The 57537-nt window shown below is 64.2% G+C and carries 51 protein-coding genes (1 of these 51 running past the window's edge); 13 read left to right on the top strand and 38 right to left on the bottom strand.

Annotated elements, in window-relative coordinates; translation table 11 throughout:
- Positions 1-470: 470 nt before the first annotated feature.
- From BTHE68_RS14040 to BTHE68_RS13970, 15 genes are all read right to left on the bottom strand, one after another.
- Positions 471-2264 carry an FAD-dependent oxidoreductase gene (locus tag BTHE68_RS14040; protein WP_162066977.1) on the bottom strand — a complete coding sequence of 598 codons (1794 nt, stop codon included), beginning with the start codon at positions 2262-2264 and terminating at the stop codon, positions 471-473.
- Entirely contained in the window at positions 2261-3355 is a 1095-nt protein-coding gene (locus tag BTHE68_RS14035; protein ID WP_502710597.1) for a DedA family protein/thiosulfate sulfurtransferase GlpE, read from the bottom strand. The genes BTHE68_RS14040 and BTHE68_RS14035 overlap by 4 nt, the downstream gene beginning before the upstream one ends.
- Before the next feature lie 278 nt (positions 3356-3633).
- Positions 3634-4599, bottom strand: coding sequence for a D-erythronate dehydrogenase (gene denD / locus BTHE68_RS14030; RefSeq protein WP_162066975.1), 966 nt, complete (start codon positions 4597-4599; stop codon positions 3634-3636).
- Between the two features lie 22 nt (positions 4600-4621).
- A complete protein-coding gene (otnI, locus tag BTHE68_RS14025) occupies positions 4622-5410 on the bottom strand; it encodes a 2-oxo-tetronate isomerase (RefSeq protein WP_162066974.1) in 789 nt (262 codons plus the stop codon).
- A gap of 42 nt (positions 5411-5452) precedes the next feature.
- The gene (gene otnC / locus BTHE68_RS14020; protein ID WP_162066973.1) at positions 5453-6094 is read right to left on the bottom strand and encodes a 3-oxo-tetronate 4-phosphate decarboxylase; all 642 of its coding nucleotides are present in this window, start codon (positions 6092-6094) and stop codon (positions 5453-5455) included.
- Positions 6094-7362 carry a 3-oxo-tetronate kinase gene (gene otnK, locus BTHE68_RS14015; RefSeq protein WP_162066972.1) on the bottom strand — a complete coding sequence of 423 codons (1269 nt, stop codon included), beginning with the start codon at positions 7360-7362 and terminating at the stop codon, positions 6094-6096. The genes otnC and otnK overlap by 1 nt, the downstream gene beginning before the upstream one ends.
- Entirely contained in the window at positions 7359-8255 is an 897-nt protein-coding gene (ltnD, locus tag BTHE68_RS14010; RefSeq protein WP_162066971.1) for an L-threonate dehydrogenase, read from the bottom strand. Before ltnD ends, otnK begins: the two co-directional genes overlap by 4 nt.
- Positions 8256-8274: 19 nt before the next feature.
- A complete protein-coding gene (locus BTHE68_RS14005) occupies positions 8275-8979 on the bottom strand; it encodes a FadR/GntR family transcriptional regulator (protein WP_162066970.1) in 705 nt (234 codons plus the stop codon).
- 90 nt (positions 8980-9069) lie between these two features.
- Positions 9070-9405: a thioredoxin family protein gene (locus BTHE68_RS14000; protein ID WP_162066969.1), complete on the bottom strand. Its 336-nt coding sequence runs from the start codon at positions 9403-9405 to the stop codon at positions 9070-9072.
- Positions 9406-9490: 85 nt separating this feature from the next.
- A complete protein-coding gene (locus tag BTHE68_RS13995) occupies positions 9491-10051 on the bottom strand; it encodes a hypothetical protein (RefSeq protein ID WP_162066968.1) in 561 nt (186 codons plus the stop codon).
- A gap of 95 nt (positions 10052-10146) precedes the next feature.
- On the bottom strand, positions 10147-10446 hold the full coding sequence (locus BTHE68_RS13990) for a hypothetical protein (protein WP_162066967.1): 300 nt from the start codon (positions 10444-10446) through the stop codon (positions 10147-10149).
- A gap of 485 nt (positions 10447-10931) precedes the next feature.
- Positions 10932-11459 carry a chromate transporter gene (locus BTHE68_RS13985; RefSeq protein ID WP_162066966.1) on the bottom strand — a complete coding sequence of 176 codons (528 nt, stop codon included), beginning with the start codon at positions 11457-11459 and terminating at the stop codon, positions 10932-10934.
- Positions 11456-12004 carry a chromate transporter gene (locus BTHE68_RS13980; protein WP_162066965.1) on the bottom strand — a complete coding sequence of 183 codons (549 nt, stop codon included), beginning with the start codon at positions 12002-12004 and terminating at the stop codon, positions 11456-11458. The genes BTHE68_RS13985 and BTHE68_RS13980 overlap by 4 nt, the downstream gene beginning before the upstream one ends.
- 3 nt (positions 12005-12007) lie before the next feature.
- A complete protein-coding gene (gene panE / locus BTHE68_RS13975) occupies positions 12008-12946 on the bottom strand; it encodes a 2-dehydropantoate 2-reductase (protein WP_162066964.1) in 939 nt (312 codons plus the stop codon).
- A gap of 30 nt (positions 12947-12976) precedes the next feature.
- Positions 12977-13318: a hypothetical protein gene (locus tag BTHE68_RS13970; RefSeq protein WP_162066963.1), complete on the bottom strand. Its 342-nt coding sequence runs from the start codon at positions 13316-13318 to the stop codon at positions 12977-12979.
- Between the two features lie 283 nt (positions 13319-13601).
- Between BTHE68_RS13970 and gnd the strand changes: the two genes are divergently transcribed.
- Together gnd and BTHE68_RS13960 are read left to right on the top strand one after the other, a co-directional pair.
- Complete coding sequence (gene gnd, locus BTHE68_RS13965; protein WP_162066962.1) at positions 13602-15008, top strand: NADP-dependent phosphogluconate dehydrogenase; 1407 nt, start codon at positions 13602-13604, stop codon at positions 15006-15008.
- A 174-nt stretch (positions 15009-15182) separates the two neighbouring features.
- Complete coding sequence (locus BTHE68_RS13960; RefSeq protein ID WP_162066961.1) at positions 15183-15527, top strand: DUF1493 family protein; 345 nt, start codon at positions 15183-15185, stop codon at positions 15525-15527.
- Between the two features lie 13 nt (positions 15528-15540).
- Here the strand turns inward: BTHE68_RS13960 and BTHE68_RS13955 are convergent, their stop codons facing one another.
- The 6 genes from BTHE68_RS13955 to BTHE68_RS13930 are packed head-to-tail and all read right to left on the bottom strand — an operon-like array spanning position 15541 to position 22264.
- A complete protein-coding gene (locus BTHE68_RS13955; protein WP_162066960.1) occupies positions 15541-16662 on the bottom strand; it encodes a Gfo/Idh/MocA family protein in 1122 nt (373 codons plus the stop codon).
- On the bottom strand, positions 16659-17720 hold the full coding sequence (locus BTHE68_RS13950) for a sugar phosphate isomerase/epimerase family protein (RefSeq protein WP_162066959.1): 1062 nt from the start codon (positions 17718-17720) through the stop codon (positions 16659-16661). Before BTHE68_RS13950 ends, BTHE68_RS13955 begins: the two co-directional genes overlap by 4 nt.
- A 46-nt stretch (positions 17721-17766) precedes the next feature.
- The gene (locus tag BTHE68_RS13945) at positions 17767-18732 is read right to left on the bottom strand and encodes a substrate-binding domain-containing protein (RefSeq protein ID WP_061175184.1); all 966 of its coding nucleotides are present in this window, start codon (positions 18730-18732) and stop codon (positions 17767-17769) included.
- Between the two features lie 25 nt (positions 18733-18757).
- Positions 18758-19774 carry an ABC transporter permease gene (locus BTHE68_RS13940; RefSeq protein ID WP_162066958.1) on the bottom strand — a complete coding sequence of 339 codons (1017 nt, stop codon included), beginning with the start codon at positions 19772-19774 and terminating at the stop codon, positions 18758-18760.
- Positions 19755-21242, bottom strand: a complete 1488-nt coding sequence (locus BTHE68_RS13935; RefSeq protein WP_162066957.1) for a sugar ABC transporter ATP-binding protein — start codon at positions 21240-21242, stop codon at positions 19755-19757. Before BTHE68_RS13935 ends, BTHE68_RS13940 begins: the two co-directional genes overlap by 20 nt.
- A 2-nt stretch (positions 21243-21244) precedes the next feature.
- Positions 21245-22264 (bottom strand): LacI family DNA-binding transcriptional regulator, encoded by a 1020-nt coding sequence (locus BTHE68_RS13930; RefSeq protein ID WP_162066956.1) that lies wholly within the window; start codon positions 22262-22264, stop codon positions 21245-21247.
- Between the two features lie 195 nt (positions 22265-22459).
- Between BTHE68_RS13930 and BTHE68_RS13925 the strand changes: the two genes are divergently transcribed.
- Positions 22460-22876 carry a YciI family protein gene (locus BTHE68_RS13925; protein ID WP_061175180.1) on the top strand — a complete coding sequence of 139 codons (417 nt, stop codon included), beginning with the start codon at positions 22460-22462 and terminating at the stop codon, positions 22874-22876.
- A gap of 9 nt (positions 22877-22885) precedes the next feature.
- Here the strand turns inward: BTHE68_RS13925 and BTHE68_RS13920 are convergent, their stop codons facing one another.
- The 3 genes from BTHE68_RS13920 to BTHE68_RS13910 all read right to left on the bottom strand — a co-directional run bounded on the left by BTHE68_RS13920 (position 22886) and on the right by BTHE68_RS13910 (position 25308).
- Complete coding sequence (locus tag BTHE68_RS13920; RefSeq protein ID WP_162066955.1) at positions 22886-24079, bottom strand: thiolase family protein; 1194 nt, start codon at positions 24077-24079, stop codon at positions 22886-22888.
- 15 nt (positions 24080-24094) lie between these two features.
- A complete protein-coding gene (locus BTHE68_RS13915; protein ID WP_061175178.1) occupies positions 24095-24802 on the bottom strand; it encodes an SDR family oxidoreductase in 708 nt (235 codons plus the stop codon).
- A 77-nt stretch (positions 24803-24879) separates the two neighbouring features.
- Entirely contained in the window at positions 24880-25308 is a 429-nt protein-coding gene (locus tag BTHE68_RS13910; protein ID WP_162066954.1) for a MarR family winged helix-turn-helix transcriptional regulator, read from the bottom strand.
- Between the two features lie 368 nt (positions 25309-25676).
- Here BTHE68_RS13910 and BTHE68_RS13905 point away from each other — a divergent pair, with 368 nt between their 5' ends.
- A complete protein-coding gene (locus tag BTHE68_RS13905; RefSeq protein WP_162066953.1) occupies positions 25677-26831 on the top strand; it encodes a branched-chain amino acid ABC transporter substrate-binding protein in 1155 nt (384 codons plus the stop codon).
- A 7-nt stretch (positions 26832-26838) separates the two neighbouring features.
- Here BTHE68_RS13905 and BTHE68_RS13900 read toward each other — a convergent pair whose 3' ends face one another.
- Positions 26839-27765: a LysR substrate-binding domain-containing protein gene (locus BTHE68_RS13900; protein WP_162066952.1), complete on the bottom strand. Its 927-nt coding sequence runs from the start codon at positions 27763-27765 to the stop codon at positions 26839-26841.
- 128 nt (positions 27766-27893) lie between these two features.
- On the opposite strand from BTHE68_RS13900, the gene BTHE68_RS13895 reads away from it, so the two are divergent.
- Complete coding sequence (locus BTHE68_RS13895) at positions 27894-29048, top strand: methionine aminotransferase (protein WP_162066951.1); 1155 nt, start codon at positions 27894-27896, stop codon at positions 29046-29048.
- A gap of 23 nt (positions 29049-29071) precedes the next feature.
- Positions 29072-29854: an ABC transporter substrate-binding protein gene (locus tag BTHE68_RS13890; protein ID WP_061175255.1), complete on the top strand. Its 783-nt coding sequence runs from the start codon at positions 29072-29074 to the stop codon at positions 29852-29854.
- A 44-nt stretch (positions 29855-29898) separates the two neighbouring features.
- Here BTHE68_RS13890 and BTHE68_RS13885 read toward each other — a convergent pair whose 3' ends face one another.
- Both BTHE68_RS13885 and BTHE68_RS36840 read right to left on the bottom strand, forming a co-directional pair.
- Entirely contained in the window at positions 29899-30237 is a 339-nt protein-coding gene (locus tag BTHE68_RS13885; RefSeq protein ID WP_162066950.1) for a type II toxin-antitoxin system PemK/MazF family toxin, read from the bottom strand.
- Positions 30234-30704: an AbrB/MazE/SpoVT family DNA-binding domain-containing protein gene (locus tag BTHE68_RS36840; protein WP_232077994.1), complete on the bottom strand. Its 471-nt coding sequence runs from the start codon at positions 30702-30704 to the stop codon at positions 30234-30236. Before BTHE68_RS36840 ends, BTHE68_RS13885 begins: the two co-directional genes overlap by 4 nt.
- Between BTHE68_RS36840 and BTHE68_RS13875 the strand changes: the two genes are divergently transcribed.
- Positions 30703-32271 carry a DHA2 family efflux MFS transporter permease subunit gene (locus BTHE68_RS13875; RefSeq protein ID WP_162066948.1) on the top strand — a complete coding sequence of 523 codons (1569 nt, stop codon included), beginning with the start codon at positions 30703-30705 and terminating at the stop codon, positions 32269-32271. The genes BTHE68_RS36840 and BTHE68_RS13875 overlap by 2 nt on opposite strands.
- A 19-nt stretch (positions 32272-32290) precedes the next feature.
- Here BTHE68_RS13875 and BTHE68_RS13870 read toward each other — a convergent pair whose 3' ends face one another.
- The 3 genes from BTHE68_RS13870 to BTHE68_RS13860 all read right to left on the bottom strand — a co-directional run bounded on the left by BTHE68_RS13870 (position 32291) and on the right by BTHE68_RS13860 (position 38168).
- The gene (locus BTHE68_RS13870; RefSeq protein WP_162068189.1) at positions 32291-32728 is read right to left on the bottom strand and encodes a DUF29 domain-containing protein; all 438 of its coding nucleotides are present in this window, start codon (positions 32726-32728) and stop codon (positions 32291-32293) included.
- Positions 32729-32821: 93 nt separating this feature from the next.
- Positions 32822-36523, bottom strand: a complete 3702-nt coding sequence (locus BTHE68_RS13865) for a DUF748 domain-containing protein (protein WP_162066946.1) — start codon at positions 36521-36523, stop codon at positions 32822-32824.
- A 184-nt stretch (positions 36524-36707) separates the two neighbouring features.
- Positions 36708-38168 (bottom strand): DUF1254 domain-containing protein, encoded by a 1461-nt coding sequence (locus BTHE68_RS13860; protein WP_162066945.1) that lies wholly within the window; start codon positions 38166-38168, stop codon positions 36708-36710.
- A gap of 403 nt (positions 38169-38571) precedes the next feature.
- Between BTHE68_RS13860 and BTHE68_RS13855 the strand changes: the two genes are divergently transcribed.
- Positions 38572-40761: a heavy metal translocating P-type ATPase gene (locus tag BTHE68_RS13855; RefSeq protein ID WP_162068188.1), complete on the top strand. Its 2190-nt coding sequence runs from the start codon at positions 38572-38574 to the stop codon at positions 40759-40761.
- Here the strand turns inward: BTHE68_RS13855 and BTHE68_RS13850 are convergent.
- The 4 genes from BTHE68_RS13850 to BTHE68_RS13835 form a co-directional block, all read right to left on the bottom strand.
- A complete protein-coding gene (locus tag BTHE68_RS13850) occupies positions 40701-41183 on the bottom strand; it encodes a thioesterase family protein (protein ID WP_162066944.1) in 483 nt (160 codons plus the stop codon). The two genes, BTHE68_RS13855 and BTHE68_RS13850, sit on opposite strands and share 61 nt — an antisense overlap.
- A gap of 10 nt (positions 41184-41193) precedes the next feature.
- Positions 41194-42141: an L-carnitine dehydrogenase gene (locus BTHE68_RS13845; protein WP_162066943.1), complete on the bottom strand. Its 948-nt coding sequence runs from the start codon at positions 42139-42141 to the stop codon at positions 41194-41196.
- 20 nt (positions 42142-42161) lie between these two features.
- Positions 42162-43091 (bottom strand): 3-dehydrocarnitine:acetyl-CoA trimethylamine transferase CdhC, encoded by a 930-nt coding sequence (gene cdhC, locus BTHE68_RS13840; RefSeq protein WP_162066942.1) that lies wholly within the window; start codon positions 43089-43091, stop codon positions 42162-42164.
- Between the two features lie 249 nt (positions 43092-43340).
- Complete coding sequence (locus BTHE68_RS13835) at positions 43341-44288, bottom strand: choline ABC transporter substrate-binding protein (RefSeq protein ID WP_162066941.1); 948 nt, start codon at positions 44286-44288, stop codon at positions 43341-43343.
- Between the two features lie 492 nt (positions 44289-44780).
- Between BTHE68_RS13835 and BTHE68_RS13830 the strand changes: the two genes are divergently transcribed.
- Complete coding sequence (locus BTHE68_RS13830) at positions 44781-47849, top strand: acetoacetate--CoA ligase (RefSeq protein ID WP_162066940.1); 3069 nt, start codon at positions 44781-44783, stop codon at positions 47847-47849.
- 119 nt (positions 47850-47968) lie between these two features.
- Positions 47969-48946, top strand: a complete 978-nt coding sequence (locus BTHE68_RS13825) for a GlxA family transcriptional regulator (RefSeq protein ID WP_162066939.1) — start codon at positions 47969-47971, stop codon at positions 48944-48946.
- A gap of 693 nt (positions 48947-49639) precedes the next feature.
- Here the strand turns inward: BTHE68_RS13825 and BTHE68_RS13820 are convergent.
- Positions 49640-50788: a porin gene (locus tag BTHE68_RS13820; RefSeq protein ID WP_162066938.1), complete on the bottom strand. Its 1149-nt coding sequence runs from the start codon at positions 50786-50788 to the stop codon at positions 49640-49642.
- Between the two features lie 345 nt (positions 50789-51133).
- Between BTHE68_RS13820 and BTHE68_RS13815 the strand changes: the two genes are divergently transcribed.
- The gene (locus tag BTHE68_RS13815) at positions 51134-52156 is read left to right on the top strand and encodes a glycosyltransferase family 2 protein (RefSeq protein ID WP_232077992.1); all 1023 of its coding nucleotides are present in this window, start codon (positions 51134-51136) and stop codon (positions 52154-52156) included.
- 4 nt (positions 52157-52160) lie between these two features.
- Here BTHE68_RS13815 and BTHE68_RS13810 read toward each other — a convergent pair whose 3' ends face one another.
- Together BTHE68_RS13810 and betC are read right to left on the bottom strand one after the other, a co-directional pair.
- The gene (locus BTHE68_RS13810) at positions 52161-53108 is read right to left on the bottom strand and encodes a choline ABC transporter substrate-binding protein (protein ID WP_162066937.1); all 948 of its coding nucleotides are present in this window, start codon (positions 53106-53108) and stop codon (positions 52161-52163) included.
- Positions 53109-53152: 44 nt separating this feature from the next.
- Positions 53153-54688 carry a choline-sulfatase gene (gene betC / locus BTHE68_RS13805; protein ID WP_162066936.1) on the bottom strand — a complete coding sequence of 512 codons (1536 nt, stop codon included), beginning with the start codon at positions 54686-54688 and terminating at the stop codon, positions 53153-53155.
- A 108-nt stretch (positions 54689-54796) separates the two neighbouring features.
- On the opposite strand from betC, the gene BTHE68_RS13800 reads away from it, so the two are divergent.
- Positions 54797-55708 carry a choline sulfate utilization transcriptional regulator gene (locus BTHE68_RS13800; RefSeq protein ID WP_162066935.1) on the top strand — a complete coding sequence of 304 codons (912 nt, stop codon included), beginning with the start codon at positions 54797-54799 and terminating at the stop codon, positions 55706-55708.
- 119 nt (positions 55709-55827) lie between these two features.
- Positions 55828-56703 (top strand): formyltetrahydrofolate deformylase, encoded by an 876-nt coding sequence (gene purU / locus BTHE68_RS13795; protein ID WP_162066934.1) that lies wholly within the window; start codon positions 55828-55830, stop codon positions 56701-56703.
- Positions 56704-57421: 718 nt separating this feature from the next.
- Here purU and BTHE68_RS13790 read toward each other — a convergent pair.
- Positions 57422-57537, bottom strand: the end of a protein-coding gene (locus BTHE68_RS13790) for a glycine betaine ABC transporter substrate-binding protein (RefSeq protein WP_162066933.1). Its footprint extends 739 nt past the window's final position; 116 of the gene's 855 nt are visible here — the last part of the coding sequence; the start codon falls outside the window, past its right edge — the gene reads right to left on this strand; its stop codon occupies positions 57422-57424.

Raw genomic sequence — 57537 nt, 5'->3', positions numbered from 1 at the left:
CCCTCGTAGGCCACATCGGGCTTGGACCGCGCACGGTCTGACAAGCTAGTACCCAAAGGACGCTGGTTCAGCACGAAAGAGTTCCGGCACAGCGCTGCGCGCTGCCGTTGGGTCTGCAAGGGAAAACGACGAGAAAAAGGATACGCAGAAGCACACGCAGACCCGATTGACCCATCGGCCGCGTAGCGGGCCGGAGCCATTTTGTGCTGAACCAGTTTGTCCTGTGGTGCGATGTGGCAGACCGTGCGCGGTCCAAGCCCGGTTAGACCTACGAGGGCACTCGCTACAGAGGCCACGATCAACGAGAAGAACACCCAAATTGCGTGTGACCGCGGGCGGCTCGAGCTGCTTTCTTTGGTTACTTTCTTTGCAGCAGCAAAGAAAGTGACTGCCGCCCCGCACAGGGGCAACACCAATAGACCGACGCGAATACGGGATCCGGCGAAAACAACAACCCCAAACAAATCCCCCTACGCCCCCACCAACGCCTCCCGCTTCGCCAACAACCCGTGAATCTGCGAAACGACCGCCGCCCCCTCGCCCACCGCAGCGGCAACCCGCTTGGTCGAACTGGACCGCACATCGCCGATCGCGAACACACCCGGCACGCTGGTCTCGAGCGCAGGCACACCTACCGTGCGCCCTTCATGCGCCTCCGGCCCGGTCAGCACAAACCCCTTCCCATCGACATTCACATTGCAGTTGCGCAACCAGTCGGTATTGGGATCCGCGCCGGTAAAAAGGAACAGATGCCGCGACTCGATCGTGAGCGGCCCATCGGGCGTCTGGCAGTGCACCGTGGTGAGCGCGCGGCCGTCGCCATCGAGCGAGGTGATCTGCGTATGCGTGCGTACCGTCACGTTCGGCAGCGAGCCGATTCGCTCCACCAGATAGTGCGACATGCTCGCCGAAAGCCCCGCGCCGCGAATCAGCACATGTACGTGCTTCGCATGCGTCGCGAGATACACCACCGCCTGCCCCGCCGAATTCCCGCCGCCGACGAGCACGACCTCCGAGTTCTTGCACAGCTTGGCCTCGACCGGCGACGCCCAGTAGTACGTGCCGTGCCCTTCGTAGCGCTCCAGGCCGGCGATGTCCGGCCGCCGATATGCCGCGCCCGACGCGATCACCACCGTCTGCGTCGTGACGCGCGTGCCGTTCGCCAGTTCGATCTGGATCGGATTGCAATCGCAATGCAGCGCCTTGATCTTCGTCGGTATCGCGATGTGCGCGCCGAACTTCTGCGCCTGCACGAACGCGCGCCCGGCGAGCGCCTGGCCGGAAATGCCGGTCGGAAAGCCGAGATAGTTTTCGATGCGCGAACTCGCGCCCGCCTGCCCGCCCGGCGCGCGGCAATCGAACACCGCCACCGACAAGCCCTCCGACGCCGCATACACCGCCGTCGCGAGACCCGCCGGCCCGGCGCCGACGATAGCGACATCGTAGATATGCGCCGGATCGAACTCGGGCAGCCAGCCGAGTTGCGTCGCCACCTGATTCTCGTCGGGCGCGCGCAGCACGGTGCCGTCCGGGCAGATCACGAGCGGGAAATCGGACGTCGATGCCGAAATGCGTTCGAGCAAGGAGATCGCGTCGGGATCGGTGCACGCGTCGATCACCGTGTGCGGATAACCGTTGCGGCGAAAAAAGCCCTGCAGCGACACGAGGCGGCCATCGTCCGACTGGCCGAGCAGCACCGGCCCGCTGCCTTTCTCGATCAGCCCGACGCGCCGCAGGATCAGCGCGCGCATGATGCGTTCGCCCAGCTCCGCTTCCGCGACGAGCAACGCGCGCAGCCGTTCCGGCGGAATCACGATGCCGTGCACATCCTCGGCGGCGATGCCATCGACGAGACACGGCTTGCCCGACAGTTGCGCCACTTCCGCCAGAAAATGCCCCGGCCCGTGCTCGACGACCAGATGCTCCTGCCCGAGCGCGTTGCGCCGCGTCACGCGCACGAGCCCCGAAAGCACGATCACCATGCCGCGCCCGGTCTCGCCCATGCGGAACATCCACTCGCCCCGGCGCCAGTGCGAGGCGGTGCCGAAGCGGCTCATGCGCTCGATCTCGTTGTCCGTCAGGCGCGGGAACATCTGGTGCGCGCGCGTTTCGAGCGGTGAGAAAGGCGCGCTGTCATCGGCTGCCGCTGCGGCGGCGGGCGACGCCACCACGTTCGGATTCGAAGTTTCAATAGGCTCGCGCGCGCTCCACGCGACGACATTCGGCACGCCTTCACCCGGCTCGTTGAACGGCGTTGTACTCATGCGCGATCTCCGTGTGGAAAACCAGCTTCATGCAGGGATGCCGAGCCCGCGGATGACGCCGCGGCCGATTTCACCGGCCACGGGCACATCGCCGCCATTTCCGCGACCTCCTCGGGCGTGGTCGCCACGAGCTCGCCGAATTCGGTCAGCGTAGCGACATCGAAACCGGCGAGCCGCCACGCGTCCAGTCCGCCCGTGAGCGGCACCACGTCGCGGAAACCCGCGTTGCGCATGGTTTTCGCCATCCACGCGGCCGACACTTCGTTCGGACACGAGCAATAGATGACGACCTTGCGCGACTTGTCGTAGTTCTCGATGATCTTCGCGAGATCGCGCTCGTCGGCGAACAGCGAGCCGGGAATCGTGAACGGATCGAGCATGCGCTTTTCCGGCGAACGGATATCGAAGATCACCGGCAGCGGTTGGTCGTTCATCATCGCGTAGAGCTCGTCGACGCTGATACGCGCCTTCTCCAGCGTCGCCATCAGCGCGCGGCGGCGCCACCAGCGGTAGGTGACGTAGATCGCGAGCAGCACGGCGAGGACCATCACCGCCTGTCGGCCGAGCTGCGAGATCATCGCGAAGACCATTTCCAGTTGCGCCGCGAATATGACGCCGATGGTCAGCCCGACCGCGCTCCAGAGCGCGATGCCCGCGCCGTCGTGCGCGATGAAGCTGCGCAGCTTCACGCCCATCGCGCCCGCGAGCGGCACCGAGACGAGCGACAGCCCCGGAATGAACTTCGCGACGAGCAGCACGCGCACGCCCCAGCGGCCGAAAAAGCGCTCGGTCTTCTTCACGCAGGTATCGCGCGACAGGGACAGCTTGCAGATGGTCTTGAGCGTCTTGTCGCCGTATCTGCGCCCGCCCTGGAACCAGACGAGGTCGCCGAGCACGCCGCCCGCCACCGCGACACACAGCACGCCCAGAAGCGGCGGCCAGAACGCGCCGCCGTTCACCGCCATCAGCGCGACGGACGCGCCGACGATGATCATCGTCGGCATGGCGGGCACGGGCAGCCCGAGCGCCGAGCCCATCACGTTGATGAAAACGATCGCCGGGCCGAATCGATCGACTAGCTGATGCAACAGCATGGGAATCTCCCGCGAGGGAAAGGTGCGAGTTCACGGGACGGAACGACGGAACGCGCGCCGCGTTACCGGCGCAGCGAAGGCGCAAGAAGCACGAAAGCGAGCGAGATACGAGCCTGCAAGCGCTCGTGGTTCAACGCGGTGCACGCGGCGCCGGGCCGACGTCCGTCACATTTAAGGGATAAGTGTAGCCCGGAAATGCAAATGTCAGCATGACCGGCGCGCGGGACGCGGGCATCGCGCCCGCGATGCCCGGTGGATGGGTCAGAGAGTGGGATTCAGCCGCGTTCGTCGGCGATATAGGCGCGGATCACGTCGGCGAAATTCCTGTCGCCCGACAGGCCGAGCTGCTCGGCGCGCGACGTGTTCCACGCGCCCGGCCAGCTGCCGACGATCTTCTCGATGCGCTCGTCGCGCTGCCAGTCGATGCGCTGCACGGCTTCCTCGCCCGCCACTTCGCGCAGTGCCGCAACCATCTCGTTCACGCTCACCGACAAACCCGGCAGGTTGATGACCGGCCGCAGTCCGAGCTTCTCACGCTCGATCTCGCAGCCTGCGATCAGCGCTTCGACCGCGCTTTTCGGCGACAGCAGCCAGACGCGGGTGTCACCATCGACGGGGCAGGTCGAGCGCTCGCCGTTCAGCGGCTCGCGGATGATGCCGCTCGCGAACGACGACGCCGCCGCGTTCGGCTTGCCCGGCCGCACGCTGATGGTCGGCAGGCGCAGCACGCGGCCATCGACGAAACCGCGCCGCGCGTAGTCGGAGAGCAGCAGTTCGGCGATCGCCTTCTGCGTTCCGTATGACGATTGCGGGTTGAGCGCGGTGTCGTCCTGCACGACATCGGGTAACGCGCCGCCGTACACCGCGACCGAACTCGTGAACACGACGCGCGGCTTGTGGCCCGCCGCGCGGCACACTTCGAGCAGCGCGCGCGATGCGTCGAGGTTGATCTTCATGCCGAGATCGAAATCCGCTTCGGCTTGGCCGCTCACGATCGCGGCGAGGTGGAAGATGGCTTCGGTCTGAGTATCGATGTGGCGTTGCAGCACCGCCGGATCGGAGATATCGCCGGTTTCGGCGCGCACGCGCTGGTCGGCGAGCAGGCGTTCGTCGTTCGGACGCGCGACGTCGAGCAGCACGAGTTCCGTGACGGGTTTGCCGTCGAGCTCGTTGCGTTCGAGCAGGCGCTTCGCGAGACGCTGGCCGAGAAAACCCGCGCCGCCGGTAATGAGAATCTTCATGTGGGTCGCTTCCTTGCTTTTTTCACAGATAGGGTTTGAGCCAGCCGAGGCCTTCGGACGTGCCCGCCTTCGGTTTATATTCGCAGCCGATCCAGCCTTCGTAGCCCAGCGAATCGATCAGCTCGAACAGATACGGATAGTTCAGTTCGCCGATGCTCGGCTCGTAACGCTCCGGCACGCCCGCGATCTGGATATGGCCGACGCCCGCGTTTGGGCGCTTCATGTCGCGCTTGAGCTTCATCGCGATGTCGCCTTCCACGATCTGGCAGTGGTAGATGTCGAACTGCACTTGCAGGTTCGGTGCGCCGATTTCATCGCAGATGGCCTGGGCTTCGTCCTGGCGGTTCAGGAAGAAGCCGGGAATGTCGCGGGTGTTGATCGGCTCGATCACGATGCCTATGCCTGCGTTCTGCGCTTCCTTTGCCGCGTATTCCAGGTTCTTCAGATACACCGCGCGATGTTTCTCTCTCGGCTGATCCGGGGCGATCAGGCCCGCCATCACGTGCAGCTTCCTGTTGCCGAGCACGGCGGCGTATTCGAGGCCCTTTGCGACGCTTTGTTTGAACTCTTCCTCGCGCCCGGGTAATGACGCGATGCCGCGCTCACCCTTTGCCCAAACTCCCGGTGGTGCGTTGAAAAGCGCTTGCGTCAGGGCGTTGTCGGTCAGGCGCTGTTTGATGTCGTTCGCGGCGAAGTCATAAGGGAACAGGAATTCAACCGCCTTGAAGCCGTCTTTTGCTGCTGCGGCGAAGCGGTCCAGGAACGCGTGTTCCGTGTACATCATCGTTAGGTTTGCGGCGAATTTCGGCATTTTTGATTGCTCCTGATTTGTCGTGGAAACCTGACGCAAGCCCTACCATCGGGCGTTGAACGTCGCTCTCAAGTCCTCGATCGCTTCTTCCGGTAGTGGCTCCGGGCGCGGGTGCGTCGACAGATACAGGCGCGCCGTCTCTTCCAGTTCCTCCAGCGCGTACGATGCGTGCGACACCGACTTCTCCCAGACCACCGGGCCAAGCCGCTCCAGCAACACCGCACGCACCTTCGACGCCAATGCCGCCACTTCCTCCGCCACCGCCGCATCGCCCGGACGCCGGTACGCGATCAGCGGCACGTGGCCCACCTTCATCACGTAGTACGGCGTGATCGGCGGCAAGACATCATCCGGTTTCCAGACGCCCGCCAGCGTCAGCGCCACAAGATGCGTCGAGTGCGTATGCACGACGCCGCGGGCCTCTGCGTTGTTCTCGTAGATGCGGCGATGCAGCGCCAGCGTCTTCGACGGCCGTCCGCCCGATACGTGATTGCCCCGCACATCCACCTTCGCGATCTCGGCGGGATCGAGGCGGCCAAGGCACGCGTCGGTCGGAGTGATCAGCCAGCCGTCTTCCAGGCGCGCGCTGATGTTGCCCGCGCTGCCCACCGTATAGCGACGCTCATAGAGGCTCTTGCCGGTCAGGCAGATCTCTTCGCGAATGGAATTTTCGGTCGATGCCATCACAGTGCCTTCAGCGCTTTCTCGAAGAAATCGGTCGCGCCGAAATTGCCGGACTTGAGCGCGAGACCCAGCGCTTCGCCCGCATTCGCACCGATCGATTGCGTCGCCGGCACGCCCGGATCGATCTGCGGTCCGATGCGCAAGGAACGCACGTCGAGCGCCTGCACGACCGCGCCCGACGTCTCGCCGCCCGCGACCACGAACCTCGTGTAGCCGTCGTCGCGCAACGCGCGCGCGATGGAGGCGAGCGCGTCCTCGACCAGATGCCCCGCCTTTTCGACGCCCAGTTCCTTCTGCACCGCCTTCACTTCATCGGGCGATGAAGTCGCGTAGATGAGCACCGGCTCGTCGTGTTCGCGCGCGAATTCGACGGCGCTCTGCACCACCGGCTCGCCGCGCGAAAGCGCCATCGGATCGATACGGAAGCTCGGCTTCGATTCACGCCAGTGCGCGACCTGCGCGTTCGTCGCCTTCGATGCGCTGCCCGCCAGCACGACCGACTTGCCCTCGAGCTTCGGCAGATCGGCGGCGTGTTCCGCATGCGCGAGCAGATTCGCCGCGCGGAAGTTCTGCGGCAGACCCAGCGCGATGCCCGAGCCGCCCGTGATCAGCGTGAGATCGCGGCACGCATCGCCGAGCACGTGGAGATCGGCGTCGGACACGGCGTCGGCGATCGCGAGGCGCACGCCGTCCTGCTTCAACTCGCCGATACGCGCGCGGATCGCGTCGGCGCCTTTGGCGATCGTGTCGTAACGGATCAGGCCCACTTTCGATTTCGTCTGGCGCTGCAACACGCGCACGAGGTTCGGATCGGTCATCGGCGTGAGCGGATGATTCTCCATGCCCGATTCGTTCAGCAGCACGTCGCCGACGAACAGGTTGCCGCGAAAGATCGTGCGGCCGTTCTCGGGGAATGCGGGGCAGGCGATCGTGAAATCGTCCTTCAGCGCGTCCAGCAGCGCATCCGCGACCGGGCCGATGTTGCCCTCGTCGGTCGAATCGAAGGTCGAGCAATACTTGAAGAAGAACTGGCGGCAGCCCTGCGCGCGCAGCCATGCGAGCGCGTCGAGCGACTGGCGCACGGCGTCATCGGCGGAAATGGTGCGCGACTTCAGCGCGACGACGAGCGCGTCCGCCTCGATGCGCGCGTCCGCCGCCGGCACGCCGATGGTCTGCACCGTACGCATGCCGCCGCGCACGAGCATGTTGGCGAGATCGGTCGCGCCGGTGAAATCGTCGGCGATACAGCCGAGCAGTGCCTGCGTCATGCCTTCGCTCCCTTCGGGACATCGATGCCCGGAAAAATCTTGATGACCGCGGAATCGTCCTCGCCGCCGTGTCCGGCGGTGGACGCCATCATGAACATCTGGTGCGCCGCCGCCGACAGCGGCAGCGGGAATTTCGACGTGCGGGCCGTGTCGAGCACGAGGCCGAGGTCCTTCACGAAGATATCGACGGCGGACAGCGGCGTGTAATCGCCCGTGAGAATGTGCGGCACGCGGTTCTCGAACATCCACGAGTTGCCGGCGCTGTGGGTGATGACTTCGTAAAGCGCGTCGGGATCGACGCCCTCGCGCAGGCCGAGCGCCATCGCTTCGGCCGCCGCCGCGATATGCACGCCCGCGAGCAGCTGATTGATGATCTTGACCTTCGAGCCCGCGCCGTGCGCGTCGCCGAGACGATAGACCTTGCCCGCGATCGCATCGAGCACGTCCTCGCAGGCGGCGTAGGCATCGGCGGGGCCGGAGGTCATCATCGTCATGTCGCCTGAATTGGCCTTCGCCGCGCCGCCGGACAAGGGCGCGTCGAGCAGCAGCACGCCCTTTTCGCCGATGCGTCTGCCTAGCTCGGCGGCGAATTGCGGCGACACCGTCGCGCACGCAAGCACGACGCTGCCAGGTTTCATCGCGTCGACGGCGCCACTCTCGCCGAACAACACGGCCTCGGTCTGCGCCGCATTGACGACGACCGTCAACACGACCTCGCACTTGCCGCCCAGCTCGGCGGGCGACGCGCACGCGATGCCGCCCTCGGCCGCGAACGCGTCGAGCGCGGCCTTTTTCACGTCGCAGGCGTGAACGGCGAAGCCCGCGCGCAACAGCGAGCGTGCGACGCCCATGCCCATTGCGCCCAGACCGATGACTCCCACGTTTCTCGTCATAGCGTTTTTTCCCGATGAATTAGCAGATGCCCGCTTCCGACAGGCGGCGCGCGGCGTTGATGAGATGCGTCTGCGCGGCGTTGCGCGCGGCGGCGGCGTTGCTGGCGCGGATCGCCTCGACGATCGCCGCGTGTTCCTCGCGCACCTGCCGCATGAAATCCTCGCGCAGCGCTTCGTTGCCGCGCGTGACGATCGTGCCGGCTTCGAGATACTGGTTCAGAAAGGTGAGGGTTTTCAGGAAGTACGGATTGCCGGTCGCATTGGCGATTTCGCGATGAAACGCGACGTCCTCGGCGACGCCGTCCCTTCCTTCGCGCACCGCGGCATCGATACGCGCGAGGGCGTCGTCGATGGCGGCGAGCTGGGCGTCGGTGCGGCGCAGCGCGGCTTCGGACGCCACTTCGGCCTCGATCGCCCGGCGCAGCGCGAGAATCTGCACGACCGCGCCCGGCTCGGCGGCCTGCGCGTAGTCGATCCGCAGCGGCCGGATGCCCGCGCGCTCGACAATGAACACGCCGCTGCCTTGCCGCGGCTCGACCATGCCTTCGTTCTTCAGCCGCGAGACCGCTTCTCGGATCACCGTGCGGCTCACGCCGAACTCCTGCGCGAGCACGGCTTCAGTCGGCAGCTTGCCGGTGCTGGCGAAGCTGCCCTTCTCGATCAGCTTTTGCAGTTGCTGCGCGACCGAATCGGACAGGGCGCGCTGCGGAATCTTTTCGAACATGCGAATCGATGACGATCGTAAAGTTGTCGGGTCATCATACAAGTTTACGGGCCAGACGTTGACCAAGGCAAAACCCTTAGTCGCGTGCGATTATGCGAGCGGCTTGTCGATGAGCGCGAGCGCGTCGCGGATTTCGGCGACGTCGCCGGGACGCACCAGGCGCGCGACCTCCTTGCCGCCCAGCATGAAGACGAGCGTCGGCCAGAGCTTCACGCGAAACGAGCGGCCGAGCGGCCGGCCGCTGCCGTCCTCGATTTTCAGGTGCCTGATGGCGCCATGTCCCTGAAACGCCTGCGCGATCAGCGGCTGCGCGGCGCGGCAGAAGCCGCACCAGTCGGTGCCGAACTCGACGACCAGCGGGCCGCTCAGCGCGTCGAGTTCCGCGCGTTCGGGCGCGCTTTTCGCGTATTCGATATTCATGGTCATGGCGCTCGTCCTTGCTCCTTCGTCTTATTGGGCGTTCAGCAGAAACTCTGCCCGCCGCCCGCAAAGTCGAGATCTACGGGGGGCGTCACGATCCGATCGCAATCGCCGTCACCTCGTGATGCGGGCTTCCGGTGACGGTCACGGCCATATTCGTTCTCAGCGCCATCATAAAGAGATTATTTCGATTGTCGTAGCTTTCCCCGTTCGGCCACATGTGCATGCAATAGCGCGAGCCGTCGTTCGTTTGCAGCACGTAATGGACGGCGGCGCCCTGGTCCTTGTCGACGATCCGGACCACGATTCCCGTGCGCGTGTCCTGCAGTTTGAGAAACGTGGAATTCAATGACGGGATCGGCGAATCACTGGGCCCAATGGCCATCCCGATGATATAGCCGCGTTGATCGCCGGCCAGCGTAATGGGCAGACCATAATCGAGCGCCATCATCAGGAGATTGTTGCGATTGTCGTGAGCGGAGATATTCAACTGACCGCAGTATGACGCGCCGTCTTCGGATCGGAGTATGTAATTGACATTTTCAAGGTCGTTTGAATCGATAATGCGGATTAAATATCCGCCTCTCACGTCCCGGAGGGGAACGCCACCTCGAACCAGCAGCAGGCTGGCATTGCTATCGATGTTTCTCAACGAATCACCCTATATATCTGAATTACGGCCCACTGTGAGCCGATATGGCTGAACGGCGCTTCTGCGATTCAAGCGCGCCGTTCGCACGCGCTCGCCTAATGCAAGCCGTCATTACCCGCAAACGCATGGCTTTCGGTCCCGACGACCGCCGATCGCACATAACTGTTGATGCCGCCGACGAGCATGACGGAGCGCCCGGATTCGACCGCGAGGCGGATCAGGGCGTCCCGGTTGCGCCGCCGCCGGGTGTCCATCTGCGCGGCGTACTGGGTTCCGTCGGCGGCCTGGATCAGGTAGTTGATATACGCGGACGTGTCGGAGTCGACGATCCGGACGACGACGCCGATCCGCACGCCGTCAAGCGGAATACCGGGGCATATCAGCGACGGAATCACCGGGGAACTTCTTATTTTCATTTGATTTCTCCTGTTACGACGTGAGGCATTTTGGTAGATACCAACTGTCAATCTGGCAAGCTATTCGACATCGACTGAAAGCTGTTTCTCATTTTCGAGTCAGATATATCATATTTTGTTATGCAATCTCTTAATCGAATCTAATTCGACGATGCACATTCCCTGTTCCAATAGGAAATTCGAGCGACGGTTCGCGTATCGTTCCGTAGGGTAAAAGATTCCTCCCGCGCGTCGCCGGAGGGCTGCGCGCGCTTTCGTGGCCGAATAAAGTGGCCCTGACAAAGTCAGGAAAACGATTAATTGACTTGGATATTTCTAAATGGCAGGAGCGTAATCTACGGAATCAATATTCGATCCGTCAAACTGGAATTTGTCATTTTTTGAGAAGCCAGTGAGACGAATGAAAGTCGCGTGATACACGCAAATGATTATTGCGGCGATTGCAATGAATCAAACCAGCGGCGTCATTGTCCAAAACCGGTCAGCCCGATGAGCGCGCCGCCCGCGAGCAGCCAGAGCGGATGCAGCCGCGTGCGGTACGAAACCGTCGCCACGACGACGGTGATCGCCGTCAATAGCCACGTCCGGTCCGATGCCTGAGCGATCAGCAGCGCGCTCGCCGCGACGAGCCCCGCCGTGATCGGCACGAGGCCGAGCTGGATGAAGCGCCGCCACGGCCGGTCCTTGAATCGCTCCCACGCGTGCAGCGCGGCGACTGTCACGAGCGACGAAGGACCGAACTTCGCGATCGAGGTGACGAGCACGCCCGGCCATCCCGCGACGTGCCAGCCGATCAGCGTGACGACCATCATGTTGGGGCCGGGCGCGGCCTGCGCGAGCGCGAATAGCGCGGAGAAATCGGCGCTCGACATCCAGTCGTGGACCTGCACCACCTGACGCTGCATTTCCGGCAGGATCGAGTTGCCGCCGCCGAACGCGAGCAGCGACAACTGACTGAAGATCGCGGCGAGCGACAGCAGGTTGTCCATCATCGGCGCAGCTTCCACGCGATCAGCACCGAGAGCGGCGTGAAGACCAGCATCGTCGGCAGGAGAGGCGTGCGCAGGAACGCGATCGCCGCGAACATCAGGAGCGCGACGACGGCCGCTTCCGGCTTGCGGCGCAATGGCCACATGATCTTCACCGCCATCGCGACGAGCAGGCCCGCCGCGGCCGCCGCGAGCCCCGCGAACAGATGCGCGATGCGCGGGTCCTGATGCGTGCGCTGATAGATCACGCCGAGCGCGATCACGATGAGCGAAGGCCCGGCGAGCAGACCGAGCAGGCCCGCGAGCGCGCCCGGCACGCCGCGAAAGCGCATGCCGATGGCCACCGACAGATTGATCACGTTGCCGCCCGGAAGGAACTGGCAAAGGCCGAGGAGATCGGTGAACGCGTCGGCGTCGAGCCACTTGCGGCGTTCGACGATCTCGCGACGCGCAAGCGGCAGCGCGCCGCCGAAGGCCGTCAGCCCGAGCGTGAGAAAGCCGGTGAAAATCTCCGCGACGCTGGGCCGCGGCGGTTCTTCGCGATCCATCGCTCAGCGCGACGCGGCCGAGCGCGCCCGGCGCGCCTCGTAGGCTTTCAGATGCGCGTACGCCACCGCGAGCGCCGACACGCCGTCGATCGCCGTGCGCCGCCGCGCCAGCAAATCCCCGACGATGTGATCGGCCTCGATCGGCGCGCCGTTCTCCAGATCGCGCAGCATCGACGCGGTCATCAGCGAGCCGCGCTCGGAGAAGAACGCACGGGCGCGCGCGACGACCGGCTCGCCCGGCGCATGCGCGTTGTCGCCGGCGATGCCGCAGCATTCGTCGAAGAGCCGGAACAGCAGCGCCTCGCCGCCCGGCGCCGCGAGAATATCGCCGATGGGCGCGCGCATCAGGCAGGTGCCGGTCGCGAGCGTGGCGAGGAACACCCACTTGTCCCACATCGACTGCAGGATGTCTTCGCTCACGGACAGATCGAAGCCCGCGCCGCCGAGTTGCGCGGCGATCGCGTCGATGCGCGCGCTGCGCCCGCCCGCGCGCTCGCCAATGGTCATCGAATGCAGGTTGTTCAGATGCAGGATTTCGCCTTCGGCATCGAGCGTCGCGGCGATCACGCATTGGCCGCCGAGCACGTTCGCCGGGTTGAAGCGCGCATCGAGCGCGTCGAGATGGCCCATGCCGTTCAGGAGCGGCAGAATCGCGGTGTCGGGACCGACGGCGGCCGCGAAGGAATCGATCGCGCCTTGCAGGTCGTAGGCCTTGCAGCTCAGCAGCACGAGATCGAAAGGACGGTCGATGTCCTTCGCGAGCACCATCGGCGGACAGGCGAAAGCCAGATCGCCCTCGGGGCTTTTCACTTTCAGGCCGCACTGCCGCAACCGCTCGGCGCGCCGTTCGCGCACGAGGAAGGTCACGTCCCTGCCCGCTTCGAGCAACCGCGCGCCGAAATATCCGCCGATGGCCCCCGCGCCCACTACCAGAATCCGCATGTCTCGCTCCTTTTGATCATTGACACCGCTTCACGCCTGCCACACGCCATAGCCCGCTTCCCGCAAGCCGATCGCCAGTTCCACTTCCATGTCGCACGCGCCGTCGTAGGGCATCGGGTTGTACATCTCGTACAGTTGCGGCAAAAGCCGCAGCCCGAATTCGCGGACGAAGCGGTTCGACTGGATGCCCGCCTTGTGCTTGTCGAAACGCACGTCCGGATCGACGCCCGTCATGCCCACATAGACGAACGGCATGCCGGTCACGTAATCCGGATTCGCGCGGCGAAAGCGCGCTTCGTTCCAGACCGAGCCGGACAGTTCGACCACATAGACGGAGTAATGATGGCGGCGCGTGCGCCGCGACGACGGCATCTTCGGCGGGCCTTCGCGGCGTGCTCGTTGCGGGCGTTCATTCTAAGACGGCGGCGCGCAAAGCGCTCGTGCGGGCGGCATGCCCCCTGCCGGATGCGCCTCAAAGTGGTAAATTCGGGGCGGTCCGCGTTCGCGCAACGTTCGGTTCGCCGCACGGCCCGTCGAGCCGCCGATCGAACCTGGAGACGATCTCTCACGCGCGGGCGCCGCTCCCATCGACACGTTTTCATCCCGAAGCCGCGCGCCACGAGCCGCGTCGGCTTCGGTTATCCGGAGATCAAGCATGAGCAAACAAGCTATCGGCGTGGTGGGCCTCGCCGTCATGGGCCGAAATCTGGCCTTGAACATCGAGAGCCGCGGTCACGCCGTTTCGGTCTACAACCGCAGCCGCGCCAAAACCGACGAACTGATTGCCGAACATCCCGACAAAAAGCTCGTGCCCACTTACACGCTCGAAGAGTTCGTCGAGTCGCTCGAAAAGCCGCGCCGCATCCTGATGATGGTGAAGGCCGGCGCGGGCACCGACGACACCATCGCGTCGCTGCGTCCGCTGCTGGAAAAGGGCGACATTCTCATCGACGGCGGCAACACGCATTTCACCGACACCATCCGCCGCAACCAGGATCTCGCGAAGTCCGGGCTGCATTTCATCGGCACGGGCGTGTCGGGCGGCGAGGAAGGCGCGCTGAAGGGCCCGTCGATCATGCCGGGCGGACAGAAGGAAGCCTACGAACTGGTCGCGCCGATCCTCACCGAGATCGCCGCGAAAGCGCCGGACGGCGAGCCGTGCGTCGCGTACATGGGTCCGGATGGCGCGGGCCACTTCGTGAAGATGGTGCACAACGGCATCGAGTATGGCGACATGCAACTGATCGCCGAGAGCTATGACGTGCTGAAACGCGTCGCGGGCTTGTCGAACGAAGAACTGGGCAAGGTCTATGTGGAATGGAATCAGGGCGAGCTGGACAGTTACCTGATCGAGATCACGTCGAAGATCTTCTCGAAGAAGGACGATGAAACCGGCAAGGATCTCGTCGATGTGATTCTCGACCGCGCCGCGCAAAAGGGCACGGGCAAGTGGACGAGCCAGAATGCGCTCGATCTCGGCGCGCCGCTGCCGCTGATCACCGAAGCGGTGTTCGCGCGCGTGCTGTCGTCGCTGAAGGATCAGCGCGTGGCGGCGAGCAAGGTTTTGAGCGGTCCGGCGCCGAAGTTCGATGGCGATCGTGCGGCGTTCGTCGAGTCGGTGCGGCGCGCGTTGTATCTCAGCAAGATCGTCTCGTATGCGCAGGGGTTTGCGCAGTTGCGCGCGGCGTCGGAAGAGTACAAGTGGGATCTGCAGTATGGCGAGATCGCGAAGATCTTCCGGGCCGGCTGCATCATCCGCGCGCGCTTCCTGCAGAAGATCACGGATGCTTATGCGAAGGATTCGCAGCTCGCGAATCTGCTGCTCGATCCGTATTTCAGCGATATCGCGGCGAAGTATCAGGATGCCTTGCGTGATGTCATCGTCGCGGCGGTGAAGGCAGGGATTCCGGCGCCGGCGTTCTCGTCGGCGATCGCGTATTTCGATGCGTATCGCTCGGAGCGGCTGCCCGCGAATCTCGTGCAGGCGCAGCGCGATTTCTTCGGCGCGCATACGTTCGAGCGGGTGGATAAGGCGGGGAGTTTTCACGCGAACTGGGCGTGAGGTCGAAACGATTCGGTTTTGAGTTTTGAGGTGAGAAACGCGGCTCTTTCGGGAGTCGCGTTTTTTTTGGCGATATGGCGTGTGGGATTGCTGCTGTTGCGCAAGCGTTGATTAATTAGATATACGGAACTATTATCGCCCAACCCGTTCCGCTCAGAAGCCCGAAGATTGAAAATGATTGCCCAATCGAAAGCCTGGGAGCTGCTCATCGAATATCTCGAAGTGAAGCTGGGCAAGCGCAAACTCTCGCCCGAGACCGATCTGTATCACGACCTCGACTTGAATCCGCCCGCGATTTCAGTGCTGCTCAACGATTGGGGAACGAAATTCGGCGTCGACATGAGCGGATTCGAGCTGGACCACTATTACCCATTCATCAAGTTAAGCAAGCCAGCATTTTTCTGGACACTGCTCAAATCGCCCTTCAGCCAGCAGGCTCGGGAAACGCTTGGCGGATGGCAACTCACCCTCGGCATGCTGGAGGAAGCGATGATTCGAGGAAAATGGGTGATCGACTGAGGCATGCGCATCATCAGGCAAGCGCCACCCACTCCCCATTCCCCTCGCTGCTCCTCAACACCGCATCCACGAACCTCAACCCGGCGACCCCATCCTCGACCGTGGTAAGCCACTCATCCCCCTGCGTCGTTCCGCTCGCGATACACGCCGCCGCATCCGTATAAACCTGCGCGAACGCCTCCAGATACCCTTCCGGATGCCCGGCCGGCACACGCGTCGCGTGCAGCGCTTCCGGACTCTGCACGCGCCCGCGCGTCAGACGCTCCGACGCACCCCCAATCGGCGTGAACCACAACTCATTCGGCTTCTGCTGATCGAACGCGATGCCCGCCTTCGTGCCATACACACGCAAGCGCAGCGCGTTCTCCTCGCCCGCCGCGACCTGGCTCGCCCACAGCATCCCGCGCGCGCCGCCCGCATAACGGAACATCGCCTGAACGTGATCGTCCACGCGCCGGTTCGGCACGAACGTCGTCACATCCGCCGATAACTCCATCGGCCGCATCCCCGTCACGTACTCCGCGAGCTGATACGCATGCGTGCCGATATCGCCGAGACAGCCCGCCGGTCCTGCCAACGCGGGATCGGTGCGCCACAGGGCCTGTCGATTCGATTGCGTCTCGACCGGCAACGACAGCCAGTCCTGCGCATACTCGACCTGCACGACGCGAATGTCGCCGAGCAGGCCGCGCCGCACCATCCCGCGCGCGTGCCGCACGAGCGGATAACCCGTGTAGGTATAAGTCACCGCGAACAGGCGATCCTTCTCGCGCGCGAGCTTCGCGAGCGCCTCGCCTTCATCGAGCGAAACGGCGAGCGGCTTGTCGCAGATCACGTGGATGCCCGCTTCCAGAAAAGCGGTGGCGATCGGCGCATGCAGATGATTCGGCGTGACGATGGCCACCGCCTCGATGCCGTCCGAGCGCCCCGCTTCGGTGCGCGCCATCTCGCGATAATCGTCGTAACTGCGCGCAAGGCCGATCGCCGCCGCGCTCGACGCCGCCCTTCGCGCATCCGACGACAACGCGCCCGCGACAAGCTCATAACGATCATCGAGCCGTGCCGCGATCCGATGCACCGCGCCGATGAACGCGCCCTCGCCGCCGCCGACCATCCCCAGTCTCACGCGATTCATCGCCTGTCTCCGATACCGAGCACGCCGCGCATCTGCTCGCGGCTCGCGCCGCTGCCGGCGAAGTCGTCGAACGCGCGCTCGGCCACGCGGATGATGTGATCCCGGATGAACACCGCGCCCTCGCGCGCGCCGTCCTCGGGATGCTTCAACGCGCATTCCCATTCGAGCACGGCCCAGCCGGAAAAGTCGTATTGCGCCATCTTCGAGAAGATCGCCTTGAAGTCGATCTGGCCATCGCCCAGCGAACGAAACCGTCCCGCGCGATCGGCCCAGCCGGAATAGCCGCCATACACGCCCTGTCTGCCGTTCGGCCGAAACTCCGCGTCCTTCACATGAAACGCCTTGATGCGCGCGTGATAGATATCGATGAACGCGAGGTAATCGAGTTGCTGCAACACGAAGTGACTCGGATCGAACAGGATGTTCGCGCGCGGATGATCGTCCACCGCCGCGAGAAAACGCTCGAACGTGACGCCGTCGTGCAGATCCTCGCCGGGATGCAGCTCGTAACACACATCGACGCCCGCGCGATCGAACTCGTCGAGAATCGGCCGCCATCGTGTGGCGAGTTCATCGAACGCGGCTTCGACGAGACCCGCCGGACGCTGTGGCCACGGATACACATACGGCCACGCGAGCGCACCCGAAAACGTCACGTGCGCGCTTAAGCCCAAACGCTTCGACGCCGCCGCCGCGAGCTTCAGTTGCGAAATCGCCCATTGCGTGCGCGCCGCGGGATCGCCGCGCACGTGCGGCGCGGCGAAGCCATCGAACAAGGTGTCGTAAGCGGGATGCACGGCGATCAACTGGCCTTGCAGATGCGTGGACAACTCGGTGATCGACACGCCGGCATCGTCGACAATGCGGCGGATGTCGTCGCAATATGCATCGCTCGATGCGGCCTTCTCCAGATCGATCAGACGCGGATCGGCGGGAACCTGTATGCCTTCATAGCCGAGCGAAGCCGCCCAAGACGCCAGGTTATCCAGCGTATCGAACGGCGGCTGATCGCCCATGAACTGCGCGAGAAATATCGCCGGGCCTTTGATGGTTTTCATCTTGCGCCTCTAGGAGAAAGAAGGCCGAATGACCGGCCTTCGCACATCAGAACGGCGAGTTCGGGAAATAGAACTGCTTGGCGTTGTCCTTCGTGATGAGCACCGACGGGATGATCGTCGTCGGCGGCAGCTTGTCGCCCTTCAGGCGCGCTTCGGCGGTCAGCTTGATCGCGTCGTAGATGAACTTCGGCGAGTACGAGACATCGGCCGGCACGCGCTTGTCGCCGTCCATGATGCGCTTCACCGCTTCCTTCGAGCCCGCGCCGCCGAACACGATCTTCACGTCGGTGCGCTTGGCCTGATCGATCGCCTTCAGCACGCCGACCATCATGTCGTCGTCGGCGGCCCACACGGCGTCGATATGCTTGAAGCGCGTGAGGTAATCCTGCATCACCTTGAAGGCGTCGTCGCGATTCCAGTTGGCGTATTTCGCATCGAGAATCTTGATGCCCGGATACTGCTTCATCACGCCTTCGAACGCGTTCCAGCGTTCGTTGTCGAGCGTCGTCGGAATGCCGCGCAGCGCGACGACGTCGCCCTTGCCGTCGAGCGCCTTCGCCAGATATTCGGCGGGCACCTTGCCGAACGCGGTGTTGTCGCCGGCGACGTAGGCGTCCTGCGCGCTGGTGTCAGTGAGACCACGATCGACCACCGTCACGTACACGCCCTTCTTTTTCACCTGCGCGACCGGCTGCGTGAGCGATGCCGATTCCTGCGGGAAGATCACGAGCGCATTGATCTTGTTGACGGTCACGAGATCCTGCAACTGGTTCGCCTGTTCGGGCGCGGTGGCCGCCGTCTTCACGATGACCTTGAGGTCAGGATGCGCCTTCTCCAGCTCCTTTTTCGCCTCGTTGGCCCACCACACGATGCCACCCGTGAAGCCGTGATCCGCGGTCGGAATGGCGACGCCGAGCACGACTTTTTCGTCGGCGAACGCGGACGACGAAGCAGCGGCGAACGCGCTCGCCGCGAACGTGAGCGCGCCGAGCGCGCGAAGCATTTTCTTCATGACGATGTCTCCGGATTTATGAGCTTTAACGACGACCACGCTGCAAAAACGCTACGAGGATGATCACGGCGCCCTGCACCGCCGCGTTCAGATACACGCTGATGATGCTCGTCAGGTTCAGGATGTTGTTGATGACCGAAAGCAGAATCGCGCCGATGACCGTGCCGATCACGCGTCCTTCACCGCCCTTGAGCGCGGTCCCGCCCACCACGACGGACGCGATCGCCTCCAGCTCCCACAAAAGGCCGGTCGTCGGCGTGGCGGAGCCCAGGCGCGGCACATACAGAATCGTCGCGACGGCCACGCACAGCCCGAGCAGCATGTACGTGACGATCTTCACGCGATCCACGCGAATCGCCGCATAGCGCGCGACCTGCTCGCTCGATCCGATCGCCTGCACGTGGCGTCCGTACACCGTGCGATTGAGCACGAGCGCGCCGCCCGCCGCGACGATCAGGAAGATCCAGATCGGCACCGGCACGCCGAAGAGACTCGCGTAGTAGACCGGCCCGTACAGATCGACGAGCGAGTTGTCGAGCGTGAGCGCGCCGCCGTCCGCGAGCCACGTGAGCAGCGCGCGAAACATGCCCAGCGTGCCGAGCGTGACGATGAACGGCTCGATGCGCCCCTTCGTCACCAGCACGCCATGCGCGAAGCCGAACAGCGCGCCGAGCACGAGCGCGAGCACGACGCCCAGCGCGATGATCAGGAGCGGCGGCACCGCGTGCCCATGAAAGCCCTGCATCAGCGCGTTCATCATGTAGATCATGCTGCCCGCGATCAGCGCGGCCATCGAGCCGACCGACAGGTCGATGCCGCCCGAGATGATCACGAAGGTCATCCCCACCGCGATGATGCCGATGAACGACGTGCGCGTGAGCACGTTCATCGCGTTGTCGAGGGTGGCGAAGTCGCGATTGAGCAGCGTGCCGCCGATGCACAGCGCGACCAGCCCGATCAGCGGCCCGACGCCGAACAGAAAACGCGCGACAGTGGAGAGGCGGCTCTCGCTTTCGATGTCTTCAGTGTGTGCCGGTCGCATGCGCGATCAACCTCTCTTCGGTCAAAAGATCCATGCCGAGCGTCGCGACGAGTTCGCCCGCGCGCATCACCGCGACGCGATGACACAAGCCGATCAGCTCGATCAGTTCGGATGAAATCACGATCACCGCGCGGCCTTCGGCGGCGAGGCGATGAATCAGAAAATAGATGTCGCGTTTCGCGCCGACATCGACGCCGCGCGTGGGTTCGTCGAGCACGATCACGCGCGGGTCGGGATTCAGGAATTTCGCGAGCGCGAGCTTCTGCTGATTGCCGCCCGATAGCATGCGCGCGCGAATCGACGGGTTTCCCGTGCGGATGCCGAAGTCCTTCACCGCCTTGTTCAAAGCATCCCGTTCGGCGTGCATATCGATGAACGGATGCGCGTAACGCTCCAGCGTCATCATCGTGAGATTGTCTTTCAGCGCCATGTCCACATGCAGGCCGCGTCCCTTGCGATCCTCGCTCAGATACGTGAGGCCGTGCTTCATCGCATCGCGCGGATTCTTCAGCTTGACCGCCTCTCCGTTGATGACGACGCGCCCCGCGGCGAGCGTCCGCAAGCCGACGAGCGCCTCGAACAACTCCGTGCGACCGGCGCCGACGAGTCCCGCGAAGCCGAACACCTCGCCTTCGCGCACCGCAAAGCCGATGCCGTTTGCCCAGCCGGGCACCGATGCGCCTTCGACCTCGAAGGCGACCGGCGCGTCGGCGCGCAATGCGGGCTTGTCCGGAAACATGTCGGAGACTTCGCGGCCGACCATCAGATTCGCCATCTGCCGGCGCGTGAGCGTACTGGTCGGCGCGCGCTCGACGAAGCGGCCGTCGCGCATCACGATCACGTCGTCGGTCACGCGCTCCACTTCGTCGAGCTTGTGCGAGATATAGACGATGGTCGTTCCCGCATCCTTCAGGCGCGCCATCAGGCCGAACAGACGCTGCGTCTCGGAGGGCGTGAGCGTCGCGGTCGGCTCGTCCATGATCAGCAGGCGCGCGTCGCGCAACATCGCCTTCGCGATCTCGACCAGTTGCTTCTCCGCGACGATCAGGTCGCGCACCTTCGTATCCGGATTCTTGTGCAGGCCGACTTCGGTCAGGCGCGCACGCGCGGCTTCGCGCATTGCGGGTTCGTCGAGAAAGTAGCCTTTCTTCAGCTCATGCCCGAGGAACATGTTCTGCGTGATGCTCAGATGATCCGCGAGATTCAATTCCTGGTGAATCAGCACGATTCCAGCGCGCTCGGCATCGCGCGAACTCGTGAAGCTGCGCGCGCGTTCATCGACGTAAAGCTCGCCCGCGTTCGCGCGCTCATAGCCCGCGAGAATCTTCATCAAGGTCGACTTGCCCGCGCCGTTTTCGCCGAGCAATCCGTAGATGCGGCCCGGCGCGAGATCGAAGCTGACGCCGTGCAGCACGCGCACCGGTCCGAACTGTTTTTCGATGCCTTCGAAACGCACGGCGAGGCTCATCGTCACGCGCTCCTTCTCTGGATCAGCCGATGCGGCAGCAGCACGCCCGGCACTTCCGCGCGCGGATCGCGCAGACGTTTGAGCAGCAGTTCGGCGGCGGTTTCGCCGAGCAGTTGCATCGGCTGCGAGACGGTCGTGAGCGGCGGATCGACGTGCGCGGCAACGGCGATATCGTCGAAGCCGACGACGGCGACATCGTCCGGCACGGCGAAGCCCGCGCCGCGAAAGCCGTTCATCACGCCGATGGCGAGCGTATCGGAGACGGCGAAGGCGGCGGTCGGTCGCGCATCGCCGAGTGCGGCGAGTTGCGCGGCCGCGCGTTCGCCCGCGTCGTAGTCGAGACTGTCCAGCTCGATCAGCCATTCCGCGCGCGGCTCGATGCCCGCGCCCATCAGCGCATCGCGATAGCCAGCGAGCCGCTGGCGTCCATACAGATAACCCTGCCCCGAGTTGATGAGCGCGATGCGCCGATGTCCCTTGGCGGTCAGGTAACGCACGACATCGCCCGCCGCGAGATGATTGTCGATGCCGACATACGGCACGCCCGCCGCCGGATCGAACTCGCAGCACGCGACCCACGGCAGCGTCGAGGCTTCTTCGGCGAGCGCCTTTTGCACGGCGGCGGGATCGAGGCAGATCGCGCCGTCCGCGCGGCGTCCGCGCAGGAGATCGAAATAGCTTCGCTCGCGCAACGGGTCCGCGCCGGTATCGCACAGCAGCATGAAGTAGCCGTTCTGGCGCGCGACGCTGTCGATGCCGCGCACGATCGCCGCATAGAACGGATTGCCGAAGTCGGGAACCATGGTGAGGAGCAGGCGGCTTTCGGCCGTGCGCAGATTGCGCGCCAGTTCGTTGATGCGATAGCCGCTCGCCGCGACCGCTTCGAGGACTTTTTCGCGCGTCGCCTCGCGAACGTTCGTGTGCCCGTTGAGCACGCGCGATACCGTGGCGACCGACACGCCCGCGCGCTCGGCGACGTCGGCAATCGATACTTCCTCACGCGGACGAACCGAATCTGACATCGCTCAATGTCGCTTGCGGCGATCGAGATGTAATGGATTACATTATTTGATCGTACGAGCTGCGAAGGCAACAGCAATCGACTAGGGACAAACGCTTAAGAGCGGGCATGTCGATCTCGTGTCATGTTGCTCGTCGTAGGGTGTGAGCGCGTTGATGACGCTCGATCAATACACGAACTTCAGGGAGCGATCCACATGCGATTCATGATGCTGATGATTCCGCGCGGCTACGAAAGCGCGCAGCCGGGCACGATGCCGAGCGCGGACGCCGTCGCCGCGATGATGAAATACAACGAGGAATTGCAGAAAGCGGGCGTGCTGCTCGCGCTCGACGGGCTGCATCCGCCGTCGATGGGCGCGCGCGTCACGTTCGAAGGCGGCAAGCCGCGCGTGACCGACGGGCCGTTCGCCGAGGCCAAGGAAGTGCTCGGCGGTTACTGGATGCTGCAGGTGAAATCGCGCGAGGAAGCGATCGAATGGGCGAAGCGCTGCCCGGGATCGGACACGGAGATGATCGAAGTGCGGCAGGTAATGGAGATGGACGATTTCCCGCCGGACGTGCAACAGGCCGCGGCGGGATTCGACGATATGCAGAAGGCGGCGAAGCGCTGACGCCAACGTCTACGCGATTGCCTCCAGCGCGAGCGCGATTCCCTGCCCGCCGCCGATGCACAGCGTGACGATCGCGCGCTTCACGCCGTCGCGGCGCATCGCGTGAGCGAGACGCGTCGTGAGTACCGCGCCGGTCGCGCCGATCGGATGCCCGTGCGCGATCGCGCCGCCGTCCACGTTGACGATGTCTTCCGGCACGCCGAGCGTGCGCGCCACCGCGATCGGCACCGCCGCGAAGGCTTCGTTGATCTCGAAGCGCTCCACATCGGCGAGCGTCCATCCGGCGCGCTGCAATGCCTGCTGCACGGCGGGCACCGGTCCGAGCCCGAACATGCCGGGTTCGACCGCCGCCACGCCGAACGCCGCGAGCCGCACGAACGGTTCGATGCCGCGCGCCTCTGCTTCCCTGCGGCTCGTCACGATCATGGCGGAGGCGCCGCTGTTCAGCCCCGGCGCATTGCCCGCCGTGATCGTGCCGTCGGGACGAAACGCCGGGCGCAGCTTCGCAAGCGTCGCGAGCGTCGTGTCCGGACGCGGCTGCTCGTCGCGCGCGAACGCGACGGTTTCGCGGCCCGCCTTCACGTCGATGCCGGCGATCTCCGCATCGAACGCGCCGTCCTTCTGTGCGGCCGCGAACAACTGCTGCGAACGCTCGGCCCAGCGGTCTTGCGCTTCACGCGTGATATCCAGCTTCGTCACGAGGTCTTCCGTGTGCCAGCCGGAATGTTCGCCCGAGAATGCATCAACGAGGCCGTCGCGCAGCATGCTGTCGTAGATCTGGGCATTGCCCATGCGATAGCCGCGCCGCCCGCCGTCGAGCAGATACGGCGCGCGGTCCATGTTCTCCATGCCGCCCGCGATGGCGAGCTTCGTGACGCCCGCTGCGATCTCGGTCGCGGCCGTCGCCACGGCCTGCGCGCCCGAGCCGCACACGCGATTGACGGCGAGCGCGGGCACGGAAACCGGCACGCCGCCGCCGACCGACGCCTGGCGCGCCGGATTCATGCGATTGCCGGCCTGGATCACGTTGCCGAACACGACCGAATCGATCGACGCCGGATCCAGCGCGCCGCCCGCGCGCCGCAGCGTTTCCGCGATCGCCGCCGCGCCGAGATCGACGGCGGGCGTGTCCTTCAGCGAACCGTTGAACGCACCGATTGCCGTGCGCACCGGATGACACAACACGATGTCTTGCGCAAACATGTCGATGCCCTCGCTTTATCGCGGAATGCCGGTGAGATAGATCGGCGTGTCGGTCGACAGCGAGCGCTTGACGTCGCGGCCGGTGTCATCGACGAGCACTTCTTCCTGGTTCTTCGCCACGGCGGCGAGCACTTCGTTCACCACGTGCTCGGGCGTCGATTTGGGGGCGGTGACTTGCGCGGTCATGTCGGTATCGATGTAACCGGGATGCGCCGCCACGACCAGCGTGCCCTGCTCGCGCAGTTCCTCGCGCAGCGCATTGGTGGCCGCCCACGCCGCCGCCTTCGAGATGTGATACGCGCCGCCCGCCGGCAACGACACCCAGCTCAGCACCGAAAGCACGTTGATCACCGCGCCGCCGCCGTTCTTCTTCAGCACGGGCGCGAACGCCTGCGTGAGCGCGATCGGGCCGAAGGTGTTGATTTCGAGCAGATCGCGGATGCCTTGCGTCGATGCCGGATCGACCAGCAGACCGCGCGTCGTCACGCCCGCGTTGTTGACGATCACTTGCACGTCGGTGTAAGTCGCGGCGGCTTCGGCGATATCGGCGGCGTTCGTCACATCGAGGCGAATCGCTTCGACGCCGGGAATGTCGACGCTCTTCGGATCGCGCGCGGCGGCATAGACCTTGGCCGCGCCCGCTTCGAGCAGCGATTTCGCGAACTGCTTGCCGAGACCGCGATTGGCGCCGGTCACGAGTACCACTTTTCCTTTGATCTGCATGATGTGCTCCTTACTGTGCATATACACTAATTTCGATATACAAAAGGCCCGCGCACGGCGAGCCCGATCTATTCCACTCAATCCATGGTCGTCAGTTCGAACAGCGACTGGCGCAACGCCTTCGCGCGTTTCTCGCCGAACTTCGCTTCGAATTCCGCCTGCGCCGCGCGCCATTGCGCCGACGCCTTCACGAGCGTTTCCTTGCCCGCCGCCGTGAGCCGCAATCCGATCGCGCGCGAAGCGGCCGATTCCTGCGCCGCTTCGACGAGGCCGTCGCGTTGCAAGGGCTTGAGCGCGCGCACGAGCGTGGTGCGATCCATGACCATCGCGTCGGACAGTTCGGCCATCTGCACGCCCGGCCTGCGCCCGATCGCCGCGATGATCGTGAACTGCGCCGACGTGATGCCGACCACGGTCAGATGCCGCTCGTAGAGCTGCGACACGTAACGCGCGGCCTGCCGGATCGCGAAACAGTTGCAGTCGAGTGGAGAAGAGTTGGAAGTCATGTCCCGCAGAATATGAGTGCATATGCACTTTGTCAAGCCGGAGAATTCCAATCGACCCGATAGGCGCGCGGCCGGAATGGTCGGGAATCGTCGCGCGCGCTCGGGCGGCAAAATGCCCAAAGCCGCGTCGGGCGTGCGATAGCGGCAGATCGGGCCTATGCCGAAATCCGCATCGGACGCGCGACTAAACACCAAGACGCGTCTAAATTGGCTCCCTACATTGCGCATGTCCGTCACCTGTGCCGGGCTGCGCGCGAAGCGGCTGTCTTCATCGCCGGATGGTTGGACGGTTGAGGGCAAGCCCGTCTTGCCGACACAGAACGGCTCGTGTTCCATTCGATAGCCAAATCAAAAAAGGAGAGGAAAGCATGCGCATTCGTACCAAACCTTTGGCATGGCTGGTGGCGTGCGCCACGGCCGCGCTCGGCGCCGTACCGTTTTCAGCGTCCGCCGAAGATCTCACGGTGAAAGTCGGTTTCGCCGCGCCGCTGACCGGCGCGAACGCAGGCTACGGCAAGGATCTCCAGAACGGCGTGCAACTCGCGCTCGACGAAGCCAACGCGAAAAAGATCACGATCGGCGGCAAGACGGCCAAGTTCGAGATCCACGCGGAAGACGATCAGGCCGACCCGCGCATCGGCGTGCAGGCGGCGCAGAAGCTCGTCGATGACAACGTGGCGGTCGTCGTCGGGCACTTCAACTCGGGCACGACGCTGCCCGCCTCGCCGATCTACAACACCGCCGGCATCCCGATGATCGACCCGGCCGCCACCAACCCGACGATCACCACGCGCGGTCTCGAAAACGTCTTCACGGTGATTTCGAGCGATGCGCAGAACGCCGGCACGGCGGGCGTCTACGCGGTGACGACGACCAAGGCGAAGCGCATCGCGATCATCGACGACCGCACGGCCTTCGGTCAGGGCGAGGCCGACGAGTTCGAAAAAGCGGTGAAGGCGAAAGGCGGCACGATCGTCACGCGCGAGTACAGCGACAATCAGACCGTGGACTTCAGCGCGCAGCTCACGCGCATCAAGTCGACCAACGCCGACCTGATTTTCTTCGGCGGCCTCGACCGGCAGGCGGCGGCCGTCGTCAAGCGGATGAAGCAGCTCGGCATGAACGCGCAGTTCGTGGGCGGCGGCGGCGTGATGGACGCCGATTTCCTCAAGCTCGCGGGCGATGCCGCCGAGGGCGCGCAGGCGTGGGAATACGGCAGCCCGCTCGACAAGCTGCCCGACGGCAAGGCATTCAGCGACAAGTTCCAGAAGCGCTTCGGCGTCGCGATTCTGTCGTATGCGCCGTTCGGCTACGACGCCGCGTGGGCCGCCATCAACGCGATGCAGAAAGCCGGTTCCATCGATCCGAAGGTGTACCGGCCGGTGCTGAAATCGAACACGTTCGACGGCATCACCGGGCCGATCGCGTTCGACAGCAACGGCGCGCTGAAGAACGCATCGTCGACGCTGTATCAGGTGAAGAACGGGCAGTGGGAATCCGTCGTCACCAAGCACGGCATGTGAGCGCGCGTCAGGCCTGCGCCTCGTGCGCGCGGGCCTGAAGCCGGGCGCGCGTGCGCGCTGCTTCGTCGCCCAGCCATTGCGCGAACTGCTGCAATGCGGGCGACGGCGCGGGCCGCTCCGGATAGACGAGGTAATACGCCGCGCCGCTCGGCACGCACAGCGAGAACGGCGCGATCACGCGCTTCGCGCTCAGGTCTTCTTCGATCAGCGCAACATCGCCGATCGTCACGCCCAGGCCCTGCATCGCCGAGGAAATCGCCAGATCGAGCGTGTCGAAATGCTGCGCTTTCGTCGACGGCAGGCCCGCGTAGCCGTACGCGCCGAGCCACAGCAGCCAGTCGCGGCGGTCGCGGGTGGGATGCAGCAAGGTCTTGCCGGCGAGATCGTCGGGCGTCGACGGGCCGTTTTTCTTCGGCTTCCACAATTCGGGCGCGCAGACGGGCGTCAGGACTTCATCGAACAGATGATGCGCGGTCGCGCCCTTGAACGACGGCGCGCCCGTGAAAACGATCGCCGCATCGAACTGCTCCGCACTGAACTCGACGCCGTGCGACACCGACGCCGTCACCTCCACCACCAGCTCCGGCCGTTCGTTCTGCAGGCGGATGACGCGCGGCAGCACCCAGCGCATCGCACAGGTCGGACTCTTCACGCGCAGAATGCCCGATTGCGCGCCGCCTTTCGCGAGCGCATCGTCGATATGCGCGAACGCCTGCTGCAGGGGCGCGACGAGCAGCGCGCCGTGATGCGTCAGCGCGAGTCCGCGCGCCTGCCGCGTGAACAGCGCATAGCCGAGATGCGCCTCCAGCCCGGCGATCTGGCGGCTGACCGCGCCCTGCGTCACGTTCAGCGCCTCGGCCGCGCGCGTGAAATTCAGCGTCCGGGTGACGACCAGGAAGGTTTTGAGCACGTCGAGGGAAGGCAGCGGTTTCATCGGGTTTTTGGCCTATAGCCATGATCTGCAAGCATGGCTAGTATGACAAAGTTTCGATTGTCCGCGCTTTATTGCTGCGGTTGAATCGACGCCTGCAATCGTCGAACCGCAATTCCGGAGACACCGCCGTGCAAAGCGCCTGCATTCCCGAGTCGAAGCTGCCGAACGTCGGCACGACTATTTTCACTGTCATCGGCCAGCTCGCCGACGAGCACCATGCGCTCAATCTGTCGCAAGGCGCGCCAAACTTCGCATGCGATCCGAAGCTGATCGAAGGCGTCGAGCGAGCCATGCGGGCAGGACATAACCAATACTCGCCGATGTCCGGCGTGCTCGCGCTGCGCGAGGCGATCGCCATCAAGACGCACAAGCTGTACGGCGCGACCTACGACCCGGGCACGGAAATCACCGTGGTCGCGAGCGCGAGCGAAGGGCTGTACGCGACGATCAGCGCGCTCGTGCATCCCGGCGACGAAGTGATCTACTTCGAGCCGTCGTTCGACAGCTACGCGCCGATCGTGCAGCTTCAGGGCGCCACGCCCGTCGCGATCAAGCTGTCAGCCGAAAATTTCAGCATCGACTGGGACGAAGTCGCCGCCGCGATCACGCCGCGCACGCGCATGATTCTCGTCAACACGCCGCACAATCCGACCGGCAGCGCGTTCACCGCCGCCGACATCGAGCGGCTCACGGCGTTGACGCGCGACACGAAGATCATCGTGTTGTCCGATGAAGTCTACGAACACGTCGTGTTCGACGGCGCGCTGCATCATGGCATGGCGCGTTATCCGGAACTGGCCGGGCGCAGCGTGATCGTGTCGTCGTTCGGCAAGTCGTATCACGTGACGGGCTGGCGGGTCGGCTACTGCCTCGCGCCCGAGGCGCTGACGTCGGAGATCCGCAAGGTTCACCAGTTCATGACCTTCTCCGCCGACACGCCGATGCAGATGGCGTTCGCCGAGGCGCTGGCGGATGAATCGAGCTATCTGAATCTCGGGCCGTTCTACCAGCACAAGCGCGATCTGCTGGCCGAATCGCTGAAGGGCTCGCGCTTCGAGCTGTTGCCGAGCGCGGGCAGCTTCTTCATGCTGGCGCGTTACGACGCGATCTCGAACGAAAGCGACAGCGATTTCGTGCTGCGCCTGATTCGCGAGGCGCGCGTCGCGACGATTCCGCTGTCGGCGTTCTACACCGACGGCACCGACAACCGCCTGATCCGTCTTTCCTTCGCGAAGGACGATGACACGCTCATCGAAGGCGCGCGCCGCCTTTGCTCGATCTGACGATTTTTCTGGAGACCAACACGATGAAACTGAACCACATCGCCAGCGCATTATTTGTCGCGTGCACCTTCGCGAGCGGTGCGGCGCTTGCCGCCGATACGCTGCGCTTCGGACTGGAAGCGCAATATCCGCCGTTCGAATCGAAATCGTCGACGGGCGAGCTGCAAGGGCTCGACATCGATGTCGGCAATGCGGTGTGCGCCGCCGCGAAGATGCAGTGCAAGTGGGTCGAGACGTCGTTCGACGGCCTGATCCCCGCGCTGCAGGGCCGCAAGTTCGACGCGATCAACTCCGCGATGAATGCCACCGAGCAACGCCGTCAGGCGATCGATTTCACGACGGTCGTGTATCGCGTGCCGACCCAGCTCATCGCGAAGAAGGGCAGCGGCCTGGAACCGACTTCGGCGTCGCTGAAGGGCAAGAGCGTGGGCGTGTTGCAGGGCTCGATTCAGGAAACCTTCGCGAAGGCGCACTGGGAAAACGAAGGCGTGAAGGTCGTGCCGTATCAGGATCAGAACCAGGTGTACGCGGATCTGAAGTCCGGGCGTCTCGATGGGACGCTCGTGCTCGCGCCGGCGGGACAGAGCGGTTTCCTGTCGAAGCCGGATGGCGAAGGCTACGCGTTCGTCGGCGCGCCGGTGCGCGACGACAAGATCCTCGGCAGCGGCATCGCCTATGGCGTGCGCAAGGGCGACGATGCGCTGAAGACGAAGCTCAATGCGGCAATCGAGAAGGTCCGGGCGGACGGGACGATTGACAAGTACGCGAAGAAGTATCTGGGGAATATTGATATTTCGGCGAAGTGAGATAAGGCACGGTGCGCGGCGGCGGCCCCGCCGCGCACCCGCGCTCAAAGTTGCAGAAAGGCGCGAATCGCGTATTTCGCCGCGTCGAGCTCCTCCTTCGTCACGGTTTCGCCACGGAACGCAAGCTCTCTGTGGACATGGCTCCAACTGCGAAGCTGGTCTACGAGTGCGACGCCCGGACGCTTGAGACTCGTGATCGGCACCTCGGTTTCCCAGCCGCGAATCTTCGACGTGATCGGAAGTCCCGTGAAGCGGCCCGTAATGTCGTTCATCACGATATCGGAGATCACGAGCACCGCGCGATATCCGTCCTGCTCATTGCCTCTCGACGGACCGACGTGCAATCTCACCACGTCGCCCGCATCAGGAATTCCGTCCCTCATTCGAAGCCCTCGCGCGTCGGATCGTCCGGCCCACCCCACTCATCGCCGACGGGATCGCCGAAATCGATCTCTTCATGCCGCTCGAGCTTGCCCTCGCGAAATTGCTGAATCAGACGTTCGCGCGAAAAACGCCGGATCGCCCGATGCGGCCGCATCGTAACGTGTCCATCCTCGACTTCAACATGCACTTCCTGGCCCTCCTCTAAAGAAAGTTCACTGGCAATGTTGGCAGGAATGCGCACGGCAAGGCTATTGCCCCAACGTTTTAGGATCTGCTTCGGCATGACGCCCTCAAAAATACGTTGATACTCGTTGATACTTCGATCATATCTGCACGATTCGAGGCGTGTCAACGCGTATATACGCGCTTTGGCGCGGTTGATTGGTTGGGCATCTGCCGTTCGGCCAAGCAGCTTTTTTTGAGCGCAGGCACACTTGCGGTTGACCCGACCGACCACGAGCCGCATGAGCACACCGCCGCCGTCCACCGCGCCCGCACCGCCCCCGCCGCTCGCGGGCGGTCAGCTCGTCCTTGCCACCTTCGCGGTGGCGCTCGCGACTTTCATGAACGTGCTGGATTCGTCGATCGCCAATGTCGCGATTCCGACCATCTCCGGCAATCTCGGCGTGTCCGTCAACGAGGGTACGTGGGTCATCACCGTGTTCGCCGCGTCGAACGCGGTGTCCATTCCCCTGACCGGCTGGCTCACGCAGCGGCTCGGGCAAGTGCACCTTTTCGTCGGCGCGATCCTGATGTTCGTGCTGTCGTCGTGGCTGTGCGGGCTCGCGCCGAATCTGCCGGTGCTGCTGTTCGCGCGCGTGTTGCAGGGCGCGGTCGCCGGGCCGCTGATTCCGCTGTCGCAGGCGATCCTGCTCGGCTCGTATCCAAAAGAAAAGTCGTCGATGGCGCTTTCGCTCTGGGCGATGACCGCGACCGTCGGCCCGATCGCCGGTCCCGCGCTCGGCGGCTGGATAACCGACAGCTATTCGTGGTCGTGGATCTTCTACATCAACATCCCGGTGGGCATCTTCGCGGCCGGCGTGACGTGGATCATCTACCGCAACCGCGAGTCGCCGACGCGCAAGGCGCCCATCGACGTGATCGGCCTGCTGCTGCTCGTCTCGTGGGTCGCGTCGCTGCAGATCATGCTCGACAAGGGGCGCGACCTCGACTGGTTCTCGTCGCCGCTGATCGTCGTGCTGGCGATCGTCGCGGTCATCGCGTTTGCGTTCTTCGTCGTGTGGGAGTTGACGGACCCGAATCCGGTCGTCGATCTGCGGCTGTTCGCCGGGCGCAATTTCTTCGGCGGCACCGTCGCGATTTCAATCGCGTACGGCGTGTTCTTCGGCAATCTCGTGCTGCTGCCGCAATGGATGCAGCAGTATCTGAACTATCGCTCGATCGACGCCGGGCTCGTCACCGCGCCGCTCGGCATCTTCGCCGTGATCCTCGCGCCGGTGATGGGCAAGGTGCTGCCGCGCAGCGACGCGCGCATCATCGCGACGATGGCGTTCGTCGGCTTCGCGTTCGTGTTCTGGCTGCGCTCGAAATACGTGATCGAGATCGACACGTGGCATCTGGTGCTGCCGACGCTCCTGCAAGGCATCCCGATGGCGATGTTCTTCGTGCCGCTCACGGCGATCGTGCTGTCGGGCCTGCCGCCATCGAAGATTCCGGCGGCGGCGGGGCTGTCGAATTTCGCGCGGGTGTTTTGCGGCGCGGTGGGCACGTCGCTCGCGGGCAACGCGTGGGATAACCGCATCGCGCTGCATCACGAGCGGCTCACCGAGCAGGCGAATATCTATAACCCGGCGTTTTTACAGTCGCTCGGGCTGTCGCGATCGACGCTCGATGTGAGCGAGGCGCAGGCGCGCGGTATGTTCAACTTCACCGTCAACTCGCAAGCCGCGATGATGGGCCTCAACGATATCTTTCTGATCTCGGCGGTGATCTTCATTCTGATCATTCCGCTGATCTGGGTGACGAAGGTGGCGAAGGGAGGCGGTGGCGGGGCGGCGTCGGGGGCGCATTGAAGGTGGTGCGCGTCTCGTGCTACTCGGGCAAGAATCCCTGCTCCAGCACCGACGACATCGCCCACGGACAACTTTCCGGGAAATCGGCGAAACCGATACCCGTTTCATTCGCCGCCAGTTCGCGTGCATCGCCCCACATATCGGCGATCCAGTCCTCGTCGGTGAGCATGGGCTTCAGACTCGGCGTTTTCCGGAGCCGTCGCTCGATGGCGGCGCGCTGAGCCAGGATGGTGTTCGTCCAGCTATGGGTTCGCCGCTCCGGCTGAAACTGCCACTTCAGCAAATGCGCCAGCAAAATCGCCATCCTGCTCGCAAATTCCCGTTGTTCACTCTTGCCCACGTCCTCGATTTCCTCTGCGATATGCTCGATATCGATGGACGCAAGCTTCCCTGCACGCAACAGCGCAGCCTGTTCTTCGGCCCACGCCACCACGTCCTTCTCATAAGGTGTTCCCATCGGCTGATTCCCGTTTTCGTGTTGATTTCCGGTATCGCCGATATTAGTTTTCGATTCCTTGTTCATCCAGATCGTCCGTTTGGCCAACGCGCTCTACTTCAATCCGAGTTCCACGCGCGAACCTGCTCCCTTGTCCTTGATATCGTCCGCGCTCATCTTCGGCGCGACGACAAAAATCCGCTTGCTGTCGATCTTCCCGTCGAAGTACTCCTGCACCGCCTGCGCGCGACGCTGGGCCAGATCGCGCAACGATCCGTCATCCACCGGCGCGTTCTTCGTCAGCGCCGCTTTCATGTCGTCGTCGGGCACGCTCTTCGTCATGCCGATGAAGTTGGTCGGCTTCTTGAAGTCCGCCGACTTGTACACCTTCGTCAGGTACTTGTCGTAATCGGCGTCCGATATCCTGATCGCGTTCCAGTCCACATTCTCGCCATTGCTCGCCATGTCGCGCACCTTCGCGCGCTTCACCTGGCTGTCGACCCACGCGGCGCGCAACGCCGGCTCGTCCGTCTTCGGATCGACGCGGCCCGTCACGTCCACGCGCACCGACGGCTTGTCCACCAGCGCCTTCGCTATCGTATCGAGCTTCTTCTGCGCCGCATCGTTCAGCGTGGCCGAGCCCGCATCGAACTCGATGTAGTTCAGATCCTCGCCGCTGCCGCCACCGAACGCGTGCGCAAGCAGCGTGAACGGCGCGGTCACCGCCTTCTGCACGAGATTGACGATCGCCTGCCACACGAGTCCGCCGATCGAAAACTCCGGATTGTCCAGCGACCCGGAAATCGGAATGTTCACGTCGATCTCGCCGCGCGAGTTCTTCAGCAGCGACACCGCGAGCCGCACCGGCAGCTTGGTCGCCGTCGGATTGTCGATGTGGTCGCCGAACGTCAGCTGATCGATGAACAGATGATTGTTCGCAGTGAGCTTGTTGTCGGCGAGCATGTAGTGCAGATCGACATTGAGCTTGCCCTTGGTAATCGGATAGCCCGCATATTTCGTCGAATACGGCGTGAGGTTCGTCAGCTCGACGCCGTGCGCGCTCGCCGTCAGATCGAGCGCGGGCTTCTCGATCAGCGGATTGACCTGCCCCTTGATCGACACCGGCCCGTTCGCCGCGAGTTTCGCGGATACGTCGACGGGCGCAGGTGTCGTCGAATGCGTGCCGAACGCGCCGATCGTGCCGTTGATCGCGACCAGATTCGCCGTGTAGTTCGGCTTGATGAAGTTGTCGGTGTAGGTCACGCGGCCGTCCTGCAGCACCAGCTGGCCGAAGCGCATGTTGACCGGCGGCCCGGACTTCGCCGCGGTTTTCACGGGCACCGTCACGGGCGCGCTCGCCGCCGCCGGCGCGGACGCGCCCTCTTCCTTCGCGCGGTCGCGCGTCACCGATTGCGGGCCGCTCTCGCTCGCCACCACGCTCTTCAGGTTCAGCCTGCCCTGCGCATCGAGCAGCACGCGGCCGTAGAAACTCGCGAAGGTCACGCGCGCCGCGTCGACGTCGGTGCCGCGTTCGCTGTAGCTCACCTTCGCGTTGGTGAGGCCGAGCAGCTTCCAGCCGGCGAAGCGGTCGGACGTCGCCTTGTCGAGCATGCGTACATCCGTGAGCGAGACATCGCCCTTGTATGACGCCGCGAGCGTCTTGCCGCTGCCGGACATCGCGACATCGCCGATCGCGTTCAGATACGCGCTCGTCACGTCGATGTTGAGCTTGTCGCCGAAATACGGTTCGAACGCGGCCGCATCGACCTGATCGCCCTTCACGTGCAGCGCGAGTTTGAGCGGACTCACCGTGACATTGCCGCCGAGCGCGAGCGCGCCACGGCCGTTCAGCGTGAGCTTGCCATCGACGGCGAGCGGCTTCGTCAAATCGTCGCTGAACTGCTTCACGTTCACCGCGAGCGGCGCGACGCGCAACTTGACGGGCCGCGCGGTGGTTTCATCGACGACATTCGCCGATGCATCCGCAAGCGCTATCTCGCCGATCTGATAGCGCCACGCCGGTCCCGCCGCCTGCGCCTTCTGGATCTTGCGCGTGGCCGTCTGCTCGGGCGCGGCTTCGTGCGGGCCCGCGAGCGCGGCGAGATCGATGCTGCCGTCCTTGCGGCGGGTCGCGTCAAGCGCGAGGCCGCTCAGTTGCACGCTGTCGAGCGCCGCGTTGCGCGCGGAGACATCGACCTTGCCGATCTTCGCCACCGCCGAGGCCAGTTTGATCGGCGCGCCGCCCGCATTGGGCGTGAGCGCGAGCGCATCGAGCTTCACGTCGCCGGCGCCGACCTGCACGCCGCCATCCGGCTTGCTCCAGTCGACGGACACCGGCAGGTTCGCGCCGAGCGTGCCGCTCGTCACGCGCGCGGCCAGCAGGTTCGCGAAATAGGGTTGCAGCGGCGGCAACGCGAACGCCTTCAGCGCCAGTTTCGCGTCCGCCGTCTTTCCGGCGAGCGACACGCTGCCCGACGCATCGAGCGCGCCGCCGTGGTCGAACGCGGTCTTGAGCGTGTATTTCGCGGGCGTCTTCGCGAGCGTCGAGAAATCGTCGAGCGTCACGGCGAGACCCGTCAGCGCGCCCTGCACGCGCGACTTCAGCAACTGATCGTCGAGGGCGATCGTGCCGTCGTTGATCGCGAGACGCCGGATCGTCAGGTCGAGCGGCGGCGCTTCCTTTTTCGCTTCGTCCGCGGCGGGCTTCTTCTCTTCCGGCTTGGGCGCGGGGCCAGCCAGCTTCTGCACGTTCAGTTGCCCGGCCGAATCGCGCGCAAGATGCACGTCCGGGTTCGACAGCGTCACTTCGTCGAGGTGATAGATGTCGCGCAGCGGCTCGGCGTTCGCGATCTTCACGTGCAGCGCGCGGGCCGCGACGAGCGGCGCGTTCGCCTTGTCGGTGACGGCGAGATCGGCGAGATCGGCGGTGCCGTCGATGCGGATCGTCGGCGTCTCGCCCGAAATCGCGAAGCGCACGTTCAGATCGGTCGAGAGCTTGCCGCTTCTGACCGCGACGGGCACCGATGCCGGCGCGTAGGACGCGATCTGCGGCACGTCGAGGCCGTCGAGCGACAGCGCGATTTCAGATTCGCGCGACTCCGAAAACGGCTTCGTGCGGCCCTTCACGACGAGCGGCGAGCCGTCGATGCGCGCCTGCAACAGCGGCGTCACGAAAATATCGGTGGCGGACGGCAATGTCGCGATGAACGGAATGCCGAGCGCGAAGCGGTCGATCACATGCTTCGCCTTCAGAAACCTGTCATCGAAGGTGATCTGGCCGTTCTCGATGCGGATGTTCGACACCGAGAACCGCGCGGGCTTGTCCGACGGCGGCGACGCGGGCTTCGAGAACTTCGCGATCAGATCCGAGAAATTGAATTGCTCGCCGTCGAAACGCACGACACTGATGCGCGGTGAATCGATCTTCAGTTCGTTGACGACCGGCGCGAGCCTGAAAACCGACGCCCACGAGGTACGCACGACGAGCCGCGACACATCGATGAAATCTGCGGATGCGCCCGGCGCTTTCGCGAGATTCGCGCTCGCTTCGCCGATACGCACGCCATCGGCTTCGAAATCGAGCGTATAGGGATTGAGCGAGATGCGCCGGATGCTGACCGGGCGATCGAGCTGCTTCGCGAGTTGCTGCTCGGCGATATGCCGAATGACCGGCGGCGCGACGAAGAACCCGAGCGCGCCGATCACGAATATCGCGATCAGCAAGCCGATGAAGATGCGCCGCGTGCGCCGCGCGTGCACGACCGAGCGCAGGGTTTGACCGGCGGAGGCAAGAGAAGACCTGGTGATGCTTGACATTCGATGCGCGGCGACGAGCCGCCCGTATGAGCGCCGCCCGAGCTTCGCCGTCCCGGGAAAGATGAAGCTCGAGTATACGACGACGCGGTGCGCAAACGTTGCCCAAACTGAGTATCAAACGCATGAAGGCCGCGAAAAAATCGCGGCCTTCATGGGTTCGTTCGATTGTGTCAGCGCAGCCGGTTTACTGCCGCATGACAGGCGGCGGCGCCCACGAGCCGTCGCTCGCCTGCGGCCTCGGCGCATAAAGACGCATCGCGAGCTGGAATTCGCCTTCGGGCGCGGGCAGCCAGTTCGCGTCGCGCGCGCGTCCCGGCGATTTCGCCGACACGATCACGTCGACGGAACCATCGCGATTCTTCCTGAGCCGGTCGCGATCGGAAATCGACAGGCGCGGCAGCTTCGCGTCGGCGAGCGCGCCGTCCTTCGTGTAGGCCGTGATCGTCCAGAAGCCGCGCACCGGCGGCAATTGGTCCGCCGTGAAATGCAGCGTGTACTGGTTGGCGCCGTTCAACGCATGGCCGTCGCGGTCCACGCGCGTCACGGGCTTCACTTCGCCTTCCTTCGTGCCCGTCGCGGTCTGCCGGCGCGCGAGATAGGCGCGCAGCGTGTAATCCGTGCCGTAGATGCCGACGCCGTCGCCGAACCAGATCCAGCCGTTCTTCGAGAGCGCGTTCGGCGGCACGGTCGCGAGCCGCTCGTGCGCGTCGGCGAGGCCGGCATCGAGCAGCGGCCCATCGGTCTTTTTGAACTGCACTGGCTCGCCGGGCTTGACGCCGAGATCGGCGAGCTGGCTCATCACGTGGCTGTCGTCGGTGGCGGCGGGATTGTCGTCGAGCGAACGGGCGAGGCGCGCGAAGAACGCGTTCGCGTCGAGCGCCTCGGCCTGCGCGCCCGGCGCGATCGTCGCCAGTGCGGCGGGCAGCGGCGGCACCGCGGGCTGCTTCGCGCCGCCCGCGGGCCACGCGCTGGCGACGGCGGGCGTCGGATCGGACACGGAACCCTTCGCGGGCGTGAGCGTGTCGATGTGCATCGCGGTTTGCAGCTTGCGTGCCTCGCGCACGTCGTTCGGGCCGTTCACGCGCACGCGCACCGAGAGCCACACGTAGCGCGTGCGCGTTTCCACCCGCGTCGCGTTGGCGGGCAGCGTGCCGGTCCAGCCCGCAGGCACGAACGCGATCAGTTGCATCTTCGGATACGGCGTCGTGTCGGCGCTGGAATAGAGCGCGTTGGTCCACGCGTCGAACGCGCGGGCGTCGAGATAGCGGCCGCGCGGCGTGGCGGGCAGCGACACGATCACGGGATCGGCGGAGACATCGAGCCAGGCGGTCGATTCGAGCGTGTCGACGCTCGGCGCGCCGCCCGCGCCCGAGGGCGGCAGCGCGCTCGCGTGGCGGAAGGCGTTGAGCGGCGCCTGGCCCTGGCCTGTGCCGCCGCTCGCCCGCTCACGCGCGATGTCGGTGGCGACGAGCGGGAAGCCGAACGTATAGGCATCGGCGACCTGGTTCTTCACCCAGCCCGTGCTGGTCGGTTTCGCCTCGGGCGGCTTGCTCGCGCAGCCCGCGAGGACCGCGATTCCGGCGAGGCTCACGCTCATCCAGATGACGGGGTTGAGCGCAAACGTCCAGCGTCGGTTGTTCTTCATTCGAATGGGAATCCGGTTTTCTTTCGATGGGTTCGCGCGCGCATTATCGCCGCATCCAGGCCCCGCGCGGCGCGCCACGAGCATTATCTCGAAATTCGGGTTTTAACTTATCCGCGGACGATAGGCAAGAAGTCAGGCAAGCCGAAGCGAACAAAAGCGCTTCGGCGTTGCGAAGCATGCACCAGTTGCCGGGCAAAAGCACTTCGTGACTTGCCGAATGCCGGGCGCATCGGCAGGCTGCATTTCAGAATTGCACGGCGCGGTTCATTCCGTCCTTGACCTTCCAATCACTGGAAGGTCGATACTGGTCTCGTAGGGGATCTTCGCGATCCCGGCCAGACTGGAGCGTTACATCATGTCCACAACCGATCAACAAAGAACCGCGGAACTCGCCGTGACTGGCATGACCTGCGCGTCGTGCGTCGCGCGCGTCGAGAAGGTGCTCAGGCGCGTGCCGGGCGTCGAGAGCGTCGCGGTCAATCTCGCCACCGAGAAGGCGACCGTTCACGCGAGCGGCGCCGTCTCCGACGATCAGCTCGTCGCCGCCGTCGCGAAAGCCGGTTACGACGCCGCGCCAATTCTGCCCGAAGCGCCGCCCGCCGCCGCCGCGCCGCCCGCATTCGATCGCGAGCTCGCGGCGGTGTTCGCGTCCGCCGTGCTCACCGTGCCGCTGCTCGCGCCGATGTTCGGCCTCGCGCTGAACCCGTGGCTGCAACTCGCGCTCGCGAGCGTCGTGCAGTTCGGCTTTGGTGCGCGTTTCTATGTCGGCGGTTATCGCGCGGTGCGGGCGTTCGCGGGCAACATGGATCTGCTCGTCGCGCTCGGCACGTCGGCGGCGTGGGGCTTGTCCGTCTGGCAGATGGCCGCGCACGGCGGCATGACGGAGCATCTGTTCTTCGAGGCGTCGGCGGTCGTCATCACGCTGGTGCGCTTCGGCAAGTGGCTGGAAGCGCGCGCCAAGCGCCAGACCACCGACGCGATCCGCGCGCTCAATGCGCTGCGCCCGGACAAGGCGCGCGTGCGCGATCGCGACGACCCGGCGCGCGAACGCGAAGTCGCGCTCGCCGATGTGCGGATCGGCGATATCGCGATCGTGCGGCCGGGCGAGCGCGTGCCGGTCGACGGCATCGTGCGCGAGGGCCGCACGCATATCGACGAATCGCTGATCACGGGCGAAAGCCTGCCCGTCGCGAAGGAACCCGGCGCGCGTGCGACCGGCGGCTCGATCAACGGCGAAGGCGTGATCGCGATCGAAACCACGGCGATCGGCGCGGAAACGACGCTCGCGCGCATCATCCGGCTGGTGGAATCGGCGCAGGCGGAGAAGGCGCCGATCCAGCGGCTGGTGGATCGCGTGTCGGCAGTGTTCGTGCCCGCGATCCTCGCGATCGCGCTCGTCACGCTGGCCGGCTGGCTGTGGCACGGCGCGAACGCGGAAACGGCGCTGCTCAACGCCGTCGCAGTGCTCGTGATCGCGTGCCCGTGCGCGCTCGGCCTCGCGACGCCGACCGCGATCATGGCCGGCACCGGCGTCGCGGCGCGCCAGGGCATTCTCATCAAGGACGCGCAGGCGCTCGAACAGGCGCATGCGATTACGATCGTCGCGTTCGACAAGACCGGCACGCTGACCGTCGGCAAACCCAGCCTGGTCGCGTTCGATGCCGCGCCCGGGCAGGATCGGGCCGAAGCCCTCGGGCTCGCCGCCGCCGTGCAGCGCATGAGCGAACATCCGCTGGCGAAGGCGGTGGTCGCGGCTGCGCACGACGCGCCGCGTTTCGATGCGAGCGCGGCGCGCGCGGTCGCCGGGCGCGGCGTGGAGGCGGATGTCGGAGCGCGGCGCATCGCGATCGGCAGCGCGCGCTGGATCGCCGAATTGAACGCCGACGTACCTTCGTCGCTGGCGGCGCGCGCCCGCGAACTGGAGGCGCAGGGCAATACGATTTCCTGGCTCATCGACCTCGATAGCGCCGTGCTCGCACTGCTCGCGTTCGGCGACACGATCAAGCCGACCGCACGCGCCGCCATCGATCGCCTTGCGCGCATGGGCGTGAAAAGCGCGCTCGTCACCGGCGACAATCAGGGCAGCGCGCAGGCCGTCGCGCGCGCGTTGGGCATTCCGTCGGATCTGGTGTTTGCACAAACGCTGCCCGCCGACAAGGCGCGCGTCGTCGCGCAACTGAAGGCGTCGGGCAAGGGCATCGTCGCGATGGCCGGCGACGGCATCAACGACGCGCCCGCGCTCGCCGCCGCCGATATCGGCATCGCGATGGCGAGCGGCACCGACGTGGCGATCGAAGCGGCCGGCCTCACGCTGATGCGCGGCGATCCGGCGCTCGTCGCGGACGCGATCGATATCTCGCGGCGCACCTACCGCAAGATTCAGCAGAACCTGTTCTGGGCGTTCGTCTACAACCTGATTGGCATTCCGCTCGCGGCGTTCGGCATGCTCGATCCGATGTTCGCGGGCGCGGCGATGGCGTTCTCCAGCGTGAGCGTGGTGACCAACGCGTTGCTGCTGAGAACGTGGCGCGCTCAGGCCGGCGCAGTGGCCGACGAAGCGCGTCCGGCCAAGCCGATCACGCGGCCCGCATAACGCGCGTCCTTCAGCGCGATGGCCGGCTCGGCGGCGATGCGCGCGGCGATGTCCTCATCGAACGATGCGGACTTCGGCGCGCCGCTCGAATCGATGTGCATCATCATCTGCTCGCACGCGGACACCGGCTCGGCCGTCTCGCCCTCGAACATCTCCATATAGAGATGGACGCGCTTCCTGTCATGCGCGACGACCCGCGTTTCCACGCGCACCGCCGCGCCCTCCTTGATCTCGCGCAGATAGCTGATGTGCGCTTCGAGGGTGTAGAGCGTGCGCTGCCGCGCGCGGCGGCCCGCGTCGTCGAGACCGATGTGGTCCATGAACGCATCGGTCGCGAGGCTGTAGATCAGCATGTAGAACGCATCGCGCAGATGGCCGTTGTAGTCGACCCATTCGGGCTTGACCGTGTCGCGATAGATCATCGTGGTTCCTTTAATCTTCGATGCCGTGACGCGCTTTCGCCTGCGCGATCGCCTCGATCACGCTCGCGATGCAGTCGTCGCGATAGCGCTCCAGTTCCTTGATGCCGCGCCCGTTGGTCTGCCGTGATGTGCCGTCGACCACGCGGTCGATGAGTTCGTCGGTCAGCGTCGGCGCGACGAGCTTCGTCCACGGCAATTCGAGCGCGGGGCCGAACTGCTGCATGAAGTGTCGCATGCCCGCCTCGCCGCCGGCCAGCGTGTAGGTCAGGAACGTGCCCATGAACGACCAGCGGATGCCCGCGCCGTAGCGGATCGCGTCGTCGATTTCGCCGGTCGTCGCGACGCCGTCGTTCACGAGATGCAGCGCCTCGCGCCACAGCGCTTCGAGCAGGCGGTCCGCGATGAAGCCCGGCACTTCCTTTCGCACGCGCAAGGGCCGCATGCCGATGGATGCGTAGAAGCTCATTGCCGCGTCGATCGCTTCGCCGGAAGTCGCTTCGCCGCCGAGCACTTCGACGAGCGGCAGCAGATACACCGGATTGAACGGATGACCGACCACGCAGCGCTGCGGATTCACCGCACGCGCGTAGAACTCGGTCGGCAGCAACCCCGACGTCGACGACGCGATGATCGCATCGGGCTTCGCCGCGCGGCTCACGCGTTCGTGCAGCGCGAGCTTCAGTTCCTCGCGTTCGGGCGCGCTTTCCTGGATGAAGTCGGCATCGGCGACGCATTCCTCGACCGTCGATACGACGCGCAACCGCTGCGGCGACGCGCCTTTCGCCAGACCGGCGCGCTCGAGCGCCGGCCACGCGTTGGCGACGTTCGCGCGCAACTGCGCTTCGGCGCCGGGCGCGGGGTCCCACGCGGTGACGTCGAGCCCTGCTCCGAGCGCGCGCGCCACCCAGCCGCTGCCGATCACACCCGCGCCGAGCGCGGCGAATTGCTTGACTTGCATGTCGATGTGTCCTTGTCTGTTCAGGCGAATTGTTCGGCGATGCGTTTTTCCAGCAGACGTTCGCCGCGCGGCGGCAGTCCGAGCTTTCGGCGTCCTTCGGCAGGCGTGAGCGCGCGTGCGCCCAGCCGTTCGATGATTTCGACGGCGCGTTGCACGAGCGAGCCGTTCGTCGCATGCACGCCGCGATCGAGCCACAGGTTGTCTTCGAGACCGACGCGCACGTGGCCGCCGAGCAGCATCGCCTGCGCGACCATCGGCATCTGCATGCGGCCGATGCCGAAGCCCGCCCAGTGCGCGCCGGGCGGCAGGTTGTCGACCATCGCCTTCATCGTGCCGGTGTCGGGCGGTGCGCCCCATGGGATGCCCATGCATAGCTGGAAGAGCGGCGGGTTATCGAGCAGGCCTTCTTTCAGCAGTTGATTGGCGAACCACAGATGACCCGTATCGAATATTTCCAGTTCGGGCTTCACGCCGAGTTCCTGGATGCGCTTTGCGCCGGCGCGAAGTTGCGCGGGCGTCGAGACGTAGATGTAGTCGCCGTCGCCGAAGTTGAGCGTGCCGCAGTCGAGCGTGCAGATTTCGGGCAGCAGTTCTTCGACGTGGGCGAGACGCGTCAGGCCGCCGACGAGATCGGTGTTCGCGCCGAAGCGCATCGGGTCTTCGCCCGGGCCGATTTCGAGGTCGCCGCCCATGCCGGCGGTCAGGTTGATGATCACGTCGGTGTCGGAGGAGCGGATGCGGTCTACTACCTCTCTGTATAACGCGGGATCGCGGCTGCCTCTGCCCGTTTTGGGATCGCGTACGTGGCAATGGGCGACGGTGGCGCCCGCGCGGGCCGCTTCTATTGCTGCCTGAGCTATCTGTTTTGGAGTCGTGGGGATGGCGGGGTGCTTGCCGGTCGTGTCGCCGGCGCCGGTTACTGCGCACGTTACTATCACTTCGTAGTTCATCGTCTTGGTCCTTTTCCTTCTGTTAGGGTTCCTTTGTTTCTGGCTCGCTTTTTGTTGCTTTCGCTGGATCCCGTTTTCGTGTCGGTTTATTAGCACTGCCCCTGTGCGGGGCGGCAGTCACTTTCTTTGCTGCTGCAAAGAAAGTAACCAAAGAAAGCAGCTCGAGACGCCCCGCACAGGGGCAGTGCCAATAAACCAACACGAATACGGGATCCGGCGACAAACCCAAACCCCAATCGCAAGCAAAACTCACAGCCCGAGATACTGCCTGACCGCCGTCAACCCCTCCTTCCCATCAACCGTCTTCACGCCTGCAAGCCAGGCATCCAACACCTGCGGGTTCTGCTTGAGATAGGCCTTCGCCGCCTCCTGAGGCCGCTCCTTGTTCATCACCGGCTGCATCAACCGGTTCTCCAGATCAGTCGTGAATCGCAGATTGGAAACGAACTTCCCCGCATTAGGACACCGCGCCAGAAAATCCGTATTCGTCAGGGTGTAAACCCGCGCTTCGCCATAGTTCGGCCCGAACACCTCATCCCCACCCGAGAGATAGTTGATCTTCATCTGAATGTTCATCGGATGCGGCTCCCAGCCCAGAAACACCACCGGCTTCTTCTCGCGGATCGCGCGCTCGACCGTGACCAGCATCCCCGCCTCGCTCGACTGCACGAGCTTGAACCCACCCAACCCGAACTGATTCGAATCGATCATCTTCTGAATCTTGGCGTTCGCGCTGCTGCCCGGCTCGATGCCGTAGATCGTGCCGCCCAGTTCGTCGCGATGCTTCGCGATGTCCGCAAAAGTCTTGATGCCCGCATCGTACGCATAGCTCGGCACGGCGAGCGTCGCTTTCGCGCCCGAAAGATTCGGCGGTTCCAGCTTCTGGATGCTCTTCGCTTCGAGGAACGGCTCGACCGCCTTCTGCTGCACCGGCCACCAGTAACCAAGCGAGACATCGATCTGCTTGCTCTTCAGCCCGGCAAGCGAAATCGGCACCGACGCCACCGTGGTCCGCGGCGCATAGCCGAGCCCCTCGAACACGACCGACGCGAGCGCGGTCGTCGAGGTGATGTCGGTCCAACCGATGTCGACGAAGCGCACCGTGCGGCAACTCGCGTCTTCCGCCTGCGCGCCCGGCGCAACGGCGAATGCGGAACAGGTAACGGCAAGCAGCGTGCAGATCAGGTGTTGTCTCATGTCGAGCCTTCCGGTGAGGGTTCAATCGATGCGCCGGTTCGCGTGCCGGCATGGGGTACAAAGTACCGCCGCATAAAGGCGCCCGAACGCCCGCTTGCGACCGTGACTTGACTGCTTGCGACCTCCCGACCGGACGCATTCACGCACGCACGTTCGCGCCTTCGACTATCTCTTTTCAGCCTATATTCCAAGATTTTTCGCCCTAGCGTAAACGCGAATTGAGATGAACAAACCTGCCAGAAAGCGTAGTAATTGCCGCCTTTCGGTATCCGAAACATGCTTTAGCGCCCATTTGCAAGGTCAAACTGTGCCGGAACGCCACAACCTCTGTGGTTACGCGCACATTGGAAGGATTTCCGGCGGGGTACATTCGACATGAGGGGTTAGGCTGGTCTCCGACGCCTGCGGCAGAGGGAATGGAGCAATTTCCTGCGATCGCCGTCGAGCACATAGCTATTTAAATCACGTCGTCCAATCAAAGGTGCCTGGGACATGGACCGTCAAGACGCCATCCGAGAGAATGCGCGGCTGTATGCGCGCGAACCGCTATTTCAGCCGTCCACCGAACAGATTTCAGCATCGCGCATGACGGCCTTCGCACAGGCCTTCGAGAAAGCAACTGGCGAACATTTCGCTGACTATTCCCAATTGCACGCCTACGCGGCGCGTGAATACCGGCAATTCTGGAAATGCTTTCTCGAATCGGCGCGCGGTCTCGAATGGTCGGGTTCGGATGAGCCGGTTTGCATCGGCAATCAATGCGAAACGGCCAGATTTTTTCCGAACGTCGAATTGAATTACGCCGAAAATCTGCTCGGCAAACGCATCGCTCCCGACGACGCGCCCGCGCTCACCTCGTGCTATGCCGACGGCCGGCGCATCGCCTATACGCGCGGTGAGCTGCGCGAGCGCGTCGTGCGGCTCGCGCAGACGCTTTCCGAGCTGGGCCTGAAAGAGGGCGACCGCGTGGTCGCGATCATGCGCAACGACGGCGACGCGATCACCGTCGCGCTCGCCGTGACCGCGCTCGGCGCCACGCTGTCCACCGCCGCGCCGGAAAACGGCGTGCAGGCGATCCTCGACCGCTTCGCGCCGCTCGACCCGAAGATGATGTTCGCGCATACCATGCAGCGTCCGTTCGACACGGGCGGCTCGATCTCGGGGCACGTCGCCGCGGTGGCCGCGCAGCTGCCGACACTGACCGACATCGTCTGTCTCGACGAAACGGATCTGCCCAGTTCAGTGACGCAGCGCCAGCACGAGTTGCACTCGCTGATCGTGCGCGGCGACGCGATGCGCTTCTCATGGAAGCGCTTCCCGTTCAATCATCCGCTCTTCATCATGTTTTCGTCGGGCACGACGGGCAAGCCGAAATGTATCGTGCACGGCGCGGGCGGCACGCTGCTCGAACACGTGAAGGAACATCGCCTGCACAGCGACTTCGGCCCCGGCGACAAGCTGTTCTTCCACACGAGCTGCTCGTGGATGATGTGGAACTGGCAGATGTCGGTGCTCGCATCGGGCGTCGAGATCGTCACCTATGACGGCCCGGTCTCGGCCGTCGACACGCTCTGGCGTCTCATCGCGAAGGAGCACGTGACCGTGTTCGGCACGAGTCCCGCCTATCTCAAGATGAGCGAGGACGCGGGCATCGAACCGGGTACGCAGGTCGATCTGTCCGCGCTGCGGGCGATGATGTCCACCGGCGCCGTGCTCTACGACTCGCAGTTCCAGTGGGTCTACGAGCATGTGAAGCCATTGCAGTTGCAATCGATCTCGGGCGGCACGGACATCATCGGCTGCTTCGTGCTCGGCAACCCGAACCTGCCCGTCTATGCGGGCGAAGCGCAATGCAGGAGCCTCGGCCTCGACGTGCAGGCGTTCGATCAGGGCGCGAGCACGATCATGCCGGGCGAGCTCGTCTGCACGAATCCGTTCCCGTCGCGCCCGCTCGGCTTCTTCGGCGACGATGACGGCTCGCGCTTTCACAAGGCCTACTTCGCCGCGAACGAAGGCGTGTGGACGCACGGCGATGTCATCGAGTTCTCGCCGCAGGGTTCCGCGCGGCTGCACGGCCGCAGCGACGGCGTGCTGAACGTGCGCGGCATCAACGTGAGCCCGGGCGAGATCTATCGCATCCTGAGCGGCATTGCCGAGATTCGTCACGCGATGGTCGTACCGCAGACCGGCGCGAACGCGGGCGATGCGGGCCAGCGCATCGTGCTGCTGCTCGTGCTGCGGCCCGGCGCGCAACTGAATGCGGCGCTTGCCGCACATGTGCGCCGCGATCTCACGCGCCAGGGCTCGGCCGCGCTCGTGCCGGACGTGATCGTGCAGGTCGCCGGTCTGCCGGTCACGCACAACAACAAGCCATCGGAAGCCGCCGCGCGCGACGCGGTCAACGGTCTGCCCGCGCGCAACGTGTCGTCGCTCGCGAATCCCGAGTGTCTCGATCAGATCCGCGAGCATCCGTCGCTCACGCGCGTGAAGCGCGAACTGCCCGCGCCGGGCGAATCGGTCGAGGCGATCGAAGCGTATCTGTGCGCGCTGTGGGAGCAGCATTTCAGCTTCTCGCCGATCGGCCGCGACGACAATTTCTTCGAGCTGGGCGGCCATTCGCTGCTCGCCGCGCGCATGCTCACCGACGTGCAGCGCGCGACCGGCCGCACGCTGCCGCTCTCGACGATGATCCTCGCGCCTACCATCGCGCGACTCGCAGCGGTTCTCGCCGCCGATCCGGACACGCGTGCCGGCAACTCCACGCTCGTGCAGATGCGCGCGGGCAGCGGCCGGCCGCTTTTCATGGTGCACAGCATCACCGGCTCGGTGATGGAGTGCCTGACGCTCGCGGGCATGCTGCAGAACGAGCGGCCCGTCTATGGCCTGCAGGCGCTGGGCCTCGACGGCGATGAAGCGCCGCAGCACAGCGTCGAAGAGATGGCGCGGGGCTACGTGCTGCGCATGCGCGAAGTGCAGCCGAGCGGGCCGTATGCGCTCGTCGGTTATTCGTTCGGCGGTCTGATCGCGTTCGAGATCGCGCAGCAGCTCGTCGCGGCGGGCGAAAAGATCGAGATGCTCTGCCTGCTCGATACCTACGTTCACACGGGCTGCCTGCCCTTATCGCAGTGGACGCGCTATCAGGCGGCCGTGATCGTCGAACGTCTGCGCGAATTGCGTTCGCTCGAAGCGGGCGAGCGCTTCGGCTACATGCGCGGCAAGGCGGCCGTGATCACCGACCGCGTGCGCATGCGGATGGGCAAGCAGGCGCACACGCCCGCGCCCGATGCAATCGGCATGCCGCCCGTGCTTCAGCGCGTGCGCGAATCGATGCGCGTGGCGATGACGACCTACCGGCCGCGCCGGTATGACGGCGGCCCGATCGTCTATGTGCGCGCGAGCCTGCTCGACAACTCGCGCAGCGATCCGCTGCCGGTCTGGCAACGCGTCGCCAAGCACGGCTTGCGCGTCATGCAGGTCGATGGCAAGCACACCGATCTGGTCGTCGAACCGCATCTCGCCGCCGTTGCGCAGACGCTCACGAACGAACTGTCGAGCGCCTGAACGCACGTTCTTTCGCATCCGGTCCGGCTCGCCCTACGGGGCGCGCCGGATTGCGCGCGTTTATTGCACTTGCTAGCGTGGACGGCTTGCCAATCGACCTGTCTTTATCGATCGATCCGATGTCCGCTCCCCACCATTTCCACTTCCTGTTGTTGCCCGAATTCTCGTCGATCGGTTTCATGTCCGCGATCGAACCTTTGCGAGTCGCCAATCGCTTCGCGGGCGATCTGTATCGCTGGCATATCCTGTCCGTCGACGGCGGGCCGGTCGCCGCGAGCAACGGCATCACGCTCAATGCCGAAAGCGCATTCGATCAGGTGAGCGATGCGCGCACCGTGTTCGTCGTGTCGGGCTTCGAGCCGCTCTCCGACTACACGCGCGCGATCGGCGACTGGCTGAAGCGTCTCGATCGCGCGGGCGCGACGCTCGGCGGCATCGACACGGGCAGCTTCATCCTCGCCGAAGCCGGCCTGCTCGCGGGCAAGCGGGCGACGCTGCATTGGGAGGCGGCCGCTGCGTTCACTGAGCGTTATCCGGCCATCGAGACGAGTCAGGAACTCTTCGAGATCGACACGCGTCGCATCACGTGCGCGGGCGGCACGGCGTCGATCGATCTGATGCTCGACCTGATCGCGCGCGAACATGGCGCGAGCCTCGCGGCGCAGGTGTCGGAGCAGTTCGTGCTGGGGCGCATCAGGCAGCGCTCGGATCATCAGCGACTGCAGATCGCGGCGCGCTACGGCATTCACAACCGCAAGCTGATCCAGGTGATCGAGCTGATGGAGCAGAACATGGAAGAGCCGCTGTCGCCGGATGCGCTCGCCGAATCGATCGGCGTGACGCGGCGGCAACTGGAGCGGCTTTTCTGCGCGTCGATGAAGGACACGCCGACGCATTTCTATCTTGGGCTTCGGCTTACGCGGGCGCGTGAGTTGCTGCAGCAGACGGATATGTCGATCCTTGCGGTATGCGTTGCTTGCGGGTTCGAATCGCCGTCGCATTTCTCGCGCACGTATCGTGTGCGCTTCAACACGAGTCCGCGGCAGGATCGCAGCGCATTGCGTGGTGTCGCTGCCGCTGGGCTCGCGGCGGCCTAGTTTGTCGCCGGGTCCCGTTGGCGTGTTGGTCTGTTGGCGTTGCCCCTGTGCGGGGCGGCAGTCACTTTCTTTGCTGCTGCAAAGAAAGTAACCAAAGAAAGCAGCCGTCCCCATCCAAAGTACTTCAGGCCGGCCCCGGCACAGGCGATCGGTCTTGGCACAGTAGTAGCGAGTGCCCTCATAGTCCTAATCGGGCTTGGACCGCGCACGGTCTGTCACATCGCACTAAATAACACACTGGTTCAGCACGAAATGGCTCCGGCCCGCTTCGCGGCCGACGGGTTTATCGGGTGCGCGCGTGCTTCTATACCAAGTTATCCATACCAATGGTTTCCCTTGCATACCCCACGGCAGCGCGTAGCGCTGTGCCGAAGCCATTTCGTGCTGAACCAGTGCCCTTGGCGTACTAGCTTGTCAGACCGTGCGCGGTCCAAGCCCGGTTAGGCCTACGAGGGCACTCGCTACAGGGGCCACGAGCGACGAGAAGAACACCCAAATTGCGTGTGACCGCGGGCGTCTCGAGCTGCTTTCTTTGGTTACTTTCTTTGCAGCAGCAAAGAAAGTGACTGCCGCCCCGCACAGGGGCAACGCCAATAAACCGACACGAATACGGGATCCGGCGAAAACCCCGAAGCGTATCAGGTAATTTCGCCAATCCCCTATACATTCCTAAACGACAATTCCCACCACGCTCTAGAACGAATGACGCATGCCGATACGCACATCGGCCTGAGTATTCGACGATGAAGGCGTAAAGCTATAGCCGATCACCGCATCGATGGGCCCCGACGCACGCAGATAGTCGCCAGACACATACACATCCGTGCGCTTCGAAAGCAGATAGTGCAAACCAAGCGACCCCTGATTCCAGTGATTGCCTTCGAAGCGCGTGTGCTGATAGCCGCCGTACAGGCTCAGATCGGGCATGAAGCTATACGACGCACCGGCTTCATACACCTGCATGTGCGAGGTTTGCCCAAGTCCCTTGATCGTCGTGTAGGTGAAGTTGCCCGACAACATCAGCTTGCCGATGGTCCACGCCGCGCCCACTGCAAACGCGCCCTGTTTGTCGACGGGAAACGCGTTCGCACTGTAGAGATCCGTAACCGCGCCGGTCGCGGGATCGACGGATACGGTCGGCTGGCCGAGGAAGGTGCGCGCGCCGATCATCGCGTAGGGATCGAACGCATAGATGCCGTTGGGGTTGTTCAGTTGCGTATAGGCCGCGCCGACATTGAAGGTGCTCGCCGCATAGTGCGCGCCCACGCTCCACGCGCTGTTGCGATGGAAGTCGCCCGCCTGATTGCCGAACGAATACATGCCGCCGAACGTGAAGCCGCCGAAGTCGTTCGACAGAAACTTGATCGAGTTCGGCAGGCGATCGCCGTTCATGCGGTCGAAGTCGCCCTGGTGAATCGCATAGCCGCTCGCCCAGGCCGAGATGTTGTAGAGATAGACGAACTCCTCGGTCATGTCGAGCTGATTACCGAGCGACACCGTGCCCCACTGGTTCTTCAGGCCCACATATGCCTGCCGGCCGAACTCGGCGCCGCCGAACGCGTACTGGCCATTGCCGAGATGAAAGCCCGACTCCAGCACGAAGATCGCCTGCAGCCCGCCGCCCAGATCCTCGACGCCACGAAAGCCGATGCGGTTGCCGTAGGAAATGCCGTCGTCGAACTTCACCACGTGCGAGCCGCCGGTGTTGCTCACCCAGGTGATGCCCGCATCGAGGATGCCGTAGAGCGTCACGCTGCTTTGCGCATGCGCCGCCACAGGCACGCTCGCCGCACCCGCCGTGAACGCGAGCCCTGCGATCTTCGCGGCATGTCCTTTTCTCATGTGCTGGTCCTTTGCTCGTCTTGATGGATGTTGCGTTGGAAAAAGCGCTGCCCTGCCCGCGCGCATGGCGTGAAGGCATAGACAAGCTGACGTTGCCGGGAACTGATCTGCTACGCGACGAAGCGACTCGTCGTGTCGAGGTTATAAAAATAAGGTTCCATATATGTCGCGGCTCGACCTGTTGCGACGCAAATCTGTCCAGTTGCGACTCATGCAACTGGGTGTTGCGCGTCAATAGAGCGACTGCGAATTCAGATATGCCCGATATGCCCGCTGGACGCTGCTCCGCATACTTCGAATCTGTAAAAAAACCGCACCCCTCCGTCTCGCATCGCCCACCGCTCCATGACGCCTGAAAACGCCCTGAAATCACCGCCCCTCGTCTCTGTCGTGATTCCCGCCTTCAATGCGGAACGCTTCATCGGCGAAGCGATTGCCTCCATTCAGCAGCAAACGCTCGAAGACTGGCAGCTCATCGTCGTGGACGATGGCTCGACCGATCAGACCATGTCCGCCGCCCGGCACGCCGCCGGCGACGACCAGCGCATCCGCCTCATCCGCTTCGACCGGAACGAGGGTGTCAGCGTCGCGTCGAACGCGGGTTTCGATGCGGCGCAAGGCGAGTTCATCGCTCGCCTCGACGCCGATGACCGCGCGGTCCCTGCGAGGCTTGCCGCCCAGGTCGAAGCATTCAGAGACTGCGATCGTCTGGCGGCCGCCGGATCACACGCCCTGGTGTTCGGCGATGTCCCCGAGGGCATTGCGCATTGCTCGCTGGGCGACGCGGACATCAAGGCGCACCTTCTCGACGGCCTGAACACGATCAGCGGCGGCACGCTGATGGTCCGGCGCTCGTTCATTCGGGAACACCATATTCGCTTCGACGATCGCTCGGCCAGCGCCGAAGACCTCGACTATCTCGCCGCGATCATGGCGGCCGGCGGCCGGCTCTCGAATGTCGACGAGGTGCTCACCGAACACCGGTCTCATCGTGCGAGCCTGACCAACAGCCGGCATGACGTCGCGCGCGACTGTCTCCAGGCCGCCCGCGGTCGCCTTCTCAGTCTGTGGTATCCCGGCCTCGAGCCGCGCGACATCGATCTCATCGTCGCCGCGTTCCTGCACATCTATGCACCTCATACCGAAGGCCTGCTCGACATGATTCGCGCGATCGACAGGCTCGTCTCCACTCAGGCGCGGGATTTCGGCCAGGACGTATCCATCGTGCATGACATCGTGCTCGAACGCCTGGCCAAAGCGGTAGGCGTCTATCGCGATCACGCACTCCTCAACAAGTCTCACGTCGAGGCCATCCGCCACTTCGTATCTCCGGCCACCCGCGCGGTCATCGACCGCCTCGGCCTCTAACCCTTCACTTCACGCCGAGCGCGGTCTGAACGGCTTCCAGGCCGTTACCGCCGCTCGACGTGCTCACGCCGTCGAGCCAGGATTTCAGCAGTTCCGGATGGCGCTTGAGCGCATCCGTCGCGGCTGCGTCGACGTGGGTTTTCTTTTCCAGCACCTCGGTGATCACGCCGTTCTCCAGATCGACGTTGAACGCCATCTGCCTGAACAGGCGCGCGACGTTCGGGCAGTGCTGCTCGTAGCCGCTGCGCGCCACCGTGTTGACCGTCGCGCCGCCATAATTCGCGCCGAAGTACCGGTCGCCGCCATCGAGATAGGCGAGCTTGAACTTCGTGTTCATCACATGCGGCTCCCAGCCGAGAAACACGATCCACTTCTTCTCGCGCACCGCGCGATCCACTTGCGTAAGCATCGCGGTCTCGCTCGATTCGACCACTTTCCAGTCGCCCAGACCGAATGACTTGTCGTCGACCATGCGCTTGATGTTCTGATTCGCGGGCGCGCCCGGCTCGATGCCATAGATGCGGTGATCGAACTTGTCGGCGTTCTTCGCGAGGTCTGCGAACGAATGCACGCCGGCGGCCGCCACATAGTCCGGCACGGCAAGCGTGAACTTCGCGTTGGAGAGATTCGGGCGCACCACGTCGATCGATTTCTCCTCGAAGAACGGCTTCACGAGCGGCGCCTGCGCAGGCATCCAGTTGCCGAGAAAGACGTCGATCTGCCCTTTCTTCATGCCCTGATACGTGATCGGCACCGACAGGTTCGCGACGTTCTGCCGGTAGCCGAGCGCCTTGAGCACGATGCCGCTCATTGCATTGGTCGCGTCGATATCGGTCCAGCCGGGCCCGGCCATGTGCACCTGAGTGCAGGACTGCGGCTCCGCGGACGACGCGTGAGACGTCACGATGCCGAGCGCGGCGGCGACGAGCGCATGGATGAAGCCCTTTTTCATGGTGCGTTCCTGTCGAATGTGGGGTGATGGTGCGGATCGCGTCGTCAGTGCTCGACGGCGGGAAAACGCGCCATCGCTTCGAGGTCGTCCAGATCGATGTGATTGCGCATGTAGCGCTGGCTCGCATCGACATGCGGCTGCCAGTCCCATGATTGAATCGTGCCGCGCGTCGTCGCCGCGAAGTGGAAATGACGGCGCTGCTGGCTCTTCAGCACCTCCTGATGCAGCGCGTCGAGATTCCAGCGGCGCGCGACTTCGGCGCGGAATTCGGCCACGCGCGATGCATGACGCTGGTCACTCGCGAGATTCGCGCGCTCGAACGGATCGGCTTCGATGTCATAGAGCTGATCGGGATCGACGCGCGTGTAAATGAACTTGAAACGTCCACGCCGGATCATCACGATGGGCGCGATCGCGCCTTCCGCGAGATATTCGCCGATCGCCTCGTCATGGCCGCCGGTCTCGCGAAGATGCGGCACGAGGCTTCGACCGTCGATGCTATCGGGCCATGATTGGGGCGCTTCTCCGCGCGCGAATTCGACGAGCGTCGGCAGCACGTCGAGATGCGAGACCGAGTCCGCCACGCGATGCGCGCGAAACTGCTTCGGCGCATGCACGATCAGCGGCACGCGGCAGCCGCCTTCGAAAAACGTCATCTTGTACCAGAGGCCGCGCTCGCCGAGCATCTCGCCATGATCGGACGTGACGACGATGATCGTATCGTCGGCGAGGCCCGCCTGTTCGAGCGCTTCGAGGATCGCGGCGAACTGATCGTCGACATAGGACACCGCGCCGTAATAGGCGCGCCGCGCGTTGCGGATCTGCCGCTCGGTCGGCGGCGTGCGGTCCGCTTCGTACACGTGACGCAGACGCTTGGAATGGGGATCGCATGCATCGAGCGAATCGCGATACGAAGGCATGTCGATATCCTCATCGCGATACATGTCCCAGTACTTGCGCGGAATCGCGTACGGATCGTGCGGATGCGTGAGGGACGCGACCATCATGAACCGCCGCGCGTCTCTGCCCGCGTTGCGCTCGCGCGCGATATCGAAGAGCTTCTGACGCGCCGTGAAGGTCACTTCGTCATCGAAGTCGAGCTGATTGGTTCGCACGCACGGGCCAGCGTCGATCACGGAGCTCATGTTGTGATACCACGTCGGGCGCGCATCGGGATTCTGCCAGTCGGGCGTCCAGCCGAAATCGGCGGGATAGATATCGGTCGTGAGACGCTCCTCGAAGCCGTGCAACTGATCCGCGCCGCAGAAATGCATCTTGCCCGAAAGAATCGTGCGATAGCCTTCGGCGCGCAGATAGTGCGCGAACGTGAGCGTCTCGGACGGAAACTCGGCGGCGTTGTCATATGCGCCGATATTCGAAGGCAGCTTGCCTGCGAGAAGCGAAAAGCGCGACGGCGCGCATAGCGGGCTTGCGCAATACGCGGATTCGAACACGACACCTTCTCGTGCGAGCGCATCGATGCGCGGCGTCTTCGTCACGCGGTTGCCGTATGCGCCGAGCGCGAAGGGCGTGAGTTGATCGGCCATCAGCACAAGGATATTTGGTTTCGTCTCAAGCATGAATGCGTGCCTCGAATAGAATCTTTGTTTGAGCGTTCAGTCTCACTATTGCCGTTCAGATAACGGCTGTGAAGATGGCAATTCGTTATGTGCATATAAGGAGCACTTATGCCGCGGCCGGATCGCCTGCCACCGATGCAGGCGCTACTGATGTTCGAATCCGCCGCGCGTCTCGCGAGCTTCACGGCCGCGGCGCGCGAACTCGGCTCGACGCAGCCCGCCGTGAGCCAGCGCGTCGTGCAACTGGAGGAATCGCTCGGCGCGGCGCTGTTCGAGCGCGGGCATCGCGGCGTCACGCTCACCGAAGACGGCGCGCGTCTCTTCGATGCCGTGCGGCGCGGCCTCGACGTCATACGCGCGGCTACGTCCGACATCCGCTCGCGTCATGCGCAGCGCACGCTCACGCTCTCGACGGACTTCGGCTTCGCCACCTACTGGCTGATGCCGCGCCTGCCGCAATTCAAGGCGCTGATGCCCGATGTCGACGTGAAGATCATCACGTCGCAGAGCCTGCCGAGCGCATCGGGCGATCATGCGGACGTCGTCATCGTGTTCGGCGATACACAGACCGAATGGGGCAACAGGAGCGCCGTGAAGCTCTTTCCCGAGCGCGTGATGCCGGTATGCAGCCCCGCGCTGATCGCGGGCAGAAGCGCGCCCGTCTCTCCCGCCGATCTGGCCGGGCTGCCGTTGCTGCATCTCGAACCGACGCTCCCCGAACGCTGGCTGTCGTGGAGCGCATGGTTCGAGGCGCACGGCCTCGCCGCACCGCCGACGCAAGGCGGCTTCACCTTCAACAGTTACGCGCTCGTCGCGCACGCGGCGGTGATGGGCCAGGGCGTTGCGCTGGGCTGGGCGCCGCTCATCGACGAACTGATCGCGACGGGCCAGCTCGTCGCGCTCTGCGACGCGCCGCTCGTCACCGAGCGCGGCTACGTGCTGGTCACGGCGCGCGAGCCGGTTGCCGCAGTGCGGGCGTTCAGCGAGTGGCTGCTCGACGAATGCGACGTCACCGGCTGACGCTTTCATACTATCTGCGCGGCGTTTCGCTTCTATCCGGAGCGTGCCGGTGTTTGCTCTACTAGCGTGTACGCTCGCCGCATTTCGCGGCGTTGCGACCCTACGAATGTGGAGCACGCATGGCCGCCGATTCCCGCTTTGATCAACTGGTGCTTACCGTCTCGTGCCCGAGCGCGGCGGGGCAGGTCGCCGCCATCGTCGGCTTTCTGGAGCGGCATCACGGCTATATCGACGAATTCACCGTGTTCGACGACGATTTGAGCGAACGCTTCTTCGTGCGCTGCGTGTTTCATGGCGCGCGGCCTGAAGAGGCGCTCGATCTCGCGATGCTCAAGCGCGAATTCGAGCCGATCGCCGGGCGCTTCTCGATGTCATGGGCGATGCACGATCTCGCCGTGCGGCCGAAGGTGCTCATCATGGTATCGAAGCTGGAGCATTGTCTCGCCGATCTGTTGTTCCGCTGGCGCATGGGCGAGTTGAAGATGGATATCGTCGGGATCGGGTCGAATCATACGGACCTGGCGCATCTTGCCGCGCAGCATGGCCTGCCGTTTCATCATCTGCCGATTACCGCCGATACCAAGCCTCAGCAGGAGGCGCGTTTGCTCGATCTGTTCGAGACTTCAGGCGCTGAATTGATGGTGCTTGCGCGTTATATGCAGATTCTTTCGGGTGAGACGAGCCGCGCGCTCGCCGGGCGGGCGATCAATATTCATCACTCGTTCCTGCCGGGGTTCAAGGGGGCGAAGCCTTATCATCAGGCGCATACGCGGGGCGTCAAGCTCATTGGCGCGACGGCGCATTTCGTTACCGATGATCTCGATGAAGGGCCAATCATCGAGCAGGAGGTCGAGCGGGTCGACCATTCTTATGGGCCTGAGAGGCTGCTTGCCACCGGGCGTGATGTTGAATGCATTACGCTGGCGCGGGCTGTGAAGGCTTTTATCGAGCGGCGGGTTTTTATTAATGGTGAGCGGACTGTGGTTTTGGGTTGAAGGTTTTGGGTTTTTGCTTTCGCTTGGGTTTGTCGCCGGATCCCGTGATCGTGTCGGTCTATTAGCGTTGCCCCTGTGCGGGGCGGCACCTACTTTCTTTGCTGCTGCAAAGAAAGTAGGCAAAGAAAGCAGCTCGAGACGCCCGCGGTCATACGCAATTTGGGTGTTCCTCTCGTTGTTCGTGGCCTCTGTAGCGAGTGCCCTCGTAGGCCACCTCGGGCTTGGACCGCGCACGGTCTGACTAGCTAGTTGCTTAAGCGCACTGGTTCAGCACGAAATAGCTTCGGCACAGCGCTGCGCGCTGCCGTGGGGTATGCAAGGGAAACCGACGAGAAAGTAGAAACGCAGAAGCACACGCAGACCCGATTGACCCATCGGCCGCGAAGCGGGCTGGAGCTATTTCGTGCTGAACCAGTCGCGCGTGTGGTGCGATGTGACAGACCGTGCGCGGTCCAAGTCCGAGGTGGCCTGTGAGGGCATTCGCTACAGACGCCACGAGCGAGGAGAAGGATACCCAAATTGCGTGTGACCGCGGGCGTATCAGGCTGCTTTCTTTGGTTACTTTCTTTGCAGCAGCAAAGAAAGTGACTGCCGCCCCGCACAGGGGCAGTGCTAATAGACCGACGCTTATGCGGGATCCGGCGACAACAAACAAAAAAAGCGCCGCAAGGGAACCCCCCCACGACGCTTAGCGTTTGCCCAAACGCAAAAGAACCCTTTACTTAACCCAGGAATCTACCCGATCCCCATGCGCGCCGATCCACGCATCGGCAGCCGCCTGCGGCTTCTCTCCGTTCTGCGTGGCAAGCATCACGCTATCGATCTCACCCGGTT

The organism is Burkholderia sp. THE68 (assembly GCF_009938265.1).
In the GTDB taxonomy this organism is placed as follows: Bacteria; Pseudomonadota; Gammaproteobacteria; order Burkholderiales; family Burkholderiaceae; genus Caballeronia.
The sequence above is the reverse complement of the archived record's forward strand: the minus strand, read 5'-3'. Positions and strand labels throughout refer to the sequence as shown.

Coding starts and splice junctions, on each gene's coding strand:
- BTHE68_RS14040 (WP_162066977.1), bottom strand. CDS start 2,264: ATGAGTACAACGCCGTTCAACGAGCCGGGTGAAGGCGTGCCGAATGTC.
- denD (WP_162066975.1), bottom strand. CDS start 4,599: ATGAAGATTCTCATTACCGGCGGCGCGGGTTTTCTCGGCCAGCGTCTC.
- otnI (WP_162066974.1), bottom strand. CDS start 5,410: ATGCCGAAATTCGCCGCAAACCTAACGATGATGTACACGGAACACGCG.
- otnC (WP_162066973.1), bottom strand. CDS start 6,094: ATGGCATCGACCGAAAATTCCATTCGCGAAGAGATCTGCCTGACCGGC.
- otnK (WP_162066972.1), bottom strand. CDS start 7,362: ATGACGCAGGCACTGCTCGGCTGTATCGCCGACGATTTCACCGGCGCG.
- ltnD (WP_162066971.1), bottom strand. CDS start 8,255: ATGACGAGAAACGTGGGAGTCATCGGTCTGGGCGCAATGGGCATGGGC.
- BTHE68_RS14005 (WP_162066970.1), bottom strand. CDS start 8,979: ATGTTCGAAAAGATTCCGCAGCGCGCCCTGTCCGATTCGGTCGCGCAG.
- BTHE68_RS14000 (WP_162066969.1), bottom strand. CDS start 9,405: ATGACCATGAATATCGAATACGCGAAAAGCGCGCCCGAACGCGCGGAA.
- BTHE68_RS13985 (WP_162066966.1), bottom strand. CDS start 11,459: ATGATGGACAACCTGCTGTCGCTCGCCGCGATCTTCAGTCAGTTGTCG.
- BTHE68_RS13980 (WP_162066965.1), bottom strand. CDS start 12,004: ATGGATCGCGAAGAACCGCCGCGGCCCAGCGTCGCGGAGATTTTCACC.
- panE (WP_162066964.1), bottom strand. CDS start 12,946: ATGCGGATTCTGGTAGTGGGCGCGGGGGCCATCGGCGGATATTTCGGC.
- BTHE68_RS13970 (WP_162066963.1), bottom strand. CDS start 13,318: ATGCCGTCGTCGCGGCGCACGCGCCGCCATCATTACTCCGTCTATGTG.
- gnd (WP_162066962.1), top strand. CDS start 13,602: ATGAGCAAACAAGCTATCGGCGTGGTGGGCCTCGCCGTCATGGGCCGA.
- BTHE68_RS13960 (WP_162066961.1), top strand. CDS start 15,183: ATGATTGCCCAATCGAAAGCCTGGGAGCTGCTCATCGAATATCTCGAA.
- BTHE68_RS13955 (WP_162066960.1), bottom strand. CDS start 16,662: ATGAATCGCGTGAGACTGGGGATGGTCGGCGGCGGCGAGGGCGCGTTC.
- BTHE68_RS13950 (WP_162066959.1), bottom strand. CDS start 17,720: ATGAAAACCATCAAAGGCCCGGCGATATTTCTCGCGCAGTTCATGGGC.
- BTHE68_RS13945 (WP_061175184.1), bottom strand. CDS start 18,732: ATGAAGAAAATGCTTCGCGCGCTCGGCGCGCTCACGTTCGCGGCGAGC.
- BTHE68_RS13940 (WP_162066958.1), bottom strand. CDS start 19,774: ATGCGACCGGCACACACTGAAGACATCGAAAGCGAGAGCCGCCTCTCC.
- BTHE68_RS13935 (WP_162066957.1), bottom strand. CDS start 21,242: ATGAGCCTCGCCGTGCGTTTCGAAGGCATCGAAAAACAGTTCGGACCG.
- BTHE68_RS13930 (WP_162066956.1), bottom strand. CDS start 22,264: ATGTCAGATTCGGTTCGTCCGCGTGAGGAAGTATCGATTGCCGACGTC.
- BTHE68_RS13925 (WP_061175180.1), top strand. CDS start 22,460: ATGCGATTCATGATGCTGATGATTCCGCGCGGCTACGAAAGCGCGCAG.
- BTHE68_RS13920 (WP_162066955.1), bottom strand. CDS start 24,079: ATGTTTGCGCAAGACATCGTGTTGTGTCATCCGGTGCGCACGGCAATC.
- BTHE68_RS13915 (WP_061175178.1), bottom strand. CDS start 24,802: ATGCAGATCAAAGGAAAAGTGGTACTCGTGACCGGCGCCAATCGCGGT.
- BTHE68_RS13910 (WP_162066954.1), bottom strand. CDS start 25,308: ATGACTTCCAACTCTTCTCCACTCGACTGCAACTGTTTCGCGATCCGG.
- BTHE68_RS13905 (WP_162066953.1), top strand. CDS start 25,677: ATGCGCATTCGTACCAAACCTTTGGCATGGCTGGTGGCGTGCGCCACG.
- BTHE68_RS13900 (WP_162066952.1), bottom strand. CDS start 27,765: ATGAAACCGCTGCCTTCCCTCGACGTGCTCAAAACCTTCCTGGTCGTC.
- BTHE68_RS13890 (WP_061175255.1), top strand. CDS start 29,072: ATGAAACTGAACCACATCGCCAGCGCATTATTTGTCGCGTGCACCTTC.
- BTHE68_RS13885 (WP_162066950.1), bottom strand. CDS start 30,237: ATGAGGGACGGAATTCCTGATGCGGGCGACGTGGTGAGATTGCACGTC.
- BTHE68_RS13875 (WP_162066948.1), top strand. CDS start 30,703: ATGAGCACACCGCCGCCGTCCACCGCGCCCGCACCGCCCCCGCCGCTC.
- BTHE68_RS36840 (WP_232077994.1), bottom strand. CDS start 30,704: ATGCGGCTCGTGGTCGGTCGGGTCAACCGCAAGTGTGCCTGCGCTCAA.
- BTHE68_RS13870 (WP_162068189.1), bottom strand. CDS start 32,728: ATGGGAACACCTTATGAGAAGGACGTGGTGGCGTGGGCCGAAGAACAG.
- BTHE68_RS13865 (WP_162066946.1), bottom strand. CDS start 36,523: ATGTCAAGCATCACCAGGTCTTCTCTTGCCTCCGCCGGTCAAACCCTG.
- BTHE68_RS13860 (WP_162066945.1), bottom strand. CDS start 38,168: ATGAAGAACAACCGACGCTGGACGTTTGCGCTCAACCCCGTCATCTGG.
- BTHE68_RS13855 (WP_162068188.1), top strand. CDS start 38,572: ATGACCTGCGCGTCGTGCGTCGCGCGCGTCGAGAAGGTGCTCAGGCGC.
- BTHE68_RS13850 (WP_162066944.1), bottom strand. CDS start 41,183: ATGATCTATCGCGACACGGTCAAGCCCGAATGGGTCGACTACAACGGC.
- BTHE68_RS13845 (WP_162066943.1), bottom strand. CDS start 42,141: ATGCAAGTCAAGCAATTCGCCGCGCTCGGCGCGGGTGTGATCGGCAGC.
- cdhC (WP_162066942.1), bottom strand. CDS start 43,091: ATGAACTACGAAGTGATAGTAACGTGCGCAGTAACCGGCGCCGGCGAC.
- BTHE68_RS13835 (WP_162066941.1), bottom strand. CDS start 44,288: ATGAGACAACACCTGATCTGCACGCTGCTTGCCGTTACCTGTTCCGCA.
- BTHE68_RS13830 (WP_162066940.1), top strand. CDS start 44,781: ATGGACCGTCAAGACGCCATCCGAGAGAATGCGCGGCTGTATGCGCGC.
- BTHE68_RS13825 (WP_162066939.1), top strand. CDS start 47,969: ATGTCCGCTCCCCACCATTTCCACTTCCTGTTGTTGCCCGAATTCTCG.
- BTHE68_RS13820 (WP_162066938.1), bottom strand. CDS start 50,788: ATGAGAAAAGGACATGCCGCGAAGATCGCAGGGCTCGCGTTCACGGCG.
- BTHE68_RS13815 (WP_232077992.1), top strand. CDS start 51,134: ATGACGCCTGAAAACGCCCTGAAATCACCGCCCCTCGTCTCTGTCGTG.
- BTHE68_RS13810 (WP_162066937.1), bottom strand. CDS start 53,108: ATGAAAAAGGGCTTCATCCATGCGCTCGTCGCCGCCGCGCTCGGCATC.
- betC (WP_162066936.1), bottom strand. CDS start 54,688: ATGCTTGAGACGAAACCAAATATCCTTGTGCTGATGGCCGATCAACTC.
- BTHE68_RS13800 (WP_162066935.1), top strand. CDS start 54,797: ATGCCGCGGCCGGATCGCCTGCCACCGATGCAGGCGCTACTGATGTTC.
- purU (WP_162066934.1), top strand. CDS start 55,828: ATGGCCGCCGATTCCCGCTTTGATCAACTGGTGCTTACCGTCTCGTGC.